Origin of the sequence: Aeromonas popoffii (assembly GCF_000820025.1) — a bacterium.
GTDB lineage: Bacteria > Pseudomonadota > Gammaproteobacteria > Enterobacterales > Aeromonadaceae > Aeromonas > Aeromonas popoffii.
Genome location: NZ_CDBI01000067.1, coordinates 1 through 57,671, shown reverse-complemented (window position 1 = coordinate 57,671; position 57,671 = coordinate 1). Strand labels below are relative to the sequence as shown.

Genomic DNA, 57,671 nt, shown 5'->3' with positions numbered 1-57,671 from the left:
GTACAACCGATCCAGTACCCCTTGCAGGGTGCGCCCGGCCAGCAGGGCATCGATCTTGGCCTGATGGGGCAAGATCACAGGGGCTGGCAGCAGTTGGTCTGCCTCTGCCTGCAAGCCGCTCAGCAACTGTGCGATCTGCTCGCGCGGCGCGACCTTTCCCCCCCACCCCAATTCGGCCAGCCGCGGCAACAAGTCAGCCCGCTCGCGGCTGGTCATGGCGTGATCCGCCAGTCCCAGGCCGATGGCATCCGCGCCGTTGAAACGCGCGCCAGTGAGCCCGAGCCAGAGTCCGAGTCTTCCCGGCATCCGGCTTAAAAACCAGCTGGCCCCTACATCGGGATAGAGACCGATAGTCACCTCTGGCATGGCGAACAGGCTCTTCTCGGTCACCACCCGAAAGTCGGCGCCGGCGAACAGGCCTATGCCGCCGCCCATGCAGATGCCATCCGCCACGCAGATGAGGGGCTTGGCATAACGGTGAATATGGTGGTCGAGCCGATACTCCTGCTCAAAAAAATCCCGTGCATATCCAAACAGCGCCTGCTCGCTCTCCTCCTGTTTGCGGTAATAAAAGGAACGGATGTCACCGCCGGCGCAAAACGCCTTCTCGCCAGCCCCTTGCAATACCACGCAGACCACACCGGGATCCTGCTCCCACTGCGTGAGCGCACGCTGCAGAGCCTGGATCATCGGCAGACTCAGGGCGTTGAGGGAGGCAGGACTGTCCAGGGTCAACACGCCGATATGATGGCCGTCCGCCGTGGGGTGGGTGGCTACACGTACCGCGTCATTCATGAATCCTCCCCCTGCTTTGCAGATACCTCGTATTGCCAGCACGGGGGCCGCTTCTCCAGGAAGGCCGCCACCCCTTCACGCTGGTTGGCGTCCTCAAACAGCTTGAGGAACATATGACGCTCCAGCGGCAAGGCACCATCACGAGGGCCACAGCGCCCCTGATTGATAAGGCGCTTGCAGGCATGCAGGGCGCTCGGGCTCTGGCGCTCCACCAGCTGGGCCATCTGGTGCGCCGCGTCCCAGGCGTGCCCCGTTTTCACCACCTCCTCCACCAGCCTCATCTCGTAGGCCAACGTGGCATTGACCTTCTCGCCACAGAGGATCATCCGCTTTGCCCAACCGGGCCCCACCAGCTCGGTGAGGCGCTGGGTGCCACCGGCGCAGGGCAGCAAGCCCACAGAGGCCTCCGGCAGTCCCAGCATGGCCTGCTGTTCGGCGATGCGGATATCGCAGGCCAGCGCCACCTCCAGCCCGCCCCCCATGGCATAACCATTGATGGCGGCTATGCTGACGCCGTGGAAATCGGCCAGTGCCTGGAAGGCGCGGCCAAAGGCCTCGGCCACCTCACGCGCATGATCCAGATCGCCATCGGCAAACATCTTGAGATCGGCGCCGGCGCAGAAGAACTTGTCCCCCGCCCCGCGGATCACCAGCGCCACCACATCGGGGCGGCTCTCGAGCTCCACCATCATCTGCAAGAAGGCCTGCAAGCTGGCCAGGGTCCAGGTGTTGGCGGGCGGATGGTCGAAGGTGATGTAAGCCACGTGACCGTGATATTCGAGCCTGATCCTTGTCATTGCATTGTCCTTGTAAATGAGACTGCCCCATGATGACAGGGTTGAATGGAGCCAACATTCGACTGACTCACAAAGCCTGACGACGGTTCAGGGGCAAATAATGTGTTAAGCCAGCGACAGACCGGGATCTGCCAGCAGGCGGCGGGCGATGATCAGCCGCATCACCTCGTTGGTGCCTTCCAGGATGCGGTGGACCCGGGTATCACGCAGGTAGCGCTCCAGCGGATACTCGCGGATATAACCATAGCCGCCAAAAAGTTGCAGAGCCTCGTCACAGACGCGATAACCTACATCGGTGGCAAAACGCTTGGCCATGGCGCACCAGGCACTCTTGTCCGGACTCCCCCGGTCCAGCTTGTCAGCGGCCTGACGTACCATCAGGCGAGCCGCCGCCAGCTCGGTGGCCATGTCGGCGAGGCGAAACTGCACGCTCTGAAATTCGCTGATAGGGTGGCCAAACTGCTGGCGTTGCTGCACATGGGCCAGCGCATCGTCCAGCGCCTGCTGGGCGGTACCCACAGAACAGGTGGCGATGTTGATGCGCCCGCCATCCAGCGCCTGCATGGCAAACTTGAACCCTTCCCCCTCCTGACCCAATCGATAGTTCGCGGGAATGCGCACCCCGTTGAAGGCCACTTCACGGGTGGGCTGACTGTTCCAGCCCATCTTCTCCTCCGCCTTGCCGTAGACAATCCCCTCACTGTCGGCGGGCACCATGAAGGCAGAGATCCCCTTGGCCCCGTCGCCCCCGGTGCGGGCCATCACCACCAGCACGTCCGTGCTGCCTGCCCCCGAAATGAACACCTTGCTGCCGTCGATGAGATAGGTCTCGCCGTCACGCACCGCACGGGTCTTGAGTGCCGCCGCATCTGAGCCCGCCCCCGGCTCGGTGAGACAATAAGAGCCCAGCAGCTCGCCGCTGGCGAGCCTGGGCACCCATTGCTCGGCGACATCGCCAGGCAGCCAGCTGCCCAGCATCCAGCTCACCATGTTGTGGATGGTGAGGTAGGCAGTGGTAGAGGTGCAGCCCATGGCGAGGCGTTCGAAGATGAGGCTGGCATCGAGCCGGGGCAGACCAAGCCCGCCATATTGTTCCGGGGTATAGAGGCCGCAAAAGCCGAGCGCCGCCGCCTGTTTGATGGTGGGAATGGGAAACTCGTGATCTCTGTCCCAACGGGCGGCATGGGGTTTGAGCGCCTCATTGGCAAAGGCGGTCGCCACCTCGACATAAGCCTGTTGATCCTCGGTCAGGGTAAAATCCATTTTGTCCGCTTCCTTGTGTCCTGTGTCTGTTGTCTGTCTGACCCACGCGCAACGCAGGTTGATAGCCAGGTTCGCGCCAGTCGGCATTGCCCAGTCCTGTCTCTTTCTCCCTTAACGCAGGCTGATGGTCATATTGGGGCCTGTGGGGATCTCCTCGTCGAACCAGCGTTCGGTCACCGTCTTGGTCTCGGTGTAGAAGCGCACCGCCTGCTTGCCATAGGCGTGCAGATCCCCGTAGAAGGAGCCGCGCCAGCCGGTGAAGGAGAAAAATGGCAGCGGTACCGGAATGGGCACGTTGATCCCCACCTGACCCACAGCCACCTCGTGACGAAACTTGCGGGCCGCGGCGCCGCAGCCGGTGAAGATAGAGGTGCCGTTGCCGTAGGGGTTGGTGTTGATGAGGGTCAGCGCCTCGTCCAGATTGGCTACTTCCAGGCAGGCGAGCACAGGGCCGAAAATCTCCTCTTTATAAATTCGCATCTCTGGGGTCACACCGCGAAACAGGGTCGGCCCCACCCAGTTGCCCACCGGATAACCCGCCACATCACAGACGCGGCCATCGAGCAGGCATTCGGCCCCCTCCTTGATCCCCGCCTCGATGAGGCCCTCTACCCTGACTTTCGCCTCCGGGCTGATGAGGGGACCATAGGCCGCCTCGGGATCGTGCCAGACCCCTGGCCTCACCTTGGCAAACTCGGCGGCAAGCTCGGGGATCCACTCCCGGGCACTGCCCACAAATACCGCCACACTGATGGCCATGCAGCGTTGCCCGGCCGCGCCGACGCCTGCCCCCACCAGGTTGCTCAGCACCTGCCCCTTGTTGGCATCCGGCATGATCACCATGTGATTCTTGGCACCGACGAAACACTGGGCCCGCTTGAGGTGTTCAGTGGCGGTGCGATAGACGTGGGCCCCGACCCGGGCAGAGCCGACGAAGCTGACCGCCTTCACATCCGGATGGCACAACAGCGCATCCACCTGTTCGGCGCCGCCGTGTACAACGGAGAGGATGCCCTTGGGGGCACCCGCCTCGGTGAACAGCTCGGCCAGCCGCATGGGGGTGAGCGGATCCTGCTCGGAAGGCTTGAGCACGAAGCCGTTGCCGCAGGCCACCGCCAGCGGGAACATCCACAGCGGTATCATGGCGGGAAAATTGAACGGCGTGATGCCGACACAGACCCCCAGCGGCTGCACCCAGGAGTGGCCATCGACCCGGCGCGCCACGTTACCCATGGTCTCCCCCATGGTCTGGCTGGCGATGCCGCAGGCCTGCTCCACCACCTCGATACCACGCCACACATCTCCCTTGGCGTCCGCCAGATTCTTGCCGGTCTCCTGGGCCAGCAGGGAGGCCAGCTCATCGTGATGGGCTTTTAGCAGATGCTGGTAGTTGAACATGACCCGCGCCCGCTCGGGGGCTGGCACATCCCGCCACAGCAGATAGGCGTCGTGGGCACTGCGCACCGCGCGCTCCACCTCAGCCGGGGTAGCCCTCGGCACCCGCGCCAGCAGACTCTGATCCGCCGGATTGGTCACCTCGATCCACGCCTCGCTCGTGGAGGCACAGGCCTCGCCACCGATATAAAGCGGCACATCGCCGTACTGGGTCTGATGGTTACTCATGCCCTGCTCTCCTTGCTGGCAGACTGCAATGGGTACTGGCTGGTCATGCCGCTCACTCCTTGAGCTCGGTTGATGGAGGGGAAACGAGCCGCCTTGCAGCCGCCACCCGACAAATTTACCTTAGACTAACAATCAATTTACGTTTACGCTAACGTAAACTTAATGCACAAATGGACTGACCAGTTTGGCCCCCTATTTCGGCTCGTCGGGGCAGTCAGACCGGTAAGCCCCCGTCATTCAAAGGAGAGCAAGGATGCACGCAGTGATGGATGAGACCCTTTGCGCCCTGACCGAGCAGGTCGAGGCCTTCTGCCAGAAAGTGATAGCGCCGCGCGCCGCCGAGATCGATCACAGCAACGTCTTCCCGCGCGATCTCTGGCCCCAAATGGGCGAACTCGGGCTGCACGGTATCACGGTGGCGGAGGAGTATGACGGCGTGAGCCTCGGCTATCTGGCCCACGTGCTGGTGATGGAGCAGGTGAGCCGCGCCAGCGCCTCGGTCGGCCTCTCCTACGGCGCCCACTCCAACCTCTGCATCAACCAGATCCACCGCCACGGCACCCCTGATCAAAAGGCGCGCTACCTGCCCTCCCTCGTCAGTGGCAAGCACGTGGGGGCCCTGGCCATGAGTGAGCCGGAAGCCGGCTCCGACGTGGTCAGCATGCGCCTGACCGCCGCGCGCGAGGGGGAGCATTTCGTCCTGAACGGCAACAAAATGTGGATCACCAATGGCCCGGATGCCGATACCTTCGTCATCTATGCCAAGACGGATGCCCAGGCCGGGCCCAAGGGAATATCGGCCTTTATCGTCGAGGCGGGCACGCCCGGGTTTACCACGGCCCAGAAGCTCGACAAGCTCGGCATGCGCGGCTCCAGCACCTGCGAGCTGGTGTTTGACCACTGCCGCATCCCGCAACAGAACCTGCTCGGCCCCCTGCACGGCGGGGTCAAGGTGCTGATGAGCGGTCTCGATTACGAGCGGGTGGTGCTGGCGGCGGGCCCCCTTGGCATCATGCAGGCCTGCATGGACGTGGTACTGCCCTATGTGCGCGAGCGCAAGCAGTTCGGCCAGGCCATCGGCGAGTTCCAGCTGGTGCAGGGCAAGCTCGCCGACATGTACACCCGCCTCGCCAGCAGCCGGGCGCTGGTCTATTCAGTGGCGAGCGCCTGCGATAAGGGCCGCACCAGCCGCAAGGATTGCGCCGCCGCCATCCTGTTTGCCGCAGAAAACGCCACCCAGATGGCGCTCGATGCCATCCAGTTGTTGGGGGGCAACGGCTACATCAACGAATACCCCACGGGTCGCCTGCTGCGGGACGCCAAGCTCTACGAGATAGGCGCAGGCACCTCGGAAATTCGCCGCTGGCTTATCGGCCGCGAGCTGATGGGAGAGAACGCATGAGTCGTATCCACTCCCGCCTCGACACGGCGAGTCCCGAGTTTGCCGAGGGCCGCTCGGCCATGCAGGTACTGGTCGAGGATCTCAATGCCCGTCTCGATGAGATAGCCCAAGGCGGCGGCGAGGCCAACAACGCCCGCCATCAAGCCCGTGGCAAGCTGCTGCCCCGCGAGCGCATCAACCAGCTGCTGGACCCGGGCTCTCCCTTTCTCGAGCTGTCGGCGCTGGCCGCCTGGCAGGTCTATGACGAGCCTGTGCCCGCCGCCGGTATCATCACGGGGCTGGGCCAGATTGCGGGCAGGCTCTGCCTGCTGGTGGTGAACGATGCCACCGTCAAGGGGGGCACCTACTACCCGCTCACGGTGAAAAAGCACCTGCGGGCCCAGGCCATCGCCGAGCGGCTGCGCCTGCCCTGCCTCTATCTGGTGGATTCCGGCGGCGCCTTCCTGCCCATGCAGGACGAGGTATTTCCCGACCGGGAACACTTCGGTCGCATCTTCTACAACCAGGCCCGCATGTCGGCCCAGAACATACCCCAGCTGGCGGTGGTGATGGGGCTTTGCACCGCAGGCGGTGCCTATGTACCCGCCATGGCTGACGAATCCATCATGGTCAAGGAACAGGCCACCATCTTTCTGGCGGGGCCGCCACTGGTCAAGGCAGCCACCGGCGAGGAGATCAGCGCCGAGGCCCTCGGCGGCGCCGAGGTGCACTGCGCTCACTCAGGCGTGGCGGATCACCTGGCCCGTGACGATGCCCATGCGCTGGCTATCGCCCGCACTTTGGTCAGCAACTTGGGAGAACACACCACGCAATCCACTCCGGCCTATGAAGCCCCCTGTTATCCGATAGAAGATCTCTACGGTCTGGTGGGGACCAGCCTCAAGCGCGCTTACGACGCCCGCGAGCTCATCGCCCGCCTGGTGGACGGCTCCGAGTTTGACGAATTCAAGGCACTGTTTGGCACCACGCTTGTCACCGGCTTCGCCCGGATCGAAGGCATGCAGGTGGGGATCCTCGCCAACAATGGCGTGCTGCACAGCGACAGCGCCCAGAAAGGCGCCCACTTTATCCAGCTCTGCAACAGGCGCGGGATCCCCCTGCTGTTCCTGCAAAATATCACCGGCTTTATGGTGGGCAGTACCGCAGAGCGGGAAGGCATCGCCAAACATGGGGCCAAGCTGGTCACCGCAGTGGCCTGCAGCCGGGTACCCAAGATAACGCTCATCGTCGGTGGCAGCTTTGGTGCCGGCAACTACGGCATGTGCGGCCGCGCCTATGAGCCCGACTTTCTGTTCAGCTGGCCCAACAGCCGCATCTCAGTGATGGGGGGGGAACAGGCCGCCAGCGTGCTGGTGCAGGTGCGCCGCGACAAGCTGGCCGCCGAGGGCAAGCCGTTGAGCGAGCAGGAGGCGGAGGCCATCCGCGCGCCCGTGATCGCCCAGTATGAACGGCAGGGTCACCCCTACTACGCCAGCGCCCGGCTGTGGGATGATGGCGTCATAGATCCAGCCCAGAGCCGCACCGTACTGGCGCTGGCACTGGCCGCTTGTCAGGGGGCCGAGACAGGCCCGGAACAATACGGCATCTTCCGGATGTAAAGGAGCTCGACATGTCCGATCCACTTTTCAGCGGCGCTCAGCAAGGATTTCGCCTGGAGCGTCACGGTCCGCTGGCCGAGCTGGTGCTCTCGCGCCCCGCCTGCCACAACGCCTTCGATGCCGATCTCATGCTGGGGCTGCTCGATTGCCTCGACGATCTGGCCCATCGCCACGGCCACGCCGAGCGGCCCCATGCCCTCTTGCTACGGGCAGAGGGCAAGCACTTTTGCGCTGGCGCCGATCTCAACTGGATGCGCAACCTGGCCCACGCCGATTTCGAGCACAACCGCGAAGACGCCCGGGTGCTGGCGCGGCTGATGCACACCCTGGACGAGCTGCCCTTCCCCACAGTGGCGCTGGTGCAGGGCGCGGCCTATGGCGGCGCACTGGGCCTTGTCTGCGCCTGCGATCTGGTGCTGGCGAGCGAGGATGCCCGCTTCTGCCTCTCCGAGGTGAGTCTGGGACTGGTGCCTGCGGTGATCAGCCCCTATGTGGTGCGTGCCATGGGCATGCGCCAGGCGCGCCGCTACATGCTGAGCGCCGAACCCTTCGATGCCATCACCGCCTGTCGGCTCAATGTGGCGCACCAGCTGGCCAAGCCGGATCAGTTGCTGGCGCAAGGGCGCGCGCTGGCCCTGCGGCTGTGTCACAACGGCCCGGAGGCGATGAAAGAGACCAAGCGGCTGCTGACCGCCATCGAGAGCCATGGCACTCGCCTGCATGAAGAGAAAACCGTCGAGACTATCGCCCGGGTACGGGTCGGGCTCGAAGCCCAGGAGGGCATGCAGGCCTTCTTCGACAAGCGCCCTCCCGCCTGGCGCCCCCGTTTCAAGGATGAAGCATGACCCACGATCACCCCATCAAGCGCCTGTTGATTGCCAATAGAGGCGAAATCGCCGTGCGCATCATCAAGACAGCCCGGCGCCTTGGCATCCACACCATCGCCCTCTACTCGGACGCTGACGCCTGCGCCATGCATGTGCGGGAAGCCGACGAAGCCTGGCATCTGGGGGCAGCTCCCGCACGGGAGAGCTACCTCGATGCCGCCAAAGTGCTGCGCATCGCCCAGCAGGCCAAGGCCGATGCCATCCACCCGGGCTACGGTTTTCTGTCAGAGAACAGCGACTTTGCCACCGCCTGTGAACAACGTGGCCTGCGCTTTATCGGCCCCAGCGGCAGCGCCATCCTCGCCATGGGCGACAAATCGGGCGCCAAGGCGCTGATGCTGGCAGCCGGCGTGCCTGTGCTGCCCGGCTATCACGGCGTGGATCAACGCCCCGAGTGGCTGCGCGAGCAAGCCTTGCTGACTGGCTTCCCGCTGCTTATCAAGGCCGCCAGCGGCGGCGGTGGCAAGGGGATGCGCCGGGTCGATCAGATCGACGAATTCGACGAGGCGCTGGCGGCGGTCAAACGCGAGGCGCTGGCCGCCTTCGGGGATGATCATGTGCTGCTTGAGCGCTATCTGGCCCGCGCCCGCCACGTGGAGGTGCAGGTGTTTGCCGATAGCCTGGGCAACGCCATCTACCTGGGGGACAGGGACTGCTCCTTGCAGCGCCGCCACCAGAAGGTAATTGAAGAGGCCCCCGCGCCGAACATAGCGCCTGGCCTGCGCAGCGCCATGGGCGAGGCGGCCGTCGCCGCCGCCAGGGCCATCGACTATCGAGGTGCCGGCACCATCGAGTTTCTGCTGTGCGGGGATGAGTTCTTCTTCATGGAGATGAACACCCGCTTGCAGGTGGAACATCCGGTCACCGAGTGCGTCACCGGTCAGGATCTGGTGGCCTGGCAGCTGACGGTGGCCGAAGGCAAGCCGCTGCCGCTCACCCAGGATAAGGTGGTGCTGCGCGGCCATGCGGTGGAGGCTCGCCTCTACGCCGAGGATGTAGAGGCCGGTTTCCTACCCGCCAGCGGCCCCATCGCCTGGCTCAGTTGGCCCAAGGGTGTGCGCATCGATACAGGGGTCGCCGCCGGGGATGAGGTGAGCCCCTATTACGACCCCATGATTGCCAAGCTCATCGCCCACGGTCAGAGCCGAACCGAAGCGTTTGCCAAGCTGGCTGATGCGCTGGCGGCGCTGGCGCTCGGCCCCCTGGTGCACAACGGACCGCTGCTGCTGCGCCTGTGTCAGGAGCCGGACGTACTGGCCATGCGCCATCATACCCAGTGGCCCATCCCCACCGAGCCGCAAGCCATCCCGGAACTGGCCTGGCCGCTGGCCACCCTCTGGCTCGCCAGCCGCAGTGCCGATGCCACTCCCTGGCAGCAGGCCCGCGGCTTTCGCTTGGGGGCCAGCAGAAACTGGACGGCGGCAGTGCGCATCGGCGACGAGGCCCGGGTGCTGACCCTGTCCGGGCGCGCCGGCACGCTGACGTGGCAGGGGAGCTCACTCCCCTGTGAACTGGGCACCGATCATCTCCGCCTGCAACACGCTGGGCGCTGGCAGCGCTACCCCGTCCAGGCACTGACCGCCACCGAATTCGTGTTACAGCTCGATGACCAGCGCATCCGCTTCTGCACCGATGATCAACACCATCAGCCTCATCATGATCAGCACACCAGCGCCGCCCTGGGTGCAACGGCCCCCATGCACGGCATAGTCGTGGCGCTGCTGGTCGAGGCCGGCCAGCGCGTCAGCAAGGGCCAACCTCTGCTGGTGCTGGAGGCGATGAAGATGGAACACGTCTTGAAAGCCGACCGGGATGGGGTGATCGAGACCCTGCAATGCAAGCAAGGGGAACAGGTAAGTCAGGGGGCCATACTGGTGCGCTTTGCCGATGCCGTGGACCAACAAGAGAGCGAGTCATGAAGAGAGAATCCGGAATGCAGGATGACAAGGTGAGCCTGGTGGAGATGGGCCCGCGCGACGGCCTGCAAAACGAGGCCAGTGCCCTGCCGCTTGTCCAGCGGCTGGAGCTGATCGCGCGCCTGGCCGAAAGCGGCCTGCAGCGCATCGAGGTGGGGGCCTTCGTCTCACCCAAAAAAGTGCCGCAGATGGCGGACTCCGCCGCACTTTTCAAGGCCCTGCCGCGCAAGGGAGCGACCCGTTACGGCGCCCTGGTGCCCAACCTGCAGGGCTTGCAGGCGGCCATTGCCGCCCGGGTCGACGAGATTGGCCTCTTCACCGCCTGCTCCGATGGCTTTACCCGCGCCAATATCGGCATCGGCGTGGAGGAGTCTCTGGTGCGCTTCGCCCCCCTGGTGCAGGAGGCACGCCACCTCGGCATCAGGGTACGGGGTTATCTTTCCACCGTCATCGCTTGCCCGTTCGACGGCCCGACCCGTCCGAAACGGGTCGCGGCCATGGCCGAGCGGCTGCTGGATCTTGGCTGTCACGAGATCTCTTTGGGCGACACCATAGGGGTCGGCACCCCGGGCACGGTCGCGCCCATGCTGGATGCGGTGCTGCACGAGATCCCGGCGGGCCGGCTCGCGGTGCACTTTCACGACACCTATGGCCAGGGGCTGGCCAATCTGCTGCCAGCGCTGGAGCGCGGCATCCGCACCATCGACTGCTCGGTGGCCGGGCTGGGCGGTTGCCCCTATGCGCCGGGGGCCTCCGGCAACGTCGCCTCGGAGGAGGTGGTCTACCTGTTGCACGGGCTTGGCATGAGCACAGGGGTGAGTCTCGATAAATTGGCCGCCACCGGTCAGTGGGTGAGCGAGCAACTCGGTCGTCCCAACGGCTCCCGGGTCGGCCAGGCCCTGCACGCCCATGCCATGCGGCTTCGCGCCGCACTGTCAACAGGAGCAGATCATGATCTCTGACCCCCCCGTCAAGCGGGCCCGGCCTCTCGGGGTCCAAGCGACGACAGATCCGATTTGCTACAGGAGCGCACCATGATGACTGATCCCCTGCCCGGCAAGGAGATCACCTACAGCATCTCCGAGCTGGCCCACGAATTTGATATCACGCCGCGCACCATCCGCTACTACGAGGATGAAGGCTTGATCACCCCGACCCGGGAGGGCCAGACCCGCATTTACAGCCACAAGGACAAGATCCGGCTGAAGTTGACCCTGCGCGGCAAACGACTCGGCTTCAGCCTGGCGGAGATCCGCGAGCTGTTCGACATGTATGACACGGACAGATCGAGCAAAACCCAGCTTCACTCCATGATCCAGCTCATCGACGCCAAGCGCCAATCCCTGCGCCAGCAACTGGAAGACATCCAGATGGTGATGGCGGAGCTGGAGGCGGCCGAGCAACGCTGCGCAAATTCCCTTAACAGCTTGAAAACCAGCGCAGATTAACCGAATCTGGGATCATCTCACCGCCCTGGTGCCCCCATGAAACACTGGTGCTACGGGTTGTTATTGCTCTGCTCCACGGCATGGCCCCCTGTTCCAGGTCGGGGGTTACCCTTATCCCACCTTCGTGATCAAGGAGGGTGAAAACAGCTGTCGCGGGCTGACGCGGGATCTCATCTCCGAACTCAACGCGATTCAGCAAACAGTATCCGCAGCAAGTCGCCCGCCGGCTGCGATCGGACAAATGGGATCAGCCGTGCGAGCTTCGCTCCAACAGCTAGCCAGGCAGGCAGCTGGAAGCCTGGCTGGCCCAGTTGCAGAGCAGCGAAAGAGTGACACGCCGTTGGACAAAGTACGCCGCAAGGCATCAATCGGAGCCATGATCGTCTCCTGATATTTTGGTACCCTATACGCATCAATTGGAGAGCCTCATGCCCAAGCCCCTGCGTGCCCGCCTGTTGCGCTATGTCCTTTACCTTAGCGCCGTCTTGCTCATCTCCCTGCTCATCCTGTTATGGCAAGCCCCCACCCTCACCCAGCGCCACCTGCCGGGCTGGCTGGCCAAGCATTACGGCCTGAACCTGACCCTGGGGGAGATAAGCGTCGGCCTGCGTCACCCCTCCCTCGCCATCGGTCCCTCGGCATTGCTCGATGAAAAACAGCAACCCATCATCGCCTTCGAGCAGTTGCAGATTATCCCCGCACTGGGCGAAAGCTGGCGGCAGAAAGCCATCATACTGAGTGACGCAACCCTCACCCGGCCGACGGTGCAGCTTGTTCGTCTCCCGGACAACAAGGGGGCCATCCGCTTCAACCTGACCGACGCCCTGACCCGTTTGCTGACCCCAACGCAGACGCCCGAGCCGGCTGGCAGCGAACCTCCCCTGATACAGATAACCAGGCTGGCCGCCACCGCGGGTCATATCCGCTATCAGGACAGTCGCAAGAGCAGCAGCCCGGGCTGGGTGCCGCCGCTCACCCTGAGCGGGCTCGAACTGCAACTGCCGGATTTCACCACGGCGCCCACCCGCACCAACCCGTTTCAGTTGAGCGCCAACCTCAACCAACACAGCCCGCTCAAGGCCAGCGGTCAGTTCGATATCATGACGGGGGCAGGCAAGGGCAGGCTTAGCCTGGACAAGCTGGCGCTCTCACCCTTCGCACCGCTCTGGGCCCCCTATCTTAAGGTCGATCTGGTGCAGGGCGAGGCCAGTGCCGAGCTGGATTACCAGCTCACACCGGGCAAACAAGGGCTGGATTGGCAACTCACCAAGGGCAAGCTGACCCTGAACGACTGGCAGCTCAAGCAGAGCCAGGGCGCCGAGTTTGCCCGCTTCAAGCAGCTGGCGCTGGCAGGCATTGCCATGGATGGCGGCAAGCAATCGCTCCAGATCGACCAAATAGCGCTCAAGGCCCCAGCCATCACGGCCGCCCTGGATGCCAGCCAGCAACTGGATCTGATCGCCCTGCTGATACCGCAGGCCGCCGCCCAGCCGGCGGGCAAACAAGCGGATAGCGGCAAGCCGTGGCGCTGGTCGCTCAAAGAGACCCGCATCAGCCAGGGCGAGCTCAAGCTGACCGAGTCGAGCAGCGGCAAGCCGCAATTGCGGGAACTCTCCGGGCTGAACCTCACCCTCGGCCCCCTGAGCAGCCAGGCAGGCCAGCGCAGCCCGCTCACCCTCAATACCACCCTCAACGCCCAGAGTACGCTGGCGTTTGACGGTGCCCTCACCCTCACCCCCTTCGCCCTCAACGGGGAGATCAGGCAGCAGGGACTGCCCCTCAAGTGGGCCCAACCCTACCTGCAGGATCTGCTGCGTATCAGCGTGCGCGATGGCCTGCTCGCCAGCCGCACCAAGCTGGCCATCGCCACCGATGCCAAGGGGACGCTGAGCCAGCTCGACGTCACGGGAGGGCTCGACATCGAGCGTCTCACTGTGCTGGATCGGGCCGACAATCAACGCCTGCTGCAGATAGAGCACCTGCAATTGAGCGGACTGCACTATGACGGCATCAGCCAGCAGGTGAGAATTGGCGACATCTTGCTGCGAAAGCCCTTTGCCCGCATCGAGATCAACGAGGACAGGGTGACCAACGTCCAGCAACTGCTGCTGCCGCAAGCCGCCGGGACCAAGCCGGCCAGCGGGCCCGTCCCCCGCATCACCATAGATCAGATCCGTACCGAGCAGGGCAACCTGCGCTTTGCGGATCGCAGCCTGAGCCCGGAGTTCGTGGTGGACATCGCCTCCCTCACGGGTCAGAGCCGCCATATCAGCAACATTCCCGGCCAGCGTTCGGATCTCGCCTTCAACGGCAAGGTTGACCGCTATGCCCCCGTGACCATTCGCGGCGGCACCAACCTGCTGATCGAACAACCTGTGCTGGACGTGGCCGTCACCTTCAACAACCTCGAGCTCACCACCTTCACCCCCTACTCCAGCACCTATGCGGGATACGCCATCGACAAGGGGCAGCTCTCCATGAAGCTGAACTACAAGCTGAGGGGCAACCGGCTGGAGGGGAACAACGACATCACGATCAAAAAACTGCAACTGGGGGAGAAGATCAAGAGTGAACAGGCCAAAGATCTGCCGCTGGGGCTGGCCATCGCCCTGCTCAGCGACGCCAATGGCGTCATCCAGATGAACCTCAAGGTGAAGGGCAATCTGGATCAGCCGGATTTCAGCCTGGGCAACATCTTCTGGGATGTGCTGAGCAACACGCTCAGCAAGGCCATCACCTCCCCCTTCTCCCTGCTGGCCTCCCTGGCCGGAGGCACCGAGGATCTGGACGAACTGCTCTTCCTGCCCGGTGAGCCGGATCTCACACCCACCCAGCAGACCAAGCTGGCCAAGCTGGCACAGGCCCTTAAGGAGAGACCCAAGCTCAGCATGAACATTCGCGGCAAGGTCAATTTCAACGAGGAGCGCCCCATCTTGCAGCGCCAGAAGCTGGAACGTGCGCTGGCCAAGATCACGGGCGCCCCGGTCGACCTCTCCCTGCTGGAGCAGGATCCCGTCCTGCAAGCGGCACTGGCCGAGGCCTATGAGGCGCGCTTCAATGAGGATCTTGGGGATCTGGCCGATCGGCTGAAACTGGATAAATCGAGCCCGGCCCTGCGCGCCCAGGCGGAGATCCTGCTGCGGGATCAGCAGCTGATCACCACCAAGTCCCTGCGCAACCTCGCCATGCGCCGCGCCCAGAACACCAAGGAGTATCTGGTGGATACCCAGGGAATCGCGCCAGAGCGGCTGTTTGTGCTCGACAGCCAGGTGCGGGAAACGGACAAGGAAGCCAAGGTCGTCCTGACCCTGGATGATTGAGCAACGGGGAGCCAAAAGCCCCCCTTTGCTCACCCTGCCGGTTGTCTTTTCACATCGCCATATTGCGGCGCTATTATTGCGCTGCTATGCGCCAGGCAGATGGCACTGGTGCGACTACCCGTGCCCCCTTTTCCTGATGCTCCCGTTGTCAGCCATGCTATCCCTGCTATCCCTGCTTAGGCCCAGCCCAACCTGCAGACTCCCAACATAAGCTGAGATCTGTCTCAACTTGATATAGCAGTGATACACTCTTGCTTGATGGCATATGAGGCTATTTTTTAGACAACCACCACTCAGGCAATAAAAAGAGGGACAAGGCGCGGCAGTCAAACATGCCCACGTCCTATGTTGCTTACTTTCAGAAATGGCGTTTTTCATACAAAAAATAAACCTTTTAAGCGCTATTTATTCACCTGTTATCTACCTGAATGGCACGAATGGTTCATGGGGTAAAATTTCGTGTGGTTTTTTACCATTTCTGCGGTTCCCCCTCTTGCTCGGGGCCAAGAGCCTGCCTAAAATCGCGCGTCTTTTATCAACCCCCCACCTCTATTTTTTGGAGAACGCCACGTGAGCGAAAAATTGGCCAACCCTGCCCCTCTGGGTCTGATGGGTTTCGGTATGACCACCATTCTGCTGAACATCCATAACGCAGGTTTCTTCCCCATCAGCGCCATGATCCTGGCCATGGGCCTGTGCTATGGCGGTCTGGCCCAGATCATTGCCGGTATTATGGAGTTCAAGCGTGGCAACACCTTCGGTGTCACCGCTTTCATCTCCTACGGCACCTTCTGGTGGAGCCTGGTGTTCCTGCTGGTGATGCCGACCATGGGTCTGGCCGAAGCCACTCCCGCTGCCTACATGGGCTGGTATCTGTTGATGTGGGGCATGTTCACCCTGTTCATGCTGGTTGGCACCGTCAACTACCCGCGCGTGAAGCAGTTCGTGTTTGCCTCCCTGACAGTGCTGTTCTTCCTGCTGGCCGCCCGTGACTTCACCGGCAGCACCCTGATCGGCACCATCGCTGGTTTCGAAGGCATCATCTGCGGTGCCAGCGCCATCTACCTGGCCATGGCCACCGTGATCAACGAGCAATTTGGCCGCACAGTGCTGCCGATTGGCGATCACAAGAAAGCCGCAGCCGTGCAGCTGAAAGCCGCTGCCTGATAGGCAAGCGATTCAGATTGTGAAAAAGGCACCTTCGGGTGCCTTTTTGCTATTCAGATTACATCATCTGCGGATCGGTTATCAGACAAGTGACCCCGTTTGCGCCTCTCCCGCCAACAAGCGGGTCGCCGGAAAACGCAGGGCGGGATCCTGGCTAAAGAACTGGCTTAGTTGCCGGTATACCGCGGGATAGACCTGCTGCAAGCGCTGCGGATCGGTAAAGAAGCTCTCGCAGCACACGGCAAAAAACTCGGCCGGATGCTCGGCGGCATAGGGATCGATGGCGGTCACCTCGTCGCGGGCCAGCTGGGCGTTCATGGCATCGAATGCCCCCTGCAACGCCTGGGTCCACTGGCGCGGATCCATGCCTGCCGGCAGTGGTGGCGCACCATCAGCCTCCCCCCCCAGCATGTCGAGCTTGTGGGCCAGTTCGTGGATCACCAGGTTGAACCCATCCCAATCCCCATCCTGCTGCAACTCGCTCCAGGCCAGCACCAGCGGTCCCTGCGGCCAGGACTCACCGGCGTTCTCCTCTTCCCACTCGCTTACCAGACCGAACTCATCCTGCACTTCCTGACGGCGAGTTACCGGCTCGGGGATCAGGATGATTTCGTGAAAACCGCGATACCAGTCGAGCCCCAGATGCAAAATGGGCAGCACGGCCTGCAGGGCCAGCACCGCCTGCTGGCGAGGAGTGAGCTCGACGCCAATCTGGGTGAGTGTCTTGCGAGCCAGAAACTGCTGCGCCAGCGCAACCAGCCTCAGCTGATCACTGCGGGTAAATCCTTGCAAAATGGGCACGGCCGCCAGTGCTTGCTGCCACTCCAACGCTCCCGGGGCATTCTCTTCCTGCCGGGATGCGCCACCAAACAGACTCCATAACCTGGACCAGAACACGCAGACTCCTCTTGCTGATCAGAATAATTTCACGAACCGTTTCGGGCGTTCAAGGTAGCCCTGCGCCAGATAGAAGCGATGAGCCTCTTCACGCTTGAGACTGCTGGATAACTCCAGTTGGCTGCAACCCTGCGCCAGGGCGCTGGCTTCTGCCGCCGCCAGCAAGGCGGCCCCCACACCCACCCCCCTTGCACCTTCATCGACGACCAGCGCCGAGATCAGGCCCCAGTCTGGTGCAACATGCAATGGCCGCAGGCGGTGCCACACCAGCACACCCGCCACGTCAGTCCCATGACACGCAAGCAGCACCTCGGTAGCCGGATCCAGCCTACCCCCGCGCTCGCCCACCTCGGCCGTGCTGGCCGGATAGCCGAGCTGCCCGAACAGCTGCGCCATGGCATCGGCATCCGCCTGCGCGGCGAGCCGGATCTGCCACTCCTCACTGTCCATCTTCATCGTTGGCCTCCATTTTGCTCTGTCTCAGCCCCCTCCATACATCGAGGCGCAAACGACGATGATAAGGGGCTTATGCCGTATTGTGTCCAGTCAAATCGGCCATTTGTTAATGTCAATTCACAAATTAACAAGTTAACAACATATTTCGCTGGGAAGCCCATGAACAAATGGATATGTTAAAACCCGCGGACTTGGCAGTTGAAAGTCCCGCACACGATGAAATGACCCTCTTGGTCACCCACTATTTTAAGGGAGCGGGGCGCAGACCCCGCCAAGACAGCACGACAAAGGAGTTGTTGTACATGAATGAGATCGTCAATGCCATCAATGGGGTAATTTGGAGCCCAGCGCTCATCTTTCTGTGTCTGGGGGTAGGCCTCTACTTCTCCCTGCGCAGCCGCTTCCTGCAACTGCGTCACATCAAGGAGATGATCCGGCTGATGTTTGACGGCAAGAGCACGGATGCCGGTGTCTCCTCCTTCCAGGCGCTGGCCATGACCCTGGCTGGCCGGGTCGGTACCGGCAACATCGCCGGTGTCGCCACGGCCATCACCTTCGGTGGCCCGGGCGCCCTGTTCTGGATGTGGATGGTCGCCTTCTTCGGCGCCAGCTCCGCCTTCGTGGAGTCCACCCTGGGTCAGGTCTACAAGGAGAAGATCAACGGCGAATACCGCGGCGGACCGGCCTTCTACATCGAGAAAGGGCTCGGCATGAAGTGGTATGCCTGGACCTTCGCCATCGCCACCATCTTCGCCTGCGGCGTGCTGCTGCCGGGGGTGCAGGCCAACTCCATCGGCTCCAGCCTGCAAACTGCCTTTGATATCGATCCGAACGTCACCGCCGCCGCTCTGGCGTTGCTGCTCGGCTTTATCATCTTCGGTGGTGTGAAGCGGATCGCTAGCTTCGCCAGTACAGTGGTGCCCTTTATGGCGCTGGGCTACATCATAGTGGCCTGCGTCATCATCGCCCTCAATATCACGGCCCTGCCGGGCGTGATCCTGCTGATCTGGAAGAGTGCCTTCGGCTTTGATGCCGGCTTTGGCGCCGTGTTGGGTCTGGCCATCATGTGGGGGGTCAAGCGCGGGGTTTACTCCAACGAAGCGGGCCAGGGTACAGGGCCACACGCCTCCTCCGCAGCAGCGGTGAGCCACCCGGCCAAACAGGGTCTGGTTCAGGCGTTCTCCGTCTATATCGATACCCTGTTCGTCTGCTCTGCCACCGGCTTCATGCTGCTCATCACAGGCCTTTATAACGTACAGGGACCGGATGGCGTCGCCCTCTATACTGGCATTGCCGGCATCGCAGCGGGCCCGGGTTATGTGCAGACCGCCATGGAGAGCATGATGCCCGGCTTTGGCAGCATGTTCGTGGCCATCGCGCTCTTCTTCTTCGCGTTCACCACCATAGTCGCTTACTACTATATCGCCGAGACCAACATCGCCTACATCAACCGCAAGGTGAACCGTCCCTGGCTGACCTTCGTGCTCAAGCTGACGCTAATGGCCTCCACCGTCTATGGCACCGTCAAGACCGCCGATCTGGCCTGGGGGCTGGGTGATATCGGGGTCGGCCTTATGGCCTGGCTCAACATCATCGCTATCCTCTTGCTGCAAAAGACCGCCTTCGCCTGCCTGCGGGATTATGAAGCCCAGCAGGCCAAGGGGCAGGATCCCGTGTTCCACCCGGAAAAACTCGGCATCAAGAACGCCGACTACTGGATGGGTCACCGCTCCGAAGACAACCTGGAACAGGAGAAGGCCGGCCACCCGTTCGAGCCGGATCGCAAGATCTCCTGAACCGCAATGACATAAGACATCGATAAAAATGGCAGCCTAGGCTGCCATTTCTTTTGCACTTTATCTGCTCGCGGTCAGAGCGGATTGCGCCTCGGCCCGAATGGCAAGCGCCAGCGAAACAGGCTGTTGAACGTGGCGCGCCACTGATTGGGCCGCCCCAGGATCTGTCTCTGCAAACGGGTCTCTTCCTTGAGCATCACCTCATCGCTGCGCGCCCAAGCCTGATGGTAGAGCTGCTTGATCCCCGCCAATGCGTCTGGCGACTTGGTGATGAGCGTCCTGGCGAACTCGCGCGCCTCTGCCAGCGGGTCCTCGCAGACCCGGCTCACCAGCCCGAGGGATTTGGCCTCGACGGCATCCAGCTCGCGCCCACTCATAGCCAACTCCATGGCCGTGTCCACCCCCATCAGGTTGCGCAGGGTGACGCTGCCGCTCATGTCGGGAATAATGCCCCACTTGATCTCCATCACCGAGAAGCGGCAATCCGGGGTGCTGAACCGAAAATCAGCCCCCAGCGCAATTTGCAGGCCGCCACCGAAACAAACCCCCTGGGTCACCGCAATCACCGGCACCGGCAGCTGGTGCCAGCCGTAGGCCACCCGCTGGGCCAGGTTGGTCGCTTCATCGGCCTCACGCTTGAGGATGTCGAGCGCCGCCACCGGCTGCTTGAGCATGGACTTCACATCCAGTCCGGCGCAGAAGGCACGTCCCTCACCGTGCAGGATCACGGCCCGCAACCCTTTGTGCTGCTGCAGCTGGCGCAGCGTCTCGTCGATGGCGCCAAACATGCTTCTATCCAGCGCATTGAGTTTGTCCCCCCGCGCCAGCATCACTTCGGCGATACCGTCCCGGATCTCGCACTTGACCCTTGGTTTTTCCATCTCCCTTATCCTCTCCTTGATCCCTGTCATTGACTCACTGGTCATACCACAACGTTATCAGAGTGTGATCACCAGGTACAGTGAGGGCATCCGATTCCCGTTGCAGATGCTGCGTGCGACTAAAGTCGGCTAGCTCACACGCCACCGCTTTGTCAGACTGACCTGACGCCACCGGCCAAGGATTGCCATGACCACTCTGTTCAACTTTGCCCGCCCGCCGTTTGACTGCCTGAACGCCGAGGCGCACCAGCGGCTCGCTCAGAGCCTTTCCATCTGCTATTTCCGCGCGGGCCAGGTGGTGCTCAATACCGGCGATGTCCCGCCAGGCCTCTATCTCATCATCAAGGGGACGGTAGAGGAGTCCGCGCCTCACCACCACTTCGGTGACTACGGGGTCGATGATCTGTTCGACGTGCGGGCCCAGTTTGACGGTCGCTGCCGCCACAACTTCACGGCGCTGGAAGATACACTCTGCCAACTGATCCCCCGCCACACCTTTCTGGCCCTCTGTGAACAGACGCCGGCACTGGCCAGCTACTTCACCGCCAATCTGGCCGAGCGGCAACAACAGCAGTCACAACGGGAACGGCTGGGCCAGAAAAATCTGGCGGAATTTATTCTGACCAGAATAGAACCCGACCATCTGCAGGCGCCGCTCGTCGTCGAAAACCGGCTCAGCCTGCTGGCGGCCACCGAAGCCATGGTGGCGCAGGGCACCGATTGCCTGCTCTACCCCGCCCACGACGGCTCGCTCACCCTGGCGACCCGCAAGACCTTGCTCCACGCCCTGACCCTCAAGGGGTTGCCGCTCACCGCGCCCCTTTCGGTGCTGACCCCCACGCAGCTGATTGGTCTGCCGCTGGAGAGTTATCTGTTTGATGCCCTGCTGCTGATGACCCGTCACCGCATCAAGCGACTGGTGGTGTGGCGTGGTAACGAGGTAGCGGGGATCCTGCAACTGACTCAGGTGCTGGGGCTCTTCTCGACTCACTCCCACGTGCTGACCCTGCGCATCGCCCGGGCAGACTCCCTGCCCGCGCTGGAGGCGGTGGCCCGCGAGCAGCAGCAACTGACCCGCTCGCTGTTTGCCCAGGGGATCCACACCGCCTTCCTGATGAGGCTCATCGCCACCATCAACGAGCAGCTGATCGCCAAGGCCTTTGCCCTGCTGATCCCCCCCGAGGTACAGGACAAGGTGTGTTTGCTGATGCTGGGCTCGGAGGGACGCGGCGAGCAGATCCAGAAAACCGATCAGGACAATGCCCTGATCCTGCCCGCCGGCCTGCATTGGCCGGATCAGCAAGCGGATCTGGCCGCCTTCAGCGCCCTGCTGGAACGGCTCGGTTATCCGCCCTGCCCCGGCCGGGTGATGGTCAACAACCCGAACTGGGTGAAAGAGGTCAACGAGTGGCAACAGGAGATTGAGCGGGCCTGCGTCAACGCGGGCGAGGCTGACTTGCTCTGGCTCGCCACCCTGGCCGATGCCCACCCTATCGCCGGGGATCGCAACCTGCTGCCTCCCATCGCCAGCAAGCTGCGGGAGCAACTGGCCGATCGGCGGGATCTGCTGGCGGAGATGGTGCGGCCGGCGGTGGCCTTTCATGCCCCGCTCACCCTGTTTGGCAGGCTGGAGCGGGCGCCGGATGGGCTGGATCTCAAGCGGGGTGGCCTCTTCCCTCTGGTGCACGGCATCCGCATGCTGGCGCTGGAAGCGGCCATTCTGGAGACCTCCACCCTGGGGCGCATCGAGGCGCTGGTGGCGTGCGATCGGCTCAGTGCCAGCTATGGCAGCAATCTGGCGGAGGCGTTCCGGCTCTTTATCCGCTTGAGGCTGCGCAGCCAGCTCAAGGGGGGCGACAGCCGGGTGCAGATAGGTGAGCTCAGTCACGGCGAGCGGGATCTGCTGCGCCAGGCGCTGCATCAGGTGAAGAAGTTCCAGCAGTGGCTCACCTTGCACTTTCGTCTGAGACAATAGGCATGTGGAACCACTGGCGACGCCGTTGGCTTGGCCGCGCTTTCCGTGAAGGGGAGTTCGCTCCACTCTTCACCCTACCGCCGGGCGATGAGCGGATTGCCCTCGATTTCGAGACCACCAGCCTGGATCTCGAACGGGCGGAGATAGTCTCCATCGGCGCAGTGCGCATCCAGGGCAACCGGCTGATCACCGGAGAGGCCCTCTCCTTGCGGGTGCAAGCGCCCGCCAGTCTGAGCACGCAGTCTGTGGTGATCCACGGCCTGCGTCATCAGGATCTGCAACAGGGATTAACGTTGGAAGCCGCGCTGCGCCAGCTGCTCGACTTTATCGGCCCGCGCGAACTGGTGGGTTATCACATCGCCTACGACCTGCGCATTCTCAACCTGGCCTGCCAGAAACTGTGGGGGCTAACACTGCCCCAGCGGGGCATAGAGGTGAGCCGCCTCTATCACGACAGCCTCTATCGGCGCTATCCCGACGCGGCCATCGACCTGCATCTGGCCGCCATCTGCCAGCATCTGGCATTGCCCCCCCTACCCGTTCACGACGCCCTGAGTGACGCCATCACGGCCGGCCTCATCTACCTGCGTCTGGCTCAAGGCGGCCCATTGACTTATCCCAAAGTCTAATTGCCCATAAGCAACATTTAATTCACATTTCAGTTACATGAGCAGGTCTGCTGCTCGGTAGGGACCTCCCTTCATCCACCGCTGACACTCAATGTCATGGAGCACTGCAATGGAACAGCAAACTTATCTCAGGATCCAGCAAGATCCCAACTTCCAGGAGCTGATCGCCAAGCGTCAGCGCTTCGCCTGGACCCTCTCCATCCTGATGCTGGGGCTCTACCTGGCCTTCATCCTGCTCATCGCCTTTGCCCCCGACTGGCTCGGCACCCCCTTGCGCGAAGGTTCCACCATCACCCGTGGCATCCCGGTCGGGGTGGGGCTGATCCTTGCCTCATTCGTGCTGACCGGCATCTATGTGTTCCGGGCCAACGGCGAGTTTGACGAGCTGAACCAGAAGATCCTCAAGGGAGTACAGTCATGAAAGGCAAGTCTCTGCTGTTGCTGGCCTCGCTGGCCTCTTCCCCCCTGCTGGCGGCCGACGCGCTGACCGGTGAAGTCCATCGCCAGCCCCTCAACATCTCGGCCATCGTCATGTTCGTGATCTTCGTGGCGGGCACCCTGTTCATCACCTACTGGGCCTCCAAGCGCAACCGCTCGGCCTCCGACTACTATGCTGCCGGCGGCCGCATCACCGGCTTCCAGAACGGGCTGGCCATCGCCGGTGACTACATGTCCGCCGCCTCCTTCCTCGGCATCTCGGCCCTGGTCTACACCTCAGGCTACGATGGCCTCATCTACTCCATCGGCTTCCTGGTGGGCTGGCCCATCATACTGTTCCTGATCGCGGAGCGGCTGCGTAACCTCGGCAAATATACCTTTGCCGACGTGGCCTCCTACCGTCTCAAGCAGACCGAGGTTCGCACCCTCTCCGCCAGCGGCTCTCTGGTGGTGGTCGCCCTCTACCTGATCGCTCAGATGGTGGGAGCAGGCAAGCTCATCGAACTGCTGTTCGGCCTGCAATATCACGTCGCCGTGGTGCTGGTCGGCATACTCATGGTGCTCTACGTGCTGTTTGGCGGCATGCTGGCCACCACCTGGGTGCAGATCATCAAGGCGGTAATGCTGCTCTCCGGTGCCAGCTTCATGGCCATCATGGTGATGAAATCGGTCAACTTCGATATCGGCGCTCTGTTCAGCGAAGCGGTCAAGGTGCACGAGAAAGGGATCGCCATCATGAGCCCGGGCGGTCTGGTCGCTGACCCCATCTCCGCCATCTCGCTGGGCCTGGCCCTAATGTTCGGCACCGCCGGCCTGCCCCACATATTGATGCGTTTCTTCACCGTGAGCGATGCCAAGGAAGCGCGCAAAAGCGTGTTCTACGCCACCGGCTTCATCGGTTACTTCTACATACTGACCTTCATCATCGGCTTTGGCGCCATCCTGCTGGTCAGCACCAACCCGGCCTTCAAAGATGCCACCGGCGCCCTGCTGGGCGGCACCAACATGGCGGCCATTCACCTGGCCGATGCGGTCGGTGGCAGCCTGTTCCTCGGCTTCATTTCGGCCGTCGCGTTCGCCACCATACTGGCGGTGGTCTCTGGCCTGACCCTGGCGGGCGCCTCGGCTGTCTCCCACGATCTCTATGCCAGCGTCATCAAGAAGGGCAAGGCCAACGAAACCGACGAGCTGCGCGTCTCCAAGTACACCACTGTGGTGCTGGGGGTGGTCGCCATTGGTCTGGGGATCCTGTTCGAGAAGCAGAACATCGCCTTCATGGTGGGTTTGGCCTTTTCCATCGCGGCCAGCTGCAACTTCCCGGTGCTGTTCCTCTCCATGTTCTGGTCACGCCTGACCACCCGTGGCGCCGTCTACGGTGGCTGGCTCGGGCTGATCAGTGCGGTCAGCCTGATGATCCTGGGCCCGACCGTGTGGGTGAAGGTGCTGGGCCATGCCCAGGCCATCTTCCCCTACGAGTACCCTGCCCTCTTCTCCATGGCAGTGGCTTTCATCGGGATTTGGCTGTTTTCGGTCACCGACAAGTCGCAGAATGCAGCCGAGGAACACGCCAAGTTCCTGCCCCAGTTCGTCCGCTCACAAACCGGGTTCGGCGCCTCCAGCGCCACCGCTCACTAAGCGCAATTCCCCTTTGCAAGCCGGCCCCGTGCCGGCTTTTTTCATGGTCGCCCATCATGAGCGGCAACCCGAGTGCAATGGGGACGGCTCACTGTTCTTGCTAACATTTTCGGGGATGGATGACTCCCTGATAGCTTCCTCAAGGAGTTGGAAGAAGCATGGTTGCCCAAATAGATGCGGTTTGAACAGAACCTACCGGGGAGGCGGGGCCGCAGTCAGGTCTATACCGACCAAGCCATCTCATCTTTCTGATGATCAAGGGCATTTTCAACCTGACTTTGCGAGCGACTCAGGGGTTGCTCGACTCCCTGTTCGAGTTGATGAATATGCCGCTCTGCGCCCTGGTCAATGGCTGTGTCAGCAATACCACCCGCCCCGTCAGAAAGCACGGTGAAGTCAGACTCATCTGACTGATTTTCTTAAAGTGACCCTATATGTATTGTAAAAAGTCTGCACGGTGTGGGGACGTTCAACCCCTATTGAAAACGCCAGCATTGCAGCTGGCGTTGTAGGATCCCATTTCATCAAAAATGATAAACAAGACCAGTATTGATACTTCTGATACTGGCATCATAAAAGTTGATGTCTGAGTCACTTTTTCTATAAGAGGCGCTGATTAATCCGTTGAGTCCCTTCACGTCAAACAAGCGGTGCCAAAAGAAGCTTGCGCTGATACCAAACTCGTCAGAATCAGCCTTGTCACCGAAGATGGGATTGACTTCATCGTAGCTCATTTGGCCGAGATAGATGTTGCTGACCAATGACCACTGACTGTTGTTGTAGCCGTGAGACAGCAGGATTTGGGTCTTATCATAGCTCATGGCACTGCCATCGAAACTACCCTTGCTGTATACCAGCTCCGGGCGCAGTACGTGGCCGGGGGTAAAGATCCAGTCATAGGACAGAGCAACATCACTGGTGGTGCCGTTGCGATCTAGCATGTCGCGTTGTGCGCTGCTGAGGCCCAGGCTCTGACCGCTCCGCTCCTCAGAAATATCGAACTTGCGCATGGTGAAGGAAGTGTTGAAATGGGTTCCCCAAATCTGATCCCACGCTAAACGGCCCCCCCCGGACTTCATGTCTGTCTCATGGCGATTGCCTTCTGCATAGGGGTCAGACCAAGTATCTGCCGGCAGCAGCGGGAACACGTAAGCCAGAGCTACAATCCCTTTATCTCCCATCTGCTGACGCACACCTAATTGCTGGGTGAAGTCAAAACGCACCGCATCTTGGATAAGGTTACCAAGGAACAGCTGAGTACGCGTCTCTGCAAATGTATAACGGAGATCTGCACCAAAAATCGGCGTCACAGAAGAGTGGCTTTCTGGTGAGTTGAACAAGCCAGCATGGCGGTCATTGTCATCATTCGGGCCTTTGTACATATTCGATTTGTACTCAAGGGTGCCGACCCCCCCTATGACAAAACCTGAGAAACCAGATTGAGTTGGGATCTTGATGATCTCAGCATTGACAGAGGTTGTTGCAAGCAGTGCCACTGCAATAAATGATAGTTTTTTCATTGACTTAAACACCCCAAAAAATGTTTGAATTTTCCCGCTAGCTGCTTGAATAGGTGGCTGTTGATTCCCGGACACCACTGTCTATTCGGGAGGTATCTGATGAAGCTTACGCTTAGATTGCTGCGCCCTCATGGCAGGACGATGTCTTTATCGGCATGCGCTGAATTAGGTATGGGGATCATGCCACTGATAATACCAAATGAGGTTAAAAAATGTGAGTGATTTATCATTTACTTGCTAAAAATCAGATGTTTTTGGGATGTGGGTCAATTTTTTTAAAAATAGATCGTCGTTGGCGTTATACACGACAAAAGTGACCGCAAAAATGAACCATCTGAGACAGGTATAAGTGCAACTCTACCGTCGCTCGCTGGCGCAAACGGCAATGCGCCGGTTTAAACAATGGCTGGCGGGGAAAATCAGTCTGCGTAACTACAGCGGCCAAGTGGGAGTAATGATGGCGTATATGAGCGCGATAAACAAACTGAACGCCCCAGGTCCACCGCCCATCCCATTAACCCCGCTCTGACTGCTTACGGCTCTGGCATAAGAAAGCGGGCTACAAGGGCTTAATGCAAGTCAGTTAAGAGAGTTTGAGTCCCAACCCGCGAGGTATAAGGACTAAAGAGTGAGGGAGGCATGATGCCTCCCTCTTTTTATTGGATATCAGTCAGGGCAAAGGTTTCAGCCAAATTGACACTGTCACCATGGCACCGTTCCCGCTATTCATAATTTAGCATATTTAGTCATAAAAATGCTTAACTGACTAACATTAGGCCACAAGGCCTCGTCACAAGTGACGAGACGCATCTACATCTGGATGTGTGTTGCCCGCACAACACGCAGAGCCTTTTATTAAAGTCATCATGCAATTTATTTTTGATTAAAATGACCAATTACTCAATAATGTTCAGGCTGTAGCAAGCTCATGCTGCGACAATACAATTAGTCAACACGATTAATTACATTGTCATTTTTACTATGGGCTCAAGCTCAAGGAGTCCGAGTGGACATTACAAGATTTGTAGAGACATTCAACCAAATTAAGACTGACGTTGAACTCAATCAGGCTCTGATGGCGTTTGCGCAGACGATGGGGTTCAACCAGTATCGTTTCGCCTTGATGGTCCCTCAGAGCCTAACTCGCCCTAAAGCCATTATTTTTTCACATTGCAATGAGACCTGGGTCAATCGCTATGGCAAAGAAAACATGTTGTCAAGAGACCCCGTCATCTATCTTGCCATGCAGCGACTATTGCCAATCTATTGGCAAGACCTCCATCTTGAGCCAATTCTCCCCAATGGCGCCCTAGCATTGATGGCTGAGGCGAAAGCATGTGGTTTGCATGATGGTGTTTCCTTCCCATTTCGTGGTACTGGTGGGGAGTCAGGAATCTTGTCTTTCATCACGGAAGAGAATAATTTGGATATCAAGGCGGTCAGTCCAATATTACGGTGGGTTACAGACTACATATTTAATGCTGGGATCCGAGTCGTTAGTTCGACAGAGCGGACGCCAGCATTGAGTGCTCGCGAAGTAGAGTGCCTATTTTGGGCCAGTGAAGGAAAAACGGCTGAAGAGATGGGCGAAATACTCTCACTTTCTGCGAGGACTGTGAATTACCACATCAAGGAAGCTGTGCAGAAAACAAACTCGGTGAACCGCTATCAAGCCATCGCTAAGGCTGCCATGGGAGGGCTTCTACGTCCTGACCTAACCCTAGCTAAGATCGAAGATTATTTGTAAGGCTTAGGCTGTGTTATTAAAGTGATAACGATGTCAGCTCATATGTTCTCAACAGCTGAAGAGCAATGTATGCAGTGTCCCGCCGTGACCAGCGAACCGCTGCTCAATGGGGCTCATCGACGTTGACCTATGATGCCCTGACGGCCCCAATGTCAGGGCGTCCAAAGATGCTGCCGGAGCGCGTAAAAAATCCGGTGGTAATGCCCCGAATCTATCCTCCCCCGCCCTTTCCTGGCCCGGTCTTGTAACTTACACAGCCGACAAACATCGAGGCTCACCAGACAAATAGCACCTTTGCATGTTTGGAAAGGGAACTTAATGTCCGTGTGCATACGGCAAAATGAAGTGCAGGAAAGTATGCAGACCCTTTCGAGCACAGGAAGTGTCAAAACCTGCTGGAGGTGACCTCTAACAAGCCATTCAGGAACATGCTATTGGTGATGGCCTATACCGGCATCCGCCCTGTGGTGAGCTACAGGCTGTTAGCTGGGAGGATGCCGATGGTGTGCAGCGCGTGCTCCGCATCCGATGCAACATCACTCAACAGAAGATGCGACTCAAACTGCCGAAGGCAAATCACACACGAATAGTACATCTGATGCCGCCGGCGCTGGCCGCATGACAGGAACAATTGAAGATAACTGGGGCTCTTTCGGACGCAAAGATTGACATGCACCTACTAGGTGGCATGATCGTGCGCCAAACATTGCGCCCAGTATTTCGTCCAACCAAGTTTGTACCAGGTAGAGCACCGTTTTACTCCGCAGTTTTCCTGGTGGCGCCATGGCGGGCAGCAATCAAAAAGTCAGGGGTCGGTATCGTCGTGCCTATCAACTTCGGCATTTTTTTGCCAGTTGGAATATCACTGCTCACGGAAATCTTGCGTTCATAGCTGAACAAATGGGCCCCAGCTCAGCAAGGATGTTGCAAGAGGTCTATGGAGAATGGATCGGATCCGCAGTGAGGCCGACCTGATTTCGACTGCAATACACAAAATGGGCATGTGCTCCAATAGCGCCCCAAAGTTTCCAACCAGTGCAATAATGCATTGATAATTAAGGATTTTATTTAAACCCTATGCTAAGCAGCAACAATATCACCATGCAATTCGGCGCCAAGCCGCTGTTCGAGAACATCAACGTCAAGTTTGGCGGCGGCAACCGCTATGGCCTGATTGGCGCCAACGGCTGTGGCAAGTCCACCTTTATGAAGATCCTCGGTGGCGACCTTGAGCCTACTGGCGGTAATGTGAGCCTGGACGTCAATGAGCGCATCGGTAAGCTGCGCCAGGATCAGTTCGCCTACGAAGAGATGCGCGTGCTGGACGTGGTCATGATGGGACATAACGAGCTGTGGGCCGCCATTGCCGAGCGCGATGCCATCTATGCCAACCTGGAAGCCACCGACGACGACTACATGAAGGCCGCCGAGCTGGAAGGTCTGGTCGCCGAGTATGACGGTTACACCGCCGAGGCCCGCGCAGGCGAGCTGCTTCTGGGCGCCGGTATTCCCATCGAGCTGCACAACGGCCCCATGAGCGAAGTGGCGCCGGGCTGGAAGTTGCGGGTGCTGCTGGCGCAGGCGCTGTTCTCCAACCCAGACATCCTGCTGCTGGACGAACCGACCAACAACCTGGACATCAACACCATCCGCTGGCTGGAGCAGGTACTGAACGATCGTGAAAGTACCATGATCATCATCTCTCACGACCGTCACTTCCTGAACTCCGTCTGTACCCACATGGCGGATCTGGACTACGGCGAGCTGCGCGTCTACCCGGGCAACTACGACGACTACATGACGGCCGCCACCCAGGCCCGCGAGCGTCTGCTCTCTGACAACGCCAAGAAGAAGGCCCAGATCGCCGATCTGCAATCCTTCGTCTCCCGTTTCAGCGCCAACGCCTCCAAATCCAGCCAGGCTACCTCCCGCCTCAAGCAGATCGACAAGATCAAGATTGAGGAAGTGAAGGTCTCCAGCCGTCAGAACCCCTTCATCCGCTTCGAGCAGGAGAAGAAGCTCTACCGCAACATCCTGGAAGTGGAAGGCGTTGCCAAAGGCTATGGTGAGGCGCCCCTGTTCAAGGGCCTGAGCATGATGCTGGAAGTGGGCGAGAAGGTCGCCATTCTGGGTACCAACGGCATCGGTAAGTCCACCCTGATCAAGACCCTCATGGGCGAGCTGGCACCGGACAGCGGCACCATCAAGTGGTCTGAGAACGCCCAGATCGGCTACTACGCCCAGGATCACGCCGACGATTTCGACACCGATCTCAACGTGTTCGACTGGATGGCCCAGTGGAAACAGGCCAACGAAGACGAGCAGGCGGTACGCTCCGTGCTGGGTCGTCTGCTGTTCACTCAGGACGACATCAAGAAGCCGGTCAAGGTACTCTCCGGTGGCGAGCAGGGTCGCATGCTGTTCGGCAAGCTGATGATGCAGCGTCCCAACATCCTGATCATGGATGAGCCGACCAACCACCTGGACATGGAATCCATCGAATCCTTGAACCTGGCGCTGGAGATGTATCAAGGGACCCTCATCTTCGTCTCCCACGACCGTGAGTTCGTGTCGTCCCTGGCGACCCGCATCATGGAGCTGACCGAGAGCGGCATCCGCGACTTCGGCGGTACCTACGAGGATTACCTGCGCACTCAGGGCGTGGTATAAGCTTCGCCTGCCAAGGCGCCTCCATCGAAACAACCGGCAAGCGATTGCCGGTTTTTTTATGGTCGGCTATCGTCCCATGCTGACGGTCAATCTTGGTCGCGTATAGCCAACGCAGCCAACATTACGACGTCAGCGCCCCCCCCCAACAGATAAAAAAACGGCCCCATCACGGAGCCGTTTTCAATGGATGAGAACCGGTCGGGTTTATTCGACGGTGGCTTCCACATCGGTGAAGTACTCAATCTTGGCCGCTTTGCGCAACTCTTCGATCAGCGATTGGTAGCTCACCTGGGCCTTGCCCTGGCCAAGCTGGCCTTGCAGCAGGCTGACCATCTCGGATGGCTCCTTGGTCACGTTGACCTTGTCCAGGGCCACCACAACACGATCGCCATTGGCTTCGGTCACCAGCTCGACACTCGGCTTGCCATCCTGCGGATGAGGCATGCGGAACGCCTGCGCCAACAGGTTCTGATCCATGTCCTGAGTGAAGCGGACAACACCGTTGTGCGTCTCCATCTTCAGACCCAGTGCGGTCAGATCGGCCTGAATGTTCTCACCGGCCTTCAGCTTGTCCAGCAGAACCTGCGCCTTGCCACGGGCCACTTCACTGGCCTTGTCGTGCTTGATGGCAGCAATCACCTGCTCCTTGATCTCCGCCAGCGGTTTGGCCGCTCTCGGTTGATGGCCGGTGATGTGCATGACCAGGGCCTTGCCATCCGCCAGCTCGATCACGTCGGAGTTGGTGTTGTCATCGCGCAGCTGCTCGGAGAACGCAACGGAGAGAACCTTGGGATCGTTCAGCGGAGCCGGCGCCGTCGCCTGGGTGAAGTAATCGGAAGATTGTACCTTCATCCCCATGGTATCGGCGGTAAAGTCCAGCGAATCCGGGTTCTCGAAGCTGCTGTCAGCCATCTTTTGCTGCTCGGCAAAGAACAGCTCCTTGGCCTTGTCAGCTTGCAGACGGCTGATGGTGTCTGCTTTCACATCGGCAAACGGCTTGGTCTGGGTAGCTTCAACCCCCAACAGTTTGATGACGTGGAAGCCGAACGGGCTCTTCACCACGGTGGAGAGATCACCCGCCTTGTTCAGGGCAAAAGCCGCCTTCTCGAAGGAAGGATCCATCACCCCTTTCTCGAACCAGTCCAGTTCGCCACCTTTTTTGGCGGAGAAGGTATCGGAAGAGTTGGCCTTGGCCAGCGCAGCGAAATCATCCCCCCCCTGGGCCTGGGTCAGCAAGGCGTCAGCCTTCTGCTCGGCCGCGTTCTCGTCCTTGCCAAATGGGATCAGGATATGCGCCACACGGCGACGCTCGGCACGCTGGAACAGGTCCTGGTGCTGATCGTAGTAATCCTGGGCATCCTGCTCGGTGACCTGGATATCCTTGCCGAGGGTGGCGGCATCCAACAGCAGATAGTCGACCTTGACCTTCTCGTCGTTCATGAAACGGGCGCTGTTGGTCTTGTAGTACTGCTCCACTTCCTCATCGGAGGCTTGAACATCCCCCAGGTAGGCGGCGGCAGCCAGACGCACCAAGCGCAGATCGCGGGTCTGGTTGTAGAGCCGGTCGAGCTGCTCGGCTTCACCCTTGAGTGCAAATTCGGAACCCAGCAAGGCGCCCATCAGCTGCTGACGCACCATGTCCTGGCGCAGGGAGTCACGGAACATCTCGGGAGTCATGCCGGCACGACGAATGAGCTGCAGGTAGCGGTCATTGTTGAATTTGCCATCTTCGGCAAACTCCGGCATGGCGAGAATGGCCTGCTTGATCTGCTCGTCGCTGACGCGCAGACCCAGCTCGCGAGCCTTGCTGTCAAACAAGGCTTGATCGATCAGTCGGTCCAGCACACCGCGGCGGAACTGCTTCATGTAAGCGGGATTGGCGGCCAACTGGCTGAAAGACTCCCCCATTTGGGATTCCATGCGGGCCCGCTCGTTACGATAGGCATTTTCCAGCGCAGCCGAGCTGATCTCATTGCCGTTGACGGTGGCGGGGGCGGTACGTGCCGGGCCATTGAGGTAGCTACCTACACCGGCCAAGGCAAAGGAGAGGATGATCAGGCCCAAGATAACCTTGGCTACCTTGCCTTGCGCCCCTTCGCGTAGTTTATCCAACATCATGTGTGTACTTATGCTCCCGAACTCGATGGGCGTAAATAATGAAAAGGCGCACCGATTGCGATGCGCCTTGGTCAATCAGTATGAGGGAGAGCCCTCTCACTTGTCTGGTCTGCGACCAAGGACGGTGGCCGATGTGATATCAGCGCCCGGACTTAGTTGACCGCGTCTTTCAGGGCCTTACCGGCTTTGAAGGCAGGAACTTTACCAGCGGCGATTTCGATGGTCGCGCCAGTTTGCGGGTTACGGCCAGAACGGGCAGCACGCTCGCGCACGGCGAAAGTACCGAAACCCACCAGAGCAACCTGGTCACCCTCTTTCAGTGCTTCACCTACGGCGTCAATGAAAGCATCCAGCGCACGGCCAGCAGCGGCTTTGGAGATATCAGCACCGTCTGCAATCTTGTCAATCAGTTGAGATTTATTCACTCTTATATTCCCCTTTTATCGAACATCGCTGCGGCGCCGATTTCCCTGGCCACAACAAGTGGAGGTTTTATAGCAAGCCTCCTGATCAGTTGCAAGTGACAATCTAGCGCAAACCCGCGCCACATCACGCATTGCGACTCACCATGAGTCCCCGAACGGTGGTCAAGGCTACTGCCGTTACCCGGCGCATGCAAGCCTTAACCACCCCCCGAATGCGCCAAATTTGCGGCGCATCAACATTTACACGTCAGAAACGCGCTCAAACCCCTGCGGATTGTCCTGCAACGCCAGTTCCAGCACCTCGTCAATCCAGCGAACCGGATAGATTTCAAGGTCTTGTTTGACGTTGTCCGGGATTTCTTCGAGATCACGCTCGTTCTCTTTCGGGATAAGCACACGCTTGATACCACCGCGATGCGCCGCCAGCAGCTTCTCTTTGAGACCGCCGATGGGCAAGACTTCGCCGCGCAAGGTGATTTCCCCCGTCATGGCCACATCAGCACGGACCGGATTGCCGGTCAAGCTGGAGACCAGGGCGGTACACATGGCGATACCGGCGCTCGGACCGTCTTTCGGGGTCGCCCCTTCCGGCACGTGCACGTGAATATCGCGCTTCTCGTAGAAGTCCGCATTGATGCGCAGCTTCTCGGCACGGGCCCGCACCACCGTCATGGCGGCCTGGATGGACTCCTGCATCACGTCACCGAGCGAGCCGGTGTAGGTGAGCTTGCCCTTGCCCGGCATATTGGTGGTCTCGATGGTGAGCAGATCGCCGCCCACTTCGGTCCACGCCAGACCACATACCTGACCCACCTGGTTCTGATCGGTGGCCTTGCCGTAATCGAAACGCTGCACCCCGAGGAACTCCTTGAGGTTGGCCTGATTGACCTGAACATGCTTGATGCTCTTGTCTAGCAGGATGCGCTTGACCGCCTTACGACAAATCTTGGAGATCTCGCGCTCCAGATTCCGCACCCCCGCCTCGCGGGTGTAGTAGCGGATCACCCCGACCAGGGCAGAATCTTCGATGGTGATCTCGGACTCTTTCAGGCCGTTGCGCTGGATCTGCTTGGCAACCAGATGCTGCTTGGCAATGTTGAGCTTCTCATCTTCGGTGTAACCGGAGAGGCGGATCACTTCCATCCGGTCCAGCAACGGACCCGGGATGTTCATGGAGTTGGACGTGGCCACGAACATCACGTCAGACAGGTCATAATCCACTTCCAAGTAATGATCGTTGAAGCTGTTGTTCTGTTCCGGATCCAGCACTTCCAGCAAGGCGGAAGCGGGATCGCCACGCATGTCCGAACTCATCTTGTCGATTTCATCGAGCAGGAACAGCGGGTTCTTCACGCCAACCTTCGCCATCTTCTGGATGAGCTTGCCGGGCATGGAACCGATATAGGTACGACGGTGACCACGGATCTCCGCCTCGTCACGCACCCCACCCAGCGCCATGCGCACGTACTTGCGACCGGTCGCCTTGGCGATGGACTGGCCCAGCGAGGTCTTGCCCACACCGGGAGGCCCGACCAGACAGAGGATGGGCCCCTTGAGCTTGTTCACCCGCGCCTGCACCGCCAGATACTCAAGGATGCGATCCTTGACCTTCTCCAGGCCAAAGTGATCCGCGTCCAGCACCTCTTGCGCCTTGCCAAGGTCTTTCTTGACCTTGGAGCGCGCCTTCCACGGCACCTGCACCATCCAGTCCACGTAGCTGCGCACTACGGTGGCTTCGGCAGACATGGGGGACATCATCTTCAGCTTGGAGAGTTCGGCCTGGGCCTTGTCACGGGCCTCCTCCGGCATCCCCGCCTCTTCAATCTTGCGATTGAGGGCTTCGAACTCGTCCGGGCTGTCTTCCAGCTCACCCAGCTCTTTCTGGATGGCCTTCATCTGCTCGTTGAGGTAATACTCACGCTGGCTCTTCTCCATCTGCTTCTTGACGCGAGTACGGATGCGTTTCTCGACCTGCAGCAGGTCAATCTCCGACTCCATCATCGCCATCAGAAACTCGATGCGCTCGGACACAGAGGCGATTTCCAGCACCTTCTGCTTGTCTTCGAGCTTGAGCGGCATGTGCGCGGCCATGGTATCGGCCAGACGTGCAGCATCGTCGATCGCCGAAATCGAGGTCAGTACCTCGGGCGGGATCTTCTTGTTGAGCTTGATATAGCCTTCAAACTGACCGATGGCGGAGCGTACCAGCACATCCTGGTCCTTCTCGTCGATAGCGGTGGAGGCGATGTACTGCGCCTCACCGACGAAGAAGTCCTTGTCATCGATCATCCGCTCAAGACGGGCACGCTGGCCACCCTCCACCAGCACCTTGACGGTGCCATCCGGCAGCTTGAGCATCTGTAAAATATTGGCCACAGTCCCGACGGTGAAGATCTCCTCCACCGTTGGCTCATCGGTTGACGCATCCTTCTGGGCCACCAGCAGAACTTTTTTGTCCTGCTCCATGGCCGCTTCCAGACAGCGAATGGATTTTTCCCGCCCCACAAAGAGTGGAATGACCATGTGGGGGTAAACCACCACGTCACGAAGAGGCAGGACGGGAATCTCGATGCGTTCTGAACGCTCTAGGTTCATATATGTCCTCTCGGCTTGTTATACCGTTGGCAAAGCGCTTGGCTGAGTATATGGGGGCGCAGAGATGAGATTCAATCGCCGAAACCGTAAAAAGCATGAAAGGGGCAAAAAGCCCCTTTCATTTGATTAAAAATCAGACTGTTACTCTGATGCAGCGGCCTGGGTCTCGGGATTTTCGTAGATCATCAAGGGCGCGGAGTCCCCTTTGATCACCGTCTCGTCGATCACCACCTTGCTGACACCGTCCAGGGACGGCAGGTCATACATGGTATCGAGCAACACGGCTTCCACGATGGATCTCAGACCACGGGCACCGGTTTTCCGCTCCATCGCCTTGCGCGCGATGGCGTTCAGGGCGTCGTCACGGAACTCCAGCTCCACCCCTTCAAGATCAAACAACGCGGCATATTGCTTGGTCAGCGCGTTCTTCGGCTCTTTCAGGATCTGGATGAGGGCTGCCTCGTCCAGCTCGGTCAGGGTCGCGACCACCGGCAGACGACCGATGAACTCGGGGATCAGACCATATTTGATCAGATCTTCCGGCTCCACCTTGGCGAAGTTTTCGCTCAGGGTCGCTCTGGCATTCTTGGATTTGACGTCAGCGCCAAAACCGATGCCGGTGCCCTTGACGGATCGCTGCTCAATGACCTTGTCCAGACCGGCAAAGGCACCACCACAGATGAAGAGGATCTTGGAAGTATCAACCTGCAAGAACTCCTGCTGCGGGTGCTTGCGTCCACCTTGCGGCGGGACGGAAGCAATAGTGCCTTCGATCAGTTTGAGCAAGGCCTGCTGCACACCTTCCCCGGACACGTCGCGGGTAATCGAGGGGTTGTCTGACTTGCGGGAGATCTTGTCGATCTCATCAATGTAGACAATGCCACGCTGGGCCTTCTCTACGTCGTAGTCACACTTTTGCAGCAGCTTCTGGATGATGTTTTCCACGTCTTCGCCCACATAACCGGCTTCGGTCAAAGTGGTGGCGTCGGCCATGGTAAACGGCACATCCAGCAGACGAGCGAGTGTTTCGGCCAGCAGCGTCTTGCCGCTACCGGTCGGGCCAATCAGCAGAATGTTGGACTTGCCCAACTCCACACCACCGGCTTCGCTGCTGTTGCGCAGACGCTTGTAGTGGTTGTAGACGGCCACGGCCAACACCTTCTTGGCATATTCCTGCCCGATCACATAGTCATCCAGGTGAGCACGGATTTCATGAGGGGTCGGCAGCTCGCTACCATCGCGCTTGGGAGAGATCTCGCGGATCTCTTCGCGGATGATGTCGTTGCACAGCTCGACACACTCATCACATATGTAGACGGAAGGGCCAGCGATCAGCTTGCGCACTTCATGCTGGCTTTTGCCGCAAAAAGAGCAGTAGAGCAGCTTATCACCCTCACCCTTGCGTTTTTCTGTCATTCAGCAACCTCGTTTTATCAATAGAGGATGGATCGTCCTGTTGAGATTACAACAGTCCGGGACACCCTGCTCAGCCGCGCTGGCTCAGGATCTTGTCTACCAGACCATAAGCCACGGCTTGTTCGGCGGACATGAAATTGTCACGGTCGGTATCACGCTCTATGTTGGCCATGTCCTGCCCGGTATGGAACGCCAGGCGCTCGTTCAGGGTATTCTTGATCTTCAGGATCTCCTGGGCATGGATCTGGATATCAGATGCCTGGCCCTGGAAACCGCCCAACGGCTGATGGATCATCACGCGGGCATTAGGCAGGCAGAAACGCTTGCCCTTGGCACCACCGGCCAGCAGGAAGGCCCCCATGGAGCAGGCCTGCCCCATGCAAACTGTGCTGACATCCGGCTTGATGAACTGCATGGTGTCATAAATGGACATGCCGGCCGTGACGGCACCACCCGGAGAGTTGATGTAGATGCTGATGTCCTGATCAGGATTCTCTGACTCCAGGAACAGCAACTGGGCTACCACCAGATTCGCCATATGATCCTCGACCTGACCGGTCAGGAAGATCACCCGCTCCTTCAACAGACGAGAATAGATGTCGTAGGAACGCTCCCCTTTTGCAGTTTGCTCTACCACCATGGGGATGAGCGCATTGCGTGGGGATTCAGTCACATCGTTATAGTTCTTGTACATAAGGCATTGTCCCTAAAATAAAATGGCCCGAGTGGAGATCACACGAGCCATTATACTTAACAGTCTTGACCTTAAGTCAAATGTTCTTAGGCAGCGGCACCGGACTTATTGATCACTTCGTCAAAGGCAACTTCTTTCTCGGTCACTTGCGCCTTGGACAGGATCAGGTCGATGGCTTGATCTTCAACCGCCAGATTGCGCACGCCATTCAGCATTTGCTCATTCTTCTGGTAGTACTCGATCACTTCCTTCGGATCTTCGTAGGCAGTGGCCATGGACTCGATGATGCTGGTCACGCGAGCATCGTCAGCCTTGATCTCATTGGTACGGATCACGTCGCCCAGCAGCAGACCTACGCGAACACGACGCTCGGCCTGGGCCTGGAACAACTCGGCCGGCAGCTCAGGTGCGTTGCCGCCCTGGAAACCACCGAAACGCTGCAGGGCCTGCTGACGCAGGGCGTCAACTTCCTGCGCAACGGCAGCCTTCGGCAGATCGATCTGGTTGACTTCAACCAGGCCGTTCAGCACTTGCTCTTTCACGCTGTTTTTCAGGGCTTGAGCCAGTTCGCGCTCCATGTTCTTGCGCACTTCGGCTTTCAGCTCTTCAACGTTACCGCTCTCGATGCCGAAACGCTTGACGAACTCTTCGGTCAGCTCAGGCAGGATCTGCTCTTCAACCTTATTAAGCTTGGCTGCGAACTTGGCAGCCTTGCCTTTCAGGTTTTCAGCGTGGTAGTCAGCCGGGAAGGTCACGTCGATGGTGAACTCGTCGCCTGCTTTCTTGCCCATGATGGCGTCTTCGAAGCCAGGGATCATGCGGCCGGCACCCAGTACCAGGTTGAAGCCTTCGGCTTTGCCGCCGTCGAACTCTTCACCATCAATGGAACCGATGAAGTCCATGGTCACACGCATGCCATCGGCAGTGGCGGCATCAACATCAGCCCAGGTGGCGTGCTGCTTGCGCAGGGTGTCGATCATGTTGGCCAGATCTGCATCCTTGACAGTCGCAACCGGCTTCTCGACCTTGATGGTCTCGAGGCCAGCCACTTCAAACTCGGGGTACACTTCGAAAGTGGCGCTGAAGACGAAGTCCTGACCTTCCTGGATCTCTTTCGGGTCCATGGTCGGGGCACCGACGGGGCTCAATTTGTTTTCGATGATGGCCTTGATGAAGTTGCTCTGCATCATTTCATCAGCAACGCGAGCGTGAGCCATGGCACCGAACATCTTCTTGATGATGGTAACCGGCGCCTTGCCAGGACGGAAACCGTCGACGCGACGGGTTTTGGCCAGGCCATTCAATTCTTTACGCACGGCAGCGTCAACGGTAGCAGCCGGTACAGTGATGGTAAGACGGCGTTCCAGACCCTGGGTTGTCTCTACAGAAACTTGCATTCTTTTACCTCGTTCAACTCAGCACTGTGTGCTGACCCTTATTGCCCCTGGGCAAAGCCCGGAGTCTTCCTGTTTATAAAGACAACGACTGTCTTTGTGATGAGAAAAGATGACGCGGCATTATAGCGGCGCACTTTGGTCGAGTCGAGCCACACATCCCCCAACGAGGGGCCGAAGGCACAATTCGCGCAAATCTGACTCTTATATGGGGAAGCCCTGGCCCGACTTCAAGCGCGCGATACACAAGAATTTGCACTTGCTCACCTTTTTACGCGCAAAGGCCTACTTTTTCACCTCATTTCCCGTGAAAAAGCCGCCCTGTTCGTGGACTGCGACCCAAATTGTCCACCCCATCACATCAACCATTGCGTCCATGGCTGCTGCTCGCTATGGTGACAACCAAATTTATGAGTCTGGAGTGACCAACATGGCCTTTTTCCGCTTCTTGTTTAACCTGCTCTGGTTTCTACTGGGGGGCGTCTTCATGGGGCTGGCCTGGTGGCTGGCAGCTCTGCTCTGCTTTGTCTCGCTGATCGGGATCCCCTGGGGTCGTGCCTGCTTCGTCATCGGCACCTTCACCTTCTTCCCGTTTGGCAAGCAGGCGGTGAGCCGCAAGAGCATGACAGGGCAGAGTGATATAGGCACAGGCACCCTGGGGTTGATCGGCAACATCCTCTGGTTCCTGGTGCTCGGGATCTGGCTGGCCATCGGCCACATCGCCTCGGCGCTGGCCTGCTTCGTGACCATCATAGGTATTCCGTTTGGTATCCAGCACCTCAAGCTGGCGCTGATCGCCCTTGCCCCCATTGGGCAGATGGTGGTGACCAATCATGAAGCCGAATCCGGTCGCTACATTCGCTGAGTACCACGAAAATCGCACAGGCAAGCTGCCTGCGCCGCAAAAAAAGGGCAGACTAGGGTCTGCCCTTTTTCATTACTACCGCCCGAGGCCAGCCATGCTTCCCAGCCACTTTTTCGCCAATCTCGCCCGCATGAGACTCATCTATCGCTGGCCACTGATGCGCAACATACAACCCGAAAACATCGCCGAGCATAGCCTGCAAGTGGCCATGGTGGCCCACGCCCTTGGGCTCATCCACAATCGACTGTTCGGTGGCAATGTGGACGCCGATCGCGCCGCTGTGATGGCGCTCTATCACGACAGCAGCGAGGTGCTGACCGGCGATTTGCCAACCCCGGTCAAGTACTTCAATCCCGAAATTGCCCGGGAGTACAAGAAGATAGAGCTGGCCGCCGAGCAGCGTCTGCTCGCTATGCTGCCACCGGAACTGATGGAGGATTTTCGCCCCCTGCTGGACTCGGGCGCGCAGGATGCCGAACTGGCCCGACTGGTGAAGGATGCCGATACCCTCTGCGCCTACACCAAGTGTCTGGAGGAGTTAAGCGTCGGCAACCGGGAGTTCGAACCGGCCCGCAAACGGCTGGAGGGGATGCTGGAAGCACGGATGAGCCCGCAGATGCGCTACTTCATCGACGTCTTCGTGGCCAGCTTCTCGCTGCCGCTCGATGAGCTGAACGCGCACTAAGCCACGCCACACGACCTGAAAACAGAAGGGCCCGCCGGTTTGCACCGGCGGGCCCTTCGTTCTTTATCGGCGGCTCAGATGCCGCGCATCAGTGACCCAGCTCGCGGGATGGCACCAGTCCGCTCGCCCGCCAGGCGGGGTAAAGCGTCGCCAACAGGCTCATCAGTATGGCCGCTCCGGTCACGATCAACAGATCCTGCAGATGCAATTCGGTGGGCAGGAAGTCGATGAAGTAGATGTCAGGGTTGAGGAACCTGTGGCCGATCACCCCTTCAATGAAGCTCAGGATCTGGGTCAGCTTGCTGGAGAGCAGGCCGCCGAGCAGGGCACCGAGCAGCGCCCCCATCACACCGTTTACCATGCCCTGAATGACGAAGGTGAGCCGGATCTGGCCTGGGCTCGCCCCCATGGTCTTCAAGATGGCAATTTCGCTGCGCTTCTCGTTCACCGCCATCACCAGGGTGGAGACGATGTTGAAGCAGGCCACCGCCACCACCATCAGCATCACCACGTACATGACGGTACGCACCATCTGGATGTCCTGATAGAGATACCCCTGGCGGCTCATCCAGCTACTGATGTAGACGTAGTGCGGGAATTTCTGGGCGGCGGCCACCGTGATGGACTGCGCCTTGAGCACGTTCGTGACTTTGAGGCTGAAGCCCTCCACCGCACTGCCCATGCCGGTGATGGCCTGGGCATCGGCCAGGTGCATAAAGCCGAGCACACCGTCTAATTGGCCGCCGATTTCGAGCAATCCCACCACCTTGAGGGATTCCCGTTTCGGGTTCTTGATGGCGGACGCATCGCCCGCCTGGGGCAGCAAGAGCGCGACCGTATCCCCGATGGTGACCCCCAGCTTGTCGGCGATGGTCTTGCCGAGAATGAGCCCGTGCTCACCCGCCTGCAGCTCGCGCAGACCGCGCCCCGTCATGTACTTGCCCGCTTCGGACAAATTGGCTTCGAGCTCGGGCAGCACGGCGCGTACCTGCAATCCCTTGAGGGCATTGCCGTGCTCCAGCAACCCATCAAGCCGGATAACGGGCGCGGCGGCTTCCACGCCGGGCTGGGCCAGCAGGTAGTCGCGCAACGTGGGCCAGTCGGGCAGCGGCGCCTCCATCCCCATCAGCTCGCCGTGAGGCACCACGGAGAGCACCCTGTCTTTCAGCTCCCGCTCGAACCCGTTCATGGCAGACAAACCCAGAATGAGCGCCATCACCCCCAGGGCGATGCCGATGAGGGAGGAGGCGGAAATAAAGGCGATGAAGCCGTTGCGACGACGGGAGCGGCTGTAACGCAGGCCCAGAAAGAGGGGCAGCGGTTTGAACATCAGGCGACCTCCGCCATGATGCCGCTCACCAGGGTCACCCGCCGATGGAGCTTGGCAGCCAAGCTGAGATCATGGGTGACCACCACAAACGCCGTGCCCAGCTCGCGGTTGAGCTCGCACAAAAGCTCGTAGACGGCGGTGGCACTGGCGTGATCCAGGTTGCCGGTGGGCTCGTCCGCCAGCACCAGGCTCGGCTCATTGACCAGGGCACGGGCGATGGCCACCCGTTGGCGTTCGCCACCGGAGAGCTCGGAGGGTCTGTGATGGAGGCGATGGGAGAGCCCCACCCGCCCCAGCATGCGAGTCGCCTTGTCGGTGGCACTGGCCACCGACTCGCCGGCGATCAGCAGCGGCATAGCGGTGTTCTCCAGTGCGGTGAACTCGGCGAGCAGGTGGTGGAACTGGTAGACGAACCCCAGCTCCTGGTTGCGGAATTTGGCCTGGGTGCGACTGTCCCAATGATGGATATCCTGCCCCTTGAACAGCACGGCGCCGCTCGACGGATTGTCAAGCGCCCCCATCAGGTGCAGCAGGGTGGTCTTGCCCGAGCCCGAGCTGCCCACCACCGCCAGCATTTCGCCGGGGGCGACGGACAAGTCGATCCCCTTGAGCACCTGGGTCTCCAGCTCGCCCTCTTTATAGACATGATTCAGTGCCTGACAACGCAGCAGAGGTTCACAGGAGAAGGGGTCATTCATAAACGGGGCTCCACTAACGCCAGATGTAACAATAGAAGATGAATTATTCATAACGCAGCGCCTCGGCCGGTTTCACCCGCGCCGCACGGGCCGCAGGATAGAGGGTGGCGCTGAAGCTGAGCAGCACGGCCCCCAGCAAGATGGTGATGACCTGGGCCGGCTCCACGATCACCGGCAGGCCGCTGCCACCGGCCGTCATGTAGAGGTTGAGCCCCACCGCATTGAGCAGGGGGTTAAGACCCAGAGAGAGGCCGAGCCCGACCAGACCACCGAGCAGGGCACCAATCACACCGCTGGAGGCGCCGAGCACCATGAAGATCTTGACTATCCCAGCCTCGTTCATGCCCATGGTGCGCAAAATGGCCACCTCCCCCTCCTTGTCGGTGACCACCATCACCAGGGCAGAGAGGATGTTGAAGGTGGCGACCGCGATGATCAGCACCAGCATTAGCCCCATCATACGCTTCTCCATGGCAACCGCCTGGAACAGATCGCCGCGCTCGCGGCGCCAGTCCTGCCACTCCAGTCCATCTGGCAGCGTCGTCTTTATCACCTGGTCGGCGGCGAAGGGGTCATTCAGCCAGAGTCGAATGCCGCCGACGGTTTCTGTCGGCAGGCGCAGCAGGCGCTGGGCATCCCCCAGCGCGATCAGCGCAACCTGGCTGTCCACGTCGGCACCCACCCCGAAGATCCCGGAGACGGTAAACAGCCGCTGGGCCGGCACCCGGCCAAAGGGGGTGAAACGGGTACCTTCGGTCAGGATCAGACGAACCTGATCGCCCATGGAGACCTGGAGGCGATTGGCCACCCCCTGCCCCAGCACTATGTGATAGTCACCGCGCTGCAGACTGTCGAGGCGTCCCAGCTGCATCTGGGCGTGCAGTATGTCCTCCTTTGGCCACAGGGCCGGGTCTATGCCCTGCACGCTGACGCCAGTGAGCTGACCTGGGCTCTGCAACATGCCTTCGCTGTCGAGCATGGGGGCGCTGGCGATCACATGGGGCAAGTTGGCCAGATCGGGTAAACCTGCGGGCTGGGCGTCGATGCGGCCAGCCTGATTGGTCACCACCACATGGGGGATCACCCCCAGGATGCGCCCCTTGAGCTGCCCCTCGAAGCCGTTCATCACAGAGATGACCACCATCAGGGCCGCGACCCCGATGGCGATACCAAAGGTGGAAAACAGGGAGATGAATGAAACGAAGCGGTTACTGCGTCGTGAGCCTGCGTAACGAAGGCCAATGGCCAGCGACAGCGGCTGAAAAAGTCCAGTCTTCAAGGATATCTACGTTGCCAACAAAATAAGATACCGGATAATAAAGGGAAACCGTCTATGACAACAAGGGATAGCCTCCATGCAGGAACAGTTCTTCAGCGTCACCCATGCCACCCCGGTCAATGTGATCCCCATGCCCGGTGACTTTCATCTGCCGACGCTGGAGGCACTGGAAGCCGAACTGCCCGAACCCTTTCGCATCGCCTCCTCCATCACCTCCATCGACATAGTGACCAGTCGCCTGATGCGCAACCAGAACGAGTCGATGCACGACCTGGTGGAGATAGTCAATCAGCAGTCCCGCAAGATCGACATGATCATGGGCTATGTGCTGTCGGTGCAGGATCACCCCGAGCATCGCTTCCACACACTGCGCTTTAGCGCCGGCCAGCTCACTTACCTGCATCCACGCCAGGGCCATGGCGAGCCACCGCACCTGCACCAGATAGTGCGGCTCAAGATATTCCTGCGGGAAGAGGCCTCCGCCATTTACTGTTATGCCCAGGTCAAGCAGCTGGAACCGAGCGAACACGGCACCCACGTGCTGCTCGACTATGTGAGGATCCGCGAGGATGACCGCGAACTGCTGGTGCGTGCCAGCCTGCATGTGCAATCCAAGCAACTCAAACTTCGTGCTCAAGACCGCCAACGTTAAAAGAATCGAATGATGCCAATGAAGCTTCCCGCCTTGCCCGCCAAGGCGGGCCAAAAAATAACGCTCGGCCAGTTGACAGGCAGCAGCCTCTCGCTGGTTGCCGCCCGCCTCACCCAGGAGGCCAACCGCCCCGTCCTGCTGGTGACCGCCGATACCCCGAGTGCCCTGCGCCTCGAGCAGGAGCTTCAGTTCCTGTTGGCAGAGCAGGGCTCGCCTGTGCTGATGTTCCCGGACTGGGAGACGCTGCCCTACGACACCTTCTCCCCCCATCAGGACATTATTTCCCAGCGCCTCGAGACCCTCTACAAGCTGCCGCAGATGAGCAACGGCGTGCTGATCGTGCCCATCTCCACCCTGATGCTGCGCTGTGCCCCCCGGGCCTATCTCGACAAGTACAGCCTGATGGTGAAGGCCGGCCAGCGTCTCAACCTGCAACAGTTGCGGGGGCGCCTGGCCGAAGCCGGCTACGTGGCGGTGGAGCAGGTGCTGGAGCACGGAGAATTTGCCGCCCGTGGCTCACTGCTCGACTTGTTCCCCATGGGCAGCAACAGCCCCTATCGCATCGACTTCTTCGATGACGAGGTGGACTCCATACGCCCGTTTGATCCCGAGACCCAGCGATCCAGCGACCCCGTCAAGACGGTCAGCCTGCTGCCGGCCCGGGAGTTTCCCACCGACGAGGCGGCCATCGAGCTGTTCCGCGGCCAATTTCGCGAACAGTTCGAGCTGTCGCGCTCCGAGGGCTCCGTCTATCAGGAGGTGAGCAAGGGGCGCTGGCCCGCGGGCATCGAATACTATCTGCCGCTCTTCTTCAGCCAGACGGCCAGCCTGTTCGATTATCTGCCGGACAACACCTTGCTGCTCACAGTGGGGGAGATCTATCCCGCGGCCCAGCGGTTCTGGAATGACATAGGCCAGCGCTATGAGGACAGACGTTGGGACAACACGCGCCCGCTGCTGCCCCCTCAACAGATCTACCTGCCGGTGGAGCAGCTGTTTGCAGCGCTCGGCCACTATGGCGCCGTACGGTTGCAGGAGGCTGCCACCGACGGCGGGGCCGGCCAGTGGGATCTCCCCATCGCCCCCCTGCCCGAACTGCAGCTCGATCACAGCAAGGAGCAACCCATGCTGGCGCTGGGCCAGTTCCTGGACAGCTTCACGGGCCGCACCCTGTTTGCGGTGGAATCAGAAGGGCGACGCGAGGTGCTCGGCGATCTGCTGGCGCGCATCGCCCTGCAGCCCAAGGAGTTCTCCTCCCTCGAGGCCTTCATGGCGAGCAAGGCGCGCCACGGCCTGCTGGTGGCGCCGCTGGAGCGGGGCTTCCTTTTGCAGGAGAGCGGCAAGGACGCACTCGCCCTTATCACTGAGACCGAGCTGCTGGGGGGCAAGGTACGCAGCAAACGCCAGCGGGAGAAGAGCAAGAACCTAAGCTCAGATGCGGTGATCCGCAACCTCGGCGAGCTGACCCAGGGCCAGCCGGTGGTGCACCTGGATCACGGGGTCGGCCGCTATCTCGGGCTCGAAACCATCGATGCCGGCGGCCTGCCCACCGAGTTCCTGACCCTGGAGTATGCCGGTGGTGACAAGCTGTTTGTGCCGGTTACCAGCCTGCACCTCATCAGCCGCTACACCGGCTCCGACAATCCGCCCAGCCACAAGCTGGGCGGTGAGGCTTGGGTCAAGGCGCGGCGCAAGGCGGCGGAGAAGGTGCGCGACGTGGCGGCCGAGCTGCTGGATGTGTACGCCCTGCGGGCAGCCCGTCACGGTTTTGCCTTCCAGCACGACAGGGAGGCTTACCGCCAGTTTGCCGCCGGTTTCCCGTTCGAGGAGACAGAAGATCAGCTCAATGCCATCAACGCTGTGTTGGGGGACATGTGTCAGGCCAAGAGCATGGATCGGCTGGTGTGCGGCGACGTGGGCTTTGGCAAGACCGAGGTGGCGATGCGCGCCGCCTTCGTGGCGGTCCATGGCGGCAAGCAGGTGGCGGTGCTGGTGCCGACCACCTTGCTGGCCCAGCAGCACTACGACAACTTCCGTGATCGCTTCGCCAACTGGCCGGTGCGGGTCGAGGTGCTGAGCCGCTTCCGCTCCGCCAAGGAGCAGAATGCCGTCATGAAAGAGCTGCGCGAGGGCAAGGTGGACATCATCATCGGCACCCACAAGCTCTTGGGCTCAGAGCTCACCTTCAAGGATCTGGGGCTGCTGGTGGTCGATGAGGAGCACAGATTCGGGGTACGCCAGAAGGAGAAGATCAAGGCGCTGCGGGCCGACGTGGATATCCTGACCCTCACAGCGACGCCGATCCCGCGCACCCTCAACATGGCGATGGCTGGCATGCGGGATCTCTCCATCATCGCCACCCCGCCCGCCAAACGGCTCGCCATCAAGACCTTCGTGCGCCAGCAGGAGCCCGCGGTCACCCGCGAGGCGGTGCTGCGTGAACTCAAGCGCGGCGGCCAGGTCTACTACCTGCACAACGACGTGGAGAGCATCGAAAAATGCGCCAGCGATCTCGCCGAGCTGGTGCCCGAGGCGCGCATCGGCATCGCCCACGGTCAGATGCGCGAACGCGATCTTGAGCGTGTCATGTCGGACTTCTACCACCAGCGCTTCAGCCTGCTGGTCTGCACCACCATCATAGAGACCGGCATAGACGTGCCGAGTGCCAACACCATCATCATGGACCGCGCCGATCATCTGGGGCTGGCCCAGTTGCACCAGTTACGGGGCCGGGTTGGCCGCTCCCACCACCAGGCCTATGCCTACCTGCTCACCCCCCATCCCAAGCTGATGAGCAAGGATGCGGTCAAGCGGCTTGAAGCCATCGCCTCGCTCGAGGATCTTGGCGCCGGCTTTGCGCTGGCGACCCACGATCTGGAGATCCGGGGTGCCGGCGAGCTGCTGGGCGACGATCAGAGCGGCCAGATCGAATCGGTCGGCTTCACCCTTTACATGGAGATGCTGGAGCAGGCGGTCGAGGCGCTGAAAAATGGCAAGGAGCCGTCGCTGGAGCAGCTGATGAGCCAGCACACAGAGGTCGAGCTGCGCCTGCCCGCCCTCTTGCCGGACGACTACATACCGGACGTCAACATGCGCCTCTCCATGTACAAGCGCATCGCCAGCGCGGCCGACGAGCAGGAGCTGCGCGAGCTGAAAGTGGAGCTGATCGACCGCTTCGGCCTGCTGCCGGAGGCAACCAAAACCCTGCTGGAGCTGGCCGCCTTCCGCCAGCGCGCCACTGCGCTGGGCATTCGCCGGGTGGAGATGAGCGAGCGCGGCGGTTACCTGGACTTCACCCAGGAGACCCGCGTCAACCCTGGCTATCTGGTCAAGCTGCTCTCCAGCCAGCCCCGGGTCTACAAGATGGACGGGCCAACCCGGCTGCGTTTCCAAGTACCGACCCAGGAGCGCGCCATGCGACTCAAACTGGTGGATGGCTTGCTGGCGGATCTGGCCAACAACAGTCTGTGAGGGCGAGCCTTGCTGGCAGATAGTCCAGCGAATGAAGCCAACTAAAACGGGAGCCAAATCGGCTCCCGTTTTTTATTTGCTATCTGTCAGCAGGGTACTATCAGCCCTGGTTGGCCGGATCCTCGTGGGAGGAGAATTCGCGCATAAAGGCCTCGGCCCGCTCCACCATCTTGGTGGAACCGACGAAGTAAGGGGTGCGCTGATGCAGTGCGGTGGGCTGGATGTCCATGATGCGGCCAAATCCGTCTGAGGCCTTGCCACCGGCCTGCTCCACCAAAAACGCCATGGGATTGCACTCATAGAGCAGGCGCAGCTTGCCGTTCGGGGAGTTGGTACCGGACGGATAGATGTAGATGCCGCCCTTGAGCAGATTGCGATGGAAATCGGAGACCAGAGAGCCGATGTAACGGGAGGTGTAGGGTCTGTGGGTCGCCTCGTCCCGCTCCTGGCAATATTTGAGGTACTTCTTCACCCCGTCCGGGAACTTGATGTAGTTGCCCTCGTTGATGGAATAGATCTTGCCCTCCTCCGGGATGCGGATGTTCTCGTGGGAGAGGCAGAAGCAGCCAATGGACGGGTCGTAGGTAAAGCCGTTGACACCAAAGCCGGTGGTGTAGACCAGCATGGTGGAGGAGCCGTAGACCACGTAACCGGCAGCGACCTGACGGTTGCCCGGCTGCAGGAAGTCTTCCAGGGTGACACCGGCACCGGACGTGCTGACGCGGCGGTAGATGGAGAAGATGGTACCGACCGAGACGTTGACATCGATGTTGGACGAGCCGTCGAGGGGATCGATCAGCACCACGTATTTGGAGTGACGGGAGAGCTCGGAATCGAAGGAGACGAAATCCTCCTCCTCTTCAGACGCCATGCCACACACTTCGCCGCGCGCCTCCAGCGCCGCCTTGAAACGCTCGTTGGCGTACACATCCAGCTTCTGCTGTACCTCGCCCTGCACGTTCTCAGCGCCCATGGAGCCAATGATATCTGCCAGCCCCGCCTTGTTGATCTCCCGGTTCACCACTTTGGCGGCCAGACGGATGGAACTGAGCAACGAGGTCAACTCCCCGGTCGCGGTGGGATAATCCGCCTGTTTTTTGACGATGAACTCGCCCATGGTGATCATGTTTCGCATTATTGTTCCTTTAAGATCGTTTCCGTTGGCTTTGAAAACGTTTGCACGCACCGACAAAAAAAGTGCCGATCCTCGGCAGCCTTGTTTTGTAACCTAATGTAACGTTTGTTTTTTGTTTTTGCAGCGAATTAAGCCGCTGGATAAATGCGCATCATGGCCCTCCAGACCCCACAAAAACACGCTTAAACCGGTGTCAATCGGTAACTTTCACCATGTTAATTCGTGATGCAAAGTCACGAACAGGCCGCCATGGTGGGTGCAACGGCCCACTTGGCCCCCCAATCTGGGTAGCTGACGGCAAGGTCAGTGCCCTCCTCTTGAGATCTCCAGATCGATCCCGCACACTGGCCAGGCGTTGGAAGCAAAAAAACATAAGGATATTCAATGAAAAGGACTCTCATTGCCGGCACGGTTGCTGCCCTGTTCGCACTCCCCATCATGGCGGCACAGGTACCTGCCGGTACCCAGCTGCTACCTGCGGAGCAGCAAACCTTCATTCGCAACATCAATACTGAACCCGCCTCCATCGATCCCCAAATGGTGGAAGAGAGCGCGGGCAGCGATATCGTCAACGACCTGTTCGAGGGGCTCTACACCCTGGATGGCAAGGGTAAACTGCAACCTGCCGGCGCCCTTGGCTACGAGCTCGACAGCACGGGCACCGTCTACACCTTCAAGCTGAGGCCCGATGCCAAATGGTCCAACGGCGAGCCGGTAACGGCGGCCGATTATGTCTATGGCTGGCAGCGGGCGGCGGATCCCAAGAATGCCTCCAACTATGCCTGGTTCATCGAGCTGACCGGCGTCACCAACGCCAGTGAGGTGGTACAGGGCAAGCAGAGTCCGGATACGCTGGGCATCAAGGCGATCGATGCTCATACCCTGCAGATCACATTAACGAACCCGGTGCCCTTCTTCCTCAAAACCCTCTCTCACTACACCACCTTCCCGGCGCCGAAGGCGACCATAGAGAAGTTCGGGCATGAGTGGGTCAAGCCAGGCAACATCGTCTCCAACGGCGCCTTTGTGCTCAAGGAGTGGACCCCCAACGAGCGGCTCATCGCCGAGCGCAATCCCCTCTACTGGGATAACCAGAACACAGTGCTCAACAAGGTGCTCTATCTTGAGATAGTCTCGGATACCGCCGCCTACAACCGCTATCGCGCCGGTGAACTGCACTACACTACCTATCCGCTGGAGCAGTACAAACAGCTCAAGAGCAAGAGCCCTGAAGAGCTGGTCAACGCGCCCATGCTCGCCACCTATTACTATGTGTTCAACACCCAGCGCAAACCATTCGACGACCCGAAAGTACGCAAGGCGCTGTCGCTTGCCATCGACAGGGACACCATCACCGAGAAGATCCTGGGGCAAGGTCAACTCTCCGCTTTCAGCCTGACCCCGCCAAGCGTCGACGGTTTCGAGCTCAAGCGCCCGGTCAGCCAGTTGCTGAGCAAGGAGGAGCGCATCAAACAGGCGAAAGCGCTGCTGAGCGAGGCGGGCTACGGCCCGGACAAGCCGCTGGATGTGGATATCCTCTATAACACCAACGAGAGCCACAAGAAGATAGCGCTGGCCATCTCCTCCATGTGGAAGCACAACCTGGGAGTCACCGCCAAGCTCAACAACATGGAGTGGAAAACCATGGTGTCCGCGCTCAATGAGGGGGATTTCGGCGTCAGCCGCTACTCCTGGAACGGGGATTACAACGATGCTTCGACCTTCCTCGACATCATGACCTCCAGCAGCAGCGCCAACAGCGGCAAGTGGTTCAACAAGCAGTATGATGCCCTGCTGGCCAAGGCCCATGACTCCAAGGATCCGGCCGAGCGCAACCAGCTCTATCAGCAGGCCGAGGCACTGATCGATGACGAGGCTCCCATCGCCCCCGTCTACTTCTACGTCAAGTCACGGCTGCTCAAGCCCAGTATCAAGGGCTATCCCTATCAGAACCCGCAAGACGTGGTCTACTCAAAAGACCTCTACCTCACCGCGCAGTGACGCTCTCACCCCCTGAACAGAAAGACCGCCTCTAAGGCGGTCTTTTTTTCAATCTTCCCGACAGCTCGCCAGCGCCTCTCTGGCACGGCGACGCAGTACCACGGGCCTGACCAGCAGTTGCGCCAGCAAGACCCCGAGCAACGTCATGCCGCCCCCTATCAGGTGATAGCTGGTCAGCTTTTCCCCCAGCCAGCTGATGGCCAGCGCCGCCGTCATCACGGGCAACAGGTTCATGAAGATGGCGGTACGGCTCGCCCCCAGCAGGGCTATGCCCTGCATCCAGAGCCAGGGTGACAAGGCCGAGGTAGGAATACCGGCGTAGAGGATAAGCCAGAGCGCGCGACCATCAGGCCACTGCCCGTCCACCAACAGGTAAAACGGGGTGAGAAACAGCAGGCTGCACAGCACCTGGCCATAGAGCATGGACCAGTTGTCCAGCCCCAGATCCCACTTCTTGAGCAGCACGCTGTAAAGCGCATAAGTCGCCGCCGACAGCAGCATATAGACGGATCCGATGTGAATGCCCCGGGTGATCAAACGGGAGGGATCCCCCTGCCCCAGCAAGATGGCCAGCCCCAGAATGGAGATGGCGCCACCGAGCAGAGCGCCCCAGGTCGGACGCTCACGCAGCAGCCAGATGCTGAGCAGCACAGTGATCAACGGAGTCAGCCCCATCATCAGGCCTATCTCGGTCGCCCCCAGGGTTTGCGCCGCGTAGTAGCCGAAGGTCTGGTTCAGCACCATGCCGAGCAGGGCCAACGCCGCCAGGTGATAGAAGCCGGCCCGCAGCTTGGCGCGATCCCGCCAGGCCCGGTGCGCGAGGAAAGGCGTCAAAATGATGGCTGCCACCATCCATCGCGACCAAGCCAGCGCCGCCGGTGAGAGCACCCCGACCGCCAGCTTGCTGACAATGCCATTGCCGGCCCAGATGGCCATGCAGGAGAAGGGAAACAAGAAGGCAAAGGGCATCACTATATCCAGAAAAAACGAGCGGGTATTCCCGGCGGGAGTCGGGAGTATAGAGAGGCAAGCAGGATTAGCAAGTACCGGCCGGCCTTGTCAAGGCAGGCAGGTTTGAAACGGCATCGAACAGAGCCAATGTGGGCAGATCAGGGCCAAAAACAATCATGCCCGCACGGGGGCGGGCATGAAGCGACGGGATGGAATGGTGAAGCAATCACGCCGCATCCATGTGCAGTCTGGAGATCATGGCGTTGACCTCGACCACGGTCTGGCGGTGGGGGATGTCAGCTGGCGTTGGCATCATCAGCAAGCCTGACTGGAAATCAAAACGCCCCCTGCCGTGGATATAGATCCGTCCCTTGAAGAAGGTTTTGACATGTTTTGCCACCATCAGTGGCAGGTACTTCTTGAACACTCTCATCGTTTGCAACCTCTTGCAGTTGTATCCGTATGACAGCAGCTTCTGCGAAATAATTCCGTAAAATCTATATAAACATCCGGAAAAATCGCGACTCTCTTCCCCAAAAAACCAATTTATAACTTTTTATTAACTTTTAGCGTATTGTATGTGGTCCTTCCAACCAGAGCAAGACCCCCTTGTCATCTTGCCACTCGATACAGGCCAGACCCGAGGTGGCAAACATGGGCGCACCCGCCGCAGGACAGAGGCTGTGCACCAGATACCCCACCAGCGGCAGGTGGCTGACCATCAAAATATTGTCATGTGTTGTCGCCAGCGCGGTGAGATAGCTCGCGACAAACGCCGGGTCGCCATAGGGGGTGATCTCGCTGCTCTCCTCGACCCTGGCGGCCTTGGGTAATTGATTGCATATGCTCTGCCAGGTTTGTCTGGCACGCAGATAATTGCTGTGAATAACCAAACCCAGTTCGCCATCCAGCTGGGGCGCCAGCCAACTTGCCATGTGGATGGACTCTTTAATGCCCTGCTCGGTCAGTGGACGCTGTTCATCTGTTTTCGCATTCATGCCAGCCTGGCCATGACGCATGATGTAGATTTTCATTACAACCTCGCCCAAGGGGCCTGTTTTGATAGCGGGGGGATCTTACCCCGCCATGCCGGGGGAAACAATTGCGCTACCTCTCAGAAAAGGGTTTGCCTCACTGGATAGCGGGGTCGATAATCATGTTTAAATTCAAATAAATCCAACATGAGTCACGCCCCAATGAGCCCATATGCCAGTCCCAATGACCATCGGCAGTACCACTATCTGGAGCTGTCAAACCGGCTCAGGGTCTTGTTGATCTGCGATCCCGATACCGACAAGTCAGCCGCTTCCCTGGCCGTCAACACCGGTCATTTCGACGATCCGGCCGATCGACAGGGGATGGCTCATTTCCTGGAGCATATGCTGTTCCTGGGCACCCGAACTTATCCCAAGCCGGGTGAGTACCAGCAATTTATGAGTCGTCATGGCGGCAGCAACAACGCCTGGACCGGCACCGAGTTCACCAACTTCTTTTTCGAGATAGACAACGGCTTCTTCGAGGCCGGGCTCGACCGTTTTTCCCAGTTCTTCATTTGCCCCACCTTCACCCCCGAATGGGTGGACAAGGAGCGCAATGCAGTCGACTCCGAGTACCGCCTCAAGCTGCAGGACGATGTGCGCCGCAGCTACCAGGTACATAAAGAGACGGTCAACCCGGCCCACCCCTTCTCCAAATTCTCGGTCGGCAACCTGGATACCCTGGCCGATCTGCCCGGTCGGGATCTGCGTGCCGATCTCATCCGGTTCTACGAATCTCACTACAGCGCAGATCGCATGGCGCTAGTGATGATCTCGCCTGAATCCATCGGGACCCAGATTGCGTGGTGCGATCGCTTTTTCGCTCCCATTTTGAATCGCAATTTGGGAATACCGCCCCTGACGCACCCCCTCTATCGCCTCGACGATCTCGGCATCCGCATCCGCATCAATCCGGTCAAGGAGACCCGCAAGCTGGCGCTGACCTTCCCACTGCCCAACGTCGACGAGTTTTATGACAAAAAACCCCTCACCTTCCTGAGCCACCTCATCGGTTATGAAGGGGATGGCAGCCTGCTCTCCCTGCTGAAAGCGAAAGGCTGGGTCAACCAGCTCTCCGCCGGGGGGGGCATCAGCGGTGCCAACTTCAAGGATTTCGGGGTGAGCTTCGGCCTTACGCCGCTTGGGCTCGAACACGTCAACGAGATAGTGGCCGCCCTGTTCGGCTATCTGAAGCTCATCGAACACGGCGGGGTGGAAAGCTGGCGCTACGAAGAGAAGCGCACCGTGCTCGAGTCGGCATTCAGCTTCCAGGAGCGGGGCCGGGCACTCGACACCGTCTCCGGGCTGGTGCTCAACCTCTTTAGCTACAAAGCCGAAGACCTGCTCTACGGCGACTACATGATGCGCGAATACGACGAGGCGCTGATCCGCCGCCTGCTCGCCAAGCTCACCCCACACAACCTGCGCATGACCATCTCGGCGCCAGAGCTGGCCACAGATCGCCTCGCCCGCTGGTATCAGACCCCCTATGGCGTCGACGTCATCACGGAAGCGGAGAAGATCCATTGGCAACAGAGCAAACCTGATCCGTCCCTCGCCCTGCCCTTGCCCAATCCCTTTATCAGCAGCCGGCTCGATCCGCGCCAGCCGGCGCTGCAGGCCGACATGCCCGCCTGCCTCATCGACAGGCCAGGGTTTCGGCTCTGGCATCTGCACGAACATCAGTTCAGCGTGCCCAAGGGCAATCTCTACATCTCCATCGACAGTGAGCACGCGGTCAAAAGCCCGCGCCACATCGCCATGGCGCGGCTGGCGGTGGAGCTGCTCACCGATCACCTCAACGCCCTCACCTACCCGGCGGAGCTGGCGGGGCTGGGCTACCAGATCTATGCCCACCAGGGCGGCTTTACCATCAACCTGAGCGGCTTTGCCGACAAACAGCCGCTGCTGCTCGACATGATCCTCGGCAACCGCACTCTGGGCTATCCGGATCCGGGCCGCTTCGCCGAGATCAAGGAGCAGCTCATCCGCAACTGGGACAACCAGTCCAAGGCTCGCCCCATCTCCCAGCTGTTCAACCAGCTCACCAGTTTACTGCAGCCAAACAACCCGCCGTTCGAGCAGTTGCTGCGCCATCTGCGCACCGTGGAGCTTGGCGAGATGCCGGCGTTTGTCGCCCAGCTGTTTGGCGAGGTGCACATCGAAGCCCTGGTACACGGTGACTGGGACGCCGCCGAGGCACTCGAACTGGCCGCCCTGCTGGAACGCCATCTCGGTGCCAACAGCCAGCCCAGTGCCGAGACCCGCCGCCCGCTGATCTCCATTCAGGACAGAGGCACCCTGATCCGCGAGCAGGGTTGTGAACACGAAGATTCGGCCCTGCTGGTCTACTACCAGTCCCGCACCACCCGGGCGCGGGATCTTGCCTGCTTCGCCCTGGCCAACCACATCATGTCATCCAGCTTCTTCCACGAGCTGCGCACCCGCCAGCAGCTCGGCTACGTGGTGGGTGCCGGCAACCTGCCCCTCAACCGCCACCCCGGCCTTATCTTTTATATCCAGTCCCCGGTGGCAGGGCCGCAGATCCTGCTCGATGCCGTAGAGGAGTTTATCGACCTCTTTCCCCTGGCCATGCTCGAATTCACCGAGCAGCAGTGGCAAGAGAGCAAGGCGGGACTGCAAGCCCAGCTGAGCGAGCGGGATGCCAACCTGCGCAGTCGTGGCCAACGGCTCTGGGTCAGCATAGGCAACAAGGATCTGGGCTTTGATCAGCGCGAAAGGGTGTGCGATGAGGTGGGCATGCTGAGCCGCGCCGATCTGGTGCGCTTCATCATACAGCTGCGCTCACGCACCTCGGATCGGCTGATCCTCTGCAGCTATGGCCAGGGCCACGAGCACGACGAGCGCATCACAGGCCAGTTTATCGATGATCCCAAGGCGTTCCGGCTCAATGCCAGCACCTGCCAGGCCTGATAGAGACATTCTCGCCCATCAGCCAATCCCGCCCAATAAAAAGCCGACCCCTGGGGGTCGGCTGGAAAAACCATAATCAATTGCGACCAAAGCCGCCAAAAGTGAACATGAGCGTGAAAATCAGACACTGTGTTGATGGTGGACCGGATGGTTCAAACCAGAGCGCACCTGCCAATATCAACAGTGATTGAGAAACAGGCTCATCATAGGCACGCCACTCCCTTGCCACGTTGATCTATGTCAAAGGAGGTAGCAAAGAGTCCGTGACCTGCGGCTTTGTCGAGCGAGATCACACTTTCAGCCCCGGCGGATCAGGCGATAGGCCACTTCATCGAAATAGGAGAGCTGACCGGAGAGCACCCTGGGATGGTCCACCTCTGCCGCCCGGCCCAACACCTCCACTCGAAAATCGCGCTCGAACAGGGTACGCACTTCCATCTCCCCCACCGAGAAGGGCGGCTGCCGCTGCTGCTCCGGCTGATACTCCAGGGTCACCAGCAGGATCTGGCCACCGGCTTCCATCAGGCGGCTCATCAGCTCCGCATACTGACGGCGCATGTCCGTCGGCAAGGCGATCAGGGCTGCCCTGTCATAGGCCAGCCGGTAACGACGCCCCAGCTCGGGGGCGGCAAAAAAGTCCCCCTGATGGATGCGCAGGGAGCCGTGCTGATGACACTGATAGGGGCCCAGCTCGCCGAGGGTATGGGTGAGCTGGTTTTCACTGAAAAACTGTTCAATGGCGAGCGCAGAGAGCTCGAAGCCATCGATGGGGTGCCCCAGGCCATTGAGCCAGAGCATGTCGCGGGATTTGCCGCACAGGGGCACCAGCACGGGTTCTTCCTGTTGCTGGGCAGACCACCAGGATTGCAGCCAGCGATTGAAATCCGCCTGATGAAAGCCAATCCGGTTCTCTTCCCAACGCTGATGCCAAAACGCCGCTTCCATCGTTATTACCCTTCTGTGCTAAAGATGCCTCAATATCACAACTTAACCGGCACCGCGCAACCCTTCCCCTGCCCTTTTTGTCAGACAGACGATGACAACGCGATACACGGCGATACCCCCTATTTTTGACACGTTTGTGGCAACAAGGTGGCCATGACCTTGTGTAACAAGGTCATGGCCACCTTG

The 57,671-nt window shown here is 60.0% G+C and carries 43 protein-coding genes and 1 pseudogene (1 of these 44 running past the window's edge); 22 read left to right on the top strand and 22 right to left on the bottom strand.

Features of this window, described 5'->3' with window-relative positions:
- The 4 genes from BN1129_RS14555 to BN1129_RS14540 all read right to left on the bottom strand — a co-directional run.
- Positions 1-795: the 5' portion of an enoyl-CoA hydratase/isomerase family protein gene (locus tag BN1129_RS14555; protein ID WP_042037437.1), read on the bottom strand. Its footprint begins 318 nt before the window's first position; only the first 795 of its 1,113 coding nucleotides appear in the window; the start codon lies at positions 793-795; its stop codon lies beyond the left edge, outside the window.
- Entirely contained in the window at positions 792-1,592 is an 801-nt protein-coding gene (locus BN1129_RS14550) for an enoyl-CoA hydratase (RefSeq protein WP_042037436.1), read from the bottom strand. The genes BN1129_RS14555 and BN1129_RS14550 overlap by 4 nt, the downstream gene beginning before the upstream one ends.
- 105 nt (positions 1,593-1,697) lie before the next feature.
- A complete protein-coding gene (locus BN1129_RS14545) occupies positions 1,698-2,855 on the bottom strand; it encodes an acyl-CoA dehydrogenase family protein (RefSeq protein ID WP_042037435.1) in 1,158 nt (385 codons plus the stop codon).
- Between the two features lie 111 nt (positions 2,856-2,966).
- The gene (locus tag BN1129_RS14540) at positions 2,967-4,478 is read right to left on the bottom strand and encodes a CoA-acylating methylmalonate-semialdehyde dehydrogenase (protein ID WP_042037434.1); all 1,512 of its coding nucleotides are present in this window, start codon (positions 4,476-4,478) and stop codon (positions 2,967-2,969) included.
- 253 nt (positions 4,479-4,731) lie between these two features.
- Between BN1129_RS14540 and BN1129_RS14535 the strand changes: the two genes are divergently transcribed.
- The 8 genes from BN1129_RS14535 to BN1129_RS14500 all read left to right on the top strand — a co-directional run bounded on the left by BN1129_RS14535 (position 4,732) and on the right by BN1129_RS14500 (position 16,216).
- A complete protein-coding gene (locus tag BN1129_RS14535) occupies positions 4,732-5,880 on the top strand; it encodes an isovaleryl-CoA dehydrogenase (RefSeq protein WP_042037433.1) in 1,149 nt (382 codons plus the stop codon).
- On the top strand, positions 5,877-7,478 hold the full coding sequence (locus tag BN1129_RS14530; RefSeq protein ID WP_042037432.1) for a carboxyl transferase domain-containing protein: 1,602 nt from the start codon (positions 5,877-5,879) through the stop codon (positions 7,476-7,478). The genes BN1129_RS14535 and BN1129_RS14530 overlap by 4 nt, the downstream gene beginning before the upstream one ends.
- A gap of 11 nt (positions 7,479-7,489) precedes the next feature.
- The gene (locus tag BN1129_RS14525) at positions 7,490-8,323 is read left to right on the top strand and encodes an enoyl-CoA hydratase-related protein (protein WP_042037431.1); all 834 of its coding nucleotides are present in this window, start codon (positions 7,490-7,492) and stop codon (positions 8,321-8,323) included.
- Complete coding sequence (locus BN1129_RS14520) at positions 8,320-10,284, top strand: acetyl/propionyl/methylcrotonyl-CoA carboxylase subunit alpha (protein ID WP_042037430.1); 1,965 nt, start codon at positions 8,320-8,322, stop codon at positions 10,282-10,284. Before BN1129_RS14525 ends, BN1129_RS14520 begins: the two co-directional genes overlap by 4 nt.
- Before the next feature lie 14 nt (positions 10,285-10,298).
- Positions 10,299-11,243 (top strand): hydroxymethylglutaryl-CoA lyase, encoded by a 945-nt coding sequence (locus BN1129_RS14515; RefSeq protein WP_157013418.1) that lies wholly within the window; start codon positions 10,299-10,301, stop codon positions 11,241-11,243.
- Between the two features lie 75 nt (positions 11,244-11,318).
- Complete coding sequence (locus tag BN1129_RS14510) at positions 11,319-11,729, top strand: MerR family transcriptional regulator (protein WP_042037440.1); 411 nt, start codon at positions 11,319-11,321, stop codon at positions 11,727-11,729.
- A 428-nt stretch (positions 11,730-12,157) separates the two neighbouring features.
- Positions 12,158-15,049 (top strand): DUF748 domain-containing protein, encoded by a 2,892-nt coding sequence (locus tag BN1129_RS14505; RefSeq protein WP_042037428.1) that lies wholly within the window; start codon positions 12,158-12,160, stop codon positions 15,047-15,049.
- Positions 15,050-15,619: 570 nt separating this feature from the next.
- Positions 15,620-16,216 carry an acetate uptake transporter gene (locus BN1129_RS14500; protein WP_042037427.1) on the top strand — a complete coding sequence of 199 codons (597 nt, stop codon included), beginning with the start codon at positions 15,620-15,622 and terminating at the stop codon, positions 16,214-16,216.
- An 81-nt stretch (positions 16,217-16,297) separates the two neighbouring features.
- Here the strand turns inward: BN1129_RS14500 and BN1129_RS14495 are convergent, their stop codons facing one another.
- Both BN1129_RS14495 and BN1129_RS14490 read right to left on the bottom strand, forming a co-directional pair.
- Positions 16,298-17,113: a M90 family metallopeptidase gene (locus BN1129_RS14495; RefSeq protein ID WP_042037426.1), complete on the bottom strand. Its 816-nt coding sequence runs from the start codon at positions 17,111-17,113 to the stop codon at positions 16,298-16,300.
- Positions 17,114-17,131: 18 nt separating this feature from the next.
- Positions 17,132-17,569 (bottom strand): GNAT family N-acetyltransferase, encoded by a 438-nt coding sequence (locus BN1129_RS14490; RefSeq protein ID WP_042037425.1) that lies wholly within the window; start codon positions 17,567-17,569, stop codon positions 17,132-17,134.
- A 302-nt stretch (positions 17,570-17,871) separates the two neighbouring features.
- Here BN1129_RS14490 and BN1129_RS14485 point away from each other — a divergent pair, with 302 nt between their 5' ends.
- On the top strand, positions 17,872-19,365 hold the full coding sequence (locus BN1129_RS14485) for an alanine/glycine:cation symporter family protein (protein WP_042037424.1): 1,494 nt from the start codon (positions 17,872-17,874) through the stop codon (positions 19,363-19,365).
- A 74-nt stretch (positions 19,366-19,439) separates the two neighbouring features.
- On the opposite strand, the gene BN1129_RS14480 is transcribed toward BN1129_RS14485, so the two are convergent.
- Positions 19,440-20,246 (bottom strand): crotonase/enoyl-CoA hydratase family protein, encoded by an 807-nt coding sequence (locus BN1129_RS14480; RefSeq protein ID WP_042037423.1) that lies wholly within the window; start codon positions 20,244-20,246, stop codon positions 19,440-19,442.
- 187 nt (positions 20,247-20,433) lie between these two features.
- Here BN1129_RS14480 and BN1129_RS14475 point away from each other — a divergent pair, with 187 nt between their 5' ends.
- From BN1129_RS14475 to BN1129_RS22675, 5 genes and pseudogenes are all read left to right on the top strand, one after another.
- Entirely contained in the window at positions 20,434-22,221 is a 1,788-nt protein-coding gene (locus tag BN1129_RS14475; RefSeq protein WP_042037422.1) for a putative nucleotidyltransferase substrate binding domain-containing protein, read from the top strand.
- Between the two features lie 2 nt (positions 22,222-22,223).
- Entirely contained in the window at positions 22,224-22,850 is a 627-nt protein-coding gene (locus BN1129_RS14470) for a 3'-5' exonuclease (RefSeq protein ID WP_042037421.1), read from the top strand.
- 109 nt (positions 22,851-22,959) lie between these two features.
- Entirely contained in the window at positions 22,960-23,271 is a 312-nt protein-coding gene (locus BN1129_RS14465) for a DUF485 domain-containing protein (protein ID WP_042037420.1), read from the top strand.
- Positions 23,268-24,923, top strand: a complete 1,656-nt coding sequence (locus tag BN1129_RS14460) for a cation acetate symporter (RefSeq protein ID WP_042037419.1) — start codon at positions 23,268-23,270, stop codon at positions 24,921-24,923. Before BN1129_RS14465 ends, BN1129_RS14460 begins: the two co-directional genes overlap by 4 nt.
- 195 nt (positions 24,924-25,118) lie before the next feature.
- Positions 25,119-25,306 (top strand): annotated as a pseudogene (locus tag BN1129_RS22675) (transposase); the annotation flags it as partial.
- 141 nt (positions 25,307-25,447) lie between these two features.
- Here the strand turns inward: BN1129_RS22675 and BN1129_RS14455 are convergent.
- Entirely contained in the window at positions 25,448-26,443 is a 996-nt protein-coding gene (locus tag BN1129_RS14455; protein WP_042037418.1) for a DUF2860 family protein, read from the bottom strand.
- Between the two features lie 1,006 nt (positions 26,444-27,449).
- On the opposite strand from BN1129_RS14455, the gene BN1129_RS14450 reads away from it, so the two are divergent.
- Both BN1129_RS14450 and BN1129_RS14445 read left to right on the top strand, forming a co-directional pair.
- Entirely contained in the window at positions 27,450-28,190 is a 741-nt protein-coding gene (locus BN1129_RS14450; protein ID WP_052449365.1) for a LuxR family transcriptional regulator, read from the top strand.
- 1,077 nt (positions 28,191-29,267) lie between these two features.
- Entirely contained in the window at positions 29,268-30,860 is a 1,593-nt protein-coding gene (locus tag BN1129_RS14445) for an ABC-F family ATPase (protein WP_042037417.1), read from the top strand.
- 204 nt (positions 30,861-31,064) lie between these two features.
- Here the strand turns inward: BN1129_RS14445 and ppiD are convergent, their stop codons facing one another.
- The 6 genes from ppiD to tig all read right to left on the bottom strand — a co-directional run bounded on the left by ppiD (position 31,065) and on the right by tig (position 39,505).
- Positions 31,065-32,978 (bottom strand): peptidylprolyl isomerase, encoded by a 1,914-nt coding sequence (gene ppiD, locus BN1129_RS14440; RefSeq protein WP_042037416.1) that lies wholly within the window; start codon positions 32,976-32,978, stop codon positions 31,065-31,067.
- A 152-nt stretch (positions 32,979-33,130) separates the two neighbouring features.
- Positions 33,131-33,403 carry a nucleoid-associated protein HU-beta gene (gene hupB, locus BN1129_RS14435; protein ID WP_005315375.1) on the bottom strand — a complete coding sequence of 91 codons (273 nt, stop codon included), beginning with the start codon at positions 33,401-33,403 and terminating at the stop codon, positions 33,131-33,133.
- Positions 33,404-33,643: 240 nt separating this feature from the next.
- A complete protein-coding gene (gene lon / locus BN1129_RS14430; protein WP_042037415.1) occupies positions 33,644-35,998 on the bottom strand; it encodes an endopeptidase La in 2,355 nt (784 codons plus the stop codon).
- Positions 35,999-36,139: 141 nt separating this feature from the next.
- On the bottom strand, positions 36,140-37,414 hold the full coding sequence (gene clpX / locus BN1129_RS14425; protein ID WP_042037414.1) for an ATP-dependent protease ATP-binding subunit ClpX: 1,275 nt from the start codon (positions 37,412-37,414) through the stop codon (positions 36,140-36,142).
- Positions 37,415-37,484: 70 nt separating this feature from the next.
- On the bottom strand, positions 37,485-38,108 hold the full coding sequence (gene clpP, locus BN1129_RS14420) for an ATP-dependent Clp endopeptidase proteolytic subunit ClpP (RefSeq protein ID WP_042037413.1): 624 nt from the start codon (positions 38,106-38,108) through the stop codon (positions 37,485-37,487).
- 86 nt (positions 38,109-38,194) lie between these two features.
- Complete coding sequence (gene tig, locus BN1129_RS14415; protein WP_042037412.1) at positions 38,195-39,505, bottom strand: trigger factor; 1,311 nt, start codon at positions 39,503-39,505, stop codon at positions 38,195-38,197.
- Between the two features lie 427 nt (positions 39,506-39,932).
- Here tig and BN1129_RS14410 point away from each other — a divergent pair, with 427 nt between their 5' ends.
- Both BN1129_RS14410 and yfbR read left to right on the top strand, forming a co-directional pair.
- Entirely contained in the window at positions 39,933-40,367 is a 435-nt protein-coding gene (locus BN1129_RS14410) for a YccF domain-containing protein (protein ID WP_042037411.1), read from the top strand.
- Positions 40,368-40,461: 94 nt separating this feature from the next.
- Positions 40,462-41,052, top strand: coding sequence for a 5'-deoxynucleotidase (gene yfbR, locus BN1129_RS14405; protein WP_042037410.1), 591 nt, complete (start codon positions 40,462-40,464; stop codon positions 41,050-41,052).
- Positions 41,053-41,140: 88 nt separating this feature from the next.
- Here yfbR and lolE read toward each other — a convergent pair whose 3' ends face one another.
- Genes lolE through BN1129_RS14390 form a run of 3 tightly spaced genes read right to left on the bottom strand, consistent with a single transcriptional unit; the run spans position 41,141 to position 44,359 of the window.
- Entirely contained in the window at positions 41,141-42,382 is a 1,242-nt protein-coding gene (lolE, locus tag BN1129_RS14400) for a lipoprotein-releasing ABC transporter permease subunit LolE (protein ID WP_042037409.1), read from the bottom strand.
- The gene (lolD, locus tag BN1129_RS14395; RefSeq protein WP_042037408.1) at positions 42,382-43,080 is read right to left on the bottom strand and encodes a lipoprotein-releasing ABC transporter ATP-binding protein LolD; all 699 of its coding nucleotides are present in this window, start codon (positions 43,078-43,080) and stop codon (positions 42,382-42,384) included. The genes lolE and lolD overlap by 1 nt, the downstream gene beginning before the upstream one ends.
- Before the next feature lie 43 nt (positions 43,081-43,123).
- A complete protein-coding gene (locus BN1129_RS14390) occupies positions 43,124-44,359 on the bottom strand; it encodes a lipoprotein-releasing ABC transporter permease subunit (RefSeq protein ID WP_042037407.1) in 1,236 nt (411 codons plus the stop codon).
- 76 nt (positions 44,360-44,435) lie between these two features.
- Here BN1129_RS14390 and BN1129_RS14385 point away from each other — a divergent pair, with 76 nt between their 5' ends.
- Together BN1129_RS14385 and mfd are read left to right on the top strand one after the other, a co-directional pair.
- The gene (locus tag BN1129_RS14385; RefSeq protein ID WP_042037406.1) at positions 44,436-45,011 is read left to right on the top strand and encodes a hypothetical protein; all 576 of its coding nucleotides are present in this window, start codon (positions 44,436-44,438) and stop codon (positions 45,009-45,011) included.
- Between the two features lie 9 nt (positions 45,012-45,020).
- Positions 45,021-48,482, top strand: a complete 3,462-nt coding sequence (gene mfd / locus BN1129_RS14380) for a transcription-repair coupling factor (protein ID WP_042037405.1) — start codon at positions 45,021-45,023, stop codon at positions 48,480-48,482.
- Between the two features lie 100 nt (positions 48,483-48,582).
- Here the strand turns inward: mfd and fbp are convergent, their stop codons facing one another.
- Positions 48,583-49,617: a class 1 fructose-bisphosphatase gene (gene fbp / locus BN1129_RS14375; RefSeq protein ID WP_042037404.1), complete on the bottom strand. Its 1,035-nt coding sequence runs from the start codon at positions 49,615-49,617 to the stop codon at positions 48,583-48,585.
- A gap of 384 nt (positions 49,618-50,001) precedes the next feature.
- Between fbp and BN1129_RS14370 the strand changes: the two genes are divergently transcribed.
- Entirely contained in the window at positions 50,002-51,618 is a 1,617-nt protein-coding gene (locus tag BN1129_RS14370; protein ID WP_042037403.1) for a peptide ABC transporter substrate-binding protein, read from the top strand.
- A gap of 48 nt (positions 51,619-51,666) precedes the next feature.
- Here the strand turns inward: BN1129_RS14370 and BN1129_RS14365 are convergent, their stop codons facing one another.
- The 3 genes from BN1129_RS14365 to sixA all read right to left on the bottom strand — a co-directional run bounded on the left by BN1129_RS14365 (position 51,667) and on the right by sixA (position 53,603).
- On the bottom strand, positions 51,667-52,587 hold the full coding sequence (locus tag BN1129_RS14365; protein WP_042037402.1) for a DMT family transporter: 921 nt from the start codon (positions 52,585-52,587) through the stop codon (positions 51,667-51,669).
- 208 nt (positions 52,588-52,795) lie between these two features.
- Positions 52,796-53,002, bottom strand: a complete 207-nt coding sequence (locus BN1129_RS14360) for a DUF1107 domain-containing protein (RefSeq protein ID WP_042037401.1) — start codon at positions 53,000-53,002, stop codon at positions 52,796-52,798.
- 133 nt (positions 53,003-53,135) lie between these two features.
- Positions 53,136-53,603, bottom strand: a complete 468-nt coding sequence (gene sixA, locus BN1129_RS14355) for a phosphohistidine phosphatase SixA (protein WP_042037400.1) — start codon at positions 53,601-53,603, stop codon at positions 53,136-53,138.
- Between the two features lie 162 nt (positions 53,604-53,765).
- On the opposite strand from sixA, the gene BN1129_RS14350 reads away from it, so the two are divergent.
- Positions 53,766-56,540, top strand: a complete 2,775-nt coding sequence (locus BN1129_RS14350) for an insulinase family protein (protein WP_042037399.1) — start codon at positions 53,766-53,768, stop codon at positions 56,538-56,540.
- Between the two features lie 297 nt (positions 56,541-56,837).
- On the opposite strand, the gene BN1129_RS14345 is transcribed toward BN1129_RS14350, so the two are convergent.
- Positions 56,838-57,485, bottom strand: coding sequence for a thiopurine S-methyltransferase (locus tag BN1129_RS14345; RefSeq protein ID WP_042037398.1), 648 nt, complete (start codon positions 57,483-57,485; stop codon positions 56,838-56,840).
- Positions 57,486-57,671: the final 186 nt, after the last annotated feature.

What these genes read in the sequence shown, in the direction of transcription:
- fbp (WP_042037404.1), bottom strand. Translation starts at nt 49,617, where the DNA reads ATGCGAAACATGATCACCATGGGCGAGTTCATCGTCAAAAAACAGGCG.
- BN1129_RS14505 (WP_042037428.1), top strand. Translation starts at nt 12,158, where the DNA reads ATGCCCAAGCCCCTGCGTGCCCGCCTGTTGCGCTATGTCCTTTACCTT.
- ppiD (WP_042037416.1), bottom strand. Translation starts at nt 32,978, where the DNA reads ATGATGTTGGATAAACTACGCGAAGGGGCGCAAGGCAAGGTAGCCAAG.
- BN1129_RS14480 (WP_042037423.1), bottom strand. Translation starts at nt 20,246, where the DNA reads ATGGAAAAACCAAGGGTCAAGTGCGAGATCCGGGACGGTATCGCCGAA.
- BN1129_RS14470 (WP_042037421.1), top strand. Translation starts at nt 22,224, where the DNA reads ATGTGGAACCACTGGCGACGCCGTTGGCTTGGCCGCGCTTTCCGTGAA.
- BN1129_RS14545 (WP_042037435.1), bottom strand. Translation starts at nt 2,855, where the DNA reads ATGGATTTTACCCTGACCGAGGATCAACAGGCTTATGTCGAGGTGGCG.
- BN1129_RS14515 (WP_157013418.1), top strand. Translation starts at nt 10,299, where the DNA reads ATGCAGGATGACAAGGTGAGCCTGGTGGAGATGGGCCCGCGCGACGGC.
- BN1129_RS14530 (WP_042037432.1), top strand. Translation starts at nt 5,877, where the DNA reads ATGAGTCGTATCCACTCCCGCCTCGACACGGCGAGTCCCGAGTTTGCC.
- BN1129_RS14445 (WP_042037417.1), top strand. Translation starts at nt 29,268, where the DNA reads ATGCTAAGCAGCAACAATATCACCATGCAATTCGGCGCCAAGCCGCTG.
- BN1129_RS14475 (WP_042037422.1), top strand. Translation starts at nt 20,434, where the DNA reads ATGACCACTCTGTTCAACTTTGCCCGCCCGCCGTTTGACTGCCTGAAC.
- lon (WP_042037415.1), bottom strand. Translation starts at nt 35,998, where the DNA reads ATGAACCTAGAGCGTTCAGAACGCATCGAGATTCCCGTCCTGCCTCTT.
- BN1129_RS14525 (WP_042037431.1), top strand. Translation starts at nt 7,490, where the DNA reads ATGTCCGATCCACTTTTCAGCGGCGCTCAGCAAGGATTTCGCCTGGAG.
- BN1129_RS14350 (WP_042037399.1), top strand. Translation starts at nt 53,766, where the DNA reads ATGAGCCCATATGCCAGTCCCAATGACCATCGGCAGTACCACTATCTG.
- BN1129_RS14370 (WP_042037403.1), top strand. Translation starts at nt 50,002, where the DNA reads ATGAAAAGGACTCTCATTGCCGGCACGGTTGCTGCCCTGTTCGCACTC.
- yfbR (WP_042037410.1), top strand. Translation starts at nt 40,462, where the DNA reads ATGCTTCCCAGCCACTTTTTCGCCAATCTCGCCCGCATGAGACTCATC.
- BN1129_RS14490 (WP_042037425.1), bottom strand. Translation starts at nt 17,569, where the DNA reads ATGAAGATGGACAGTGAGGAGTGGCAGATCCGGCTCGCCGCGCAGGCG.
- BN1129_RS14550 (WP_042037436.1), bottom strand. Translation starts at nt 1,592, where the DNA reads ATGACAAGGATCAGGCTCGAATATCACGGTCACGTGGCTTACATCACC.
- sixA (WP_042037400.1), bottom strand. Translation starts at nt 53,603, where the DNA reads ATGAAAATCTACATCATGCGTCATGGCCAGGCTGGCATGAATGCGAAA.
- BN1129_RS14410 (WP_042037411.1), top strand. Translation starts at nt 39,933, where the DNA reads ATGGCCTTTTTCCGCTTCTTGTTTAACCTGCTCTGGTTTCTACTGGGG.
- clpX (WP_042037414.1), bottom strand. Translation starts at nt 37,414, where the DNA reads ATGACAGAAAAACGCAAGGGTGAGGGTGATAAGCTGCTCTACTGCTCT.
- BN1129_RS14365 (WP_042037402.1), bottom strand. Translation starts at nt 52,587, where the DNA reads ATGCCCTTTGCCTTCTTGTTTCCCTTCTCCTGCATGGCCATCTGGGCC.
- BN1129_RS14535 (WP_042037433.1), top strand. Translation starts at nt 4,732, where the DNA reads ATGCACGCAGTGATGGATGAGACCCTTTGCGCCCTGACCGAGCAGGTC.
- BN1129_RS14385 (WP_042037406.1), top strand. Translation starts at nt 44,436, where the DNA reads ATGCAGGAACAGTTCTTCAGCGTCACCCATGCCACCCCGGTCAATGTG.
- tig (WP_042037412.1), bottom strand. Translation starts at nt 39,505, where the DNA reads ATGCAAGTTTCTGTAGAGACAACCCAGGGTCTGGAACGCCGTCTTACC.
- BN1129_RS14520 (WP_042037430.1), top strand. Translation starts at nt 8,320, where the DNA reads ATGACCCACGATCACCCCATCAAGCGCCTGTTGATTGCCAATAGAGGC.
- BN1129_RS14345 (WP_042037398.1), bottom strand. Translation starts at nt 57,485, where the DNA reads ATGGAAGCGGCGTTTTGGCATCAGCGTTGGGAAGAGAACCGGATTGGC.
- BN1129_RS14510 (WP_042037440.1), top strand. Translation starts at nt 11,319, where the DNA reads ATGACTGATCCCCTGCCCGGCAAGGAGATCACCTACAGCATCTCCGAG.
- BN1129_RS14540 (WP_042037434.1), bottom strand. Translation starts at nt 4,478, where the DNA reads ATGAGTAACCATCAGACCCAGTACGGCGATGTGCCGCTTTATATCGGT.
- clpP (WP_042037413.1), bottom strand. Translation starts at nt 38,108, where the DNA reads ATGTACAAGAACTATAACGATGTGACTGAATCCCCACGCAATGCGCTC.
- mfd (WP_042037405.1), top strand. Translation starts at nt 45,021, where the DNA reads ATGATGCCAATGAAGCTTCCCGCCTTGCCCGCCAAGGCGGGCCAAAAA.
- lolE (WP_042037409.1), bottom strand. Translation starts at nt 42,382, where the DNA reads ATGTTCAAACCGCTGCCCCTCTTTCTGGGCCTGCGTTACAGCCGCTCC.
- BN1129_RS14455 (WP_042037418.1), bottom strand. Translation starts at nt 26,443, where the DNA reads ATGAAAAAACTATCATTTATTGCAGTGGCACTGCTTGCAACAACCTCT.
- BN1129_RS14460 (WP_042037419.1), top strand. Translation starts at nt 23,268, where the DNA reads ATGAAAGGCAAGTCTCTGCTGTTGCTGGCCTCGCTGGCCTCTTCCCCC.
- BN1129_RS14465 (WP_042037420.1), top strand. Translation starts at nt 22,960, where the DNA reads ATGGAACAGCAAACTTATCTCAGGATCCAGCAAGATCCCAACTTCCAG.
- lolD (WP_042037408.1), bottom strand. Translation starts at nt 43,080, where the DNA reads ATGAATGACCCCTTCTCCTGTGAACCTCTGCTGCGTTGTCAGGCACTG.
- BN1129_RS14485 (WP_042037424.1), top strand. Translation starts at nt 17,872, where the DNA reads ATGAATGAGATCGTCAATGCCATCAATGGGGTAATTTGGAGCCCAGCG.
- BN1129_RS14360 (WP_042037401.1), bottom strand. Translation starts at nt 53,002, where the DNA reads ATGAGAGTGTTCAAGAAGTACCTGCCACTGATGGTGGCAAAACATGTC.